The sequence below is a fragment of the Spirulina subsalsa CS-330 genome, assembly GCF_028330765.1.
GTDB lineage: Bacteria > Cyanobacteriota > Cyanobacteriia > Cyanobacteriales > Spirulinaceae > Spirulina > Spirulina subsalsa_A.
Window position 1 is genome coordinate 1 of record NZ_JAQMTY010000229.1, and the last position, 45,839, is coordinate 45,839.

Below are 45,839 nucleotides of genomic sequence, written 5' to 3' on the forward strand. Positions count from 1 at the left end.
ATGGCGTATCTGAAAATGTCTGTGGAGATGATGGGACGGGGGCTTTGCCTAGTTACCAATCTGTGAAGCAGAAACTCTTAGGTGTGAATCTAAGAATCCCCCGTTAATTGCTAAAGCAATCTAACGGGGGAGTATGTCAACAAAAGAGGGATGATCCCCACCATCCTGGGCCAACTCTCCGGTATCGTAGAAACGATTGAAAACCCCAAAGACAAACGGTGAGGAGACGGTATGGCGATCGCATGGCACATGGTGAAATCCTACGAGGATATTCTGTATCACAAGTCCGATGGCATCGCTAAAATCACCATCAACCGCCCCCATAAGCGCAACGCCTTCCGCCCCAAAACCGTCATGGAACTCTACGACGCTTTTAGTAATGTGCGCGAAGATCCCCGCATTGGCGTGGTGTTGTTCACCGGAGCCGGGCCCCACACCGACGGCAAATATGCCTTTTGTTCCGGCGGGGATCAATCCGTGCGGGGTCACGGCGGCTACCTTGACGACGCAGGCACGCCCCGCCTCAACGTCCTCGACCTCCAGCGGTTGATTCGATCAATGCCCAAGGTGGTGATTGCCCTAGTGGCAGGGTATGCGATCGGTGGTGGCCATGTTCTGCATTTAATTTGTGATTTAACGATCGCGGCTGACAATGCCATTTTTGGGCAAACCGGGCCCAAGGTCGGCAGCTTTGACGGCGGCTTTGGCGCGTCCTATCTCGCCCGCTGCGTCGGTCAAAAGAAAGCCCGCGAAATTTGGTTTCTCTGTCGTCAATACGATGCCCAGCAAGCCCTAGAGATGGGGCTGGTGAACCATGTCGTTCCTCTGGACAATCTCGAAGCCGAAGGCATCCAATGGGCCTCGGAAATTCTCCAAAAAAGCCCGATCGCCATTCGTTGCCTAAAAGCCGCCTTCAATGCCGATTGTGATGGTCAAGCGGGGTTACAGGAACTCGCGGGCAACGCGACGCTGCTGTACTACATGACCGAAGAAGGAGCCGAAGGGAAACAGGCCTTTCTCGAAAAACGCCCCCCCGATTTTCGCCAATATCCCTGGCTACCCTAGTACAGCGTCAAGGCTAAAAATCAGGATGATTGTCGTATCACGACACCTGTTAATCAGTGGGTTACGGCGGATTGCTAGATTGCCGTGAGAGCAGGATTTAAAGCCGTCTAACCTACCCTACAATAAAGCACTTTTTTGAATTTGCCACGATAGTAGGGTGCTGTTAGCGAAGCGTAACGCACCGTCACGTTGAGCTTTGGACATTCAAGACGATTGGGGAGGACACCGGCACATCCTGCCCAATCTCAACGCTTTAATCCATGACGGTAACTCAATCCTGTGTCGCAATCAAACACAAACACCAAGCCGGGCGTAGCGAACCAACTTGGTGTTTTATGGTGTTGTGATTATTTACGATCCCGAAACACACAGTTCAAGCTAGCTTGACAAGGGCAGAGGAGACTCTTCGGGAACTTTTTGGGTGACGGGCATAGATACCGGATCAGAGACAGTGCAGTCGAGGGTTAAGGCATGTTCCAATTGACCGATCTCAATTTCTAAGTTAGGTGCTGCCGCGTTGGTAAAGGGATGAGAAGCCAAGCTACAAGCAGACCAACACCCTTTCACAGGGACACCCAATTGTGAGCAGGAACCACCCCTGCGTCCTTCGTGTTGGTAGTAGCAACAGCAGCGGCAAGTCGAGGTTAAAAAAGATTTGTTATTCATTGGAGTGTTGGGGGGCTAAAGAGGGGCAATGCAAAAATGGAGAGTAGTTATATGATGGATTTCAGTTTTATAAAAATGTGGAGTTGTAATAAATAGATACACAAAAAATGTGCTCTTTGTTCTTTCGTAACATTTGGTTAATTGAATTGCCCTTGACTAGGGTGTTCATAGTGGGGATCAAGAGAAACACCATTTGTTAAACGAGAGTTTGGAGAATCATTTTGTTCCACTACATTTAGATTAATCGTTTGATCTGCATCTATTCTCAATCTTTAATATTTTCTTTACTGTTATTTTTTTCGCGTTTGTGGTATGTAGCGATCAAAGATAACCACCTTTCATCAATGAACTCAAAAATCAGGGTCATCCTTAATCGAAAAATGGACGACTGAATGTGATGAAAATCACATTTTTGAGACTTTAGTCGCACAACAGAGATTCGAGTGCATCCCAGTTATGCAATCCCTCACCCAACCCTCTTCCTCAGGAGAGGGCTTTTGGCTCCTTTCTCCTGCGGGAGAAGGGCTGGGGATGAGGGTGCTCCCTGGCGAGCCATGGGAATCTGCAAAAGTGGGATGCACCCAGAGATTCAGTCTTTTCCTTTGTCTCTACGACAATCTGAGGAAGAGTCCCAGTTCAATCCCCAGGGCTTCATGGCGCAATTCAGCAAAAATTGCTCAAACTGGCTTGATATCCAAGCGATGCTCGTTCCCCCAGAGCGCAGCGGGGCTTCATCCCCTCGATGGGATTGAATGATGGTGAGGCGGCGGCGATCGCTTCCGGTTCCGTAGGATGGCCGGTCGCGTTGCTCTAACTCGCAACCTATGATGGAGACAGAAGACGAAGCCCCCTGCATTCAGTCGGGAGTGAGCTTACACAATCAGGGTGTAGCCTCCGGTGTTTTCTTGTTGCGATCGCAACATTCTCCCCATCATGCCAGTCTCTCCCCCTTGCCATTGGGTTCGGCTCATCCTCCTGTGCAGCAGTTTGCTGATCTGCCCATCTGCCCCCGGTTGGGCCCAATCGATTACACCGGCTGCCGATGGAACCGGATCGGTGGTGACCCAAAGCGGGGATCTGTATCAGATTACCGGCGGCACATTGTCCGGAGACGGGGCCAACCTGTTCCATAGCTTGGAGCAATTGGGATTGAACCCCACCGAAATCGCCCAGTTTCTGGCCCAGCCTCAGATTCAGAATATTTTGGCGCGGGTGACGGGGGGGAGTCCGTCGGTGCTTCAGGGGTTGGTGCAGGTGTTGGGGGGTGGAGCGAATTTATACCTGATCAATCCGGCGGGGATTGTGTTCACGCCTACGGCTCAGATTGATGTGCCGGGGTCGTTCACGGCGACAACGAGCGATCGCATTCACTTCAGCGATCGCGCCTTCAACGCCATCGGAGCCAACGACTACAGCGCCCTCAACGGCAACCCCACCGCCTTTGATTTTCTCAGTGCGGAGCCGGGTGCGATCGTCAATGAAGCACACCTCAACAATCCCAACGGCGATATTAATCTCCTCGGCGGCACGGTGATTAATCTTGGAACCCTTGAAGCCCCCAACGGTCAGATTACCCTCGCCGCCGTCCCCGGTCGCCGCACCCTCCGCATTACCCAAAGCGGCACAATCTTAGGGATTGAAATCCCCCTCAGCCAAGACCCCGCCAGCCTCACCCCGGAGTCTCTCCAATCCCTGCTCCAACTGCCCCACTTCCAATCCGCCGATCGCGTCACCGTCGATGATCAAGGGGTGGTGCAGATTAGCGGCTCAGATCTGACGATTACGGCGGGGGATACGGCGATTTTAGGGATTACGAAGGGCAAAACGGTACAGATCGCCGGGGCTGGGTTGATCGTCCCTGACCCTAACGCGGTGATCACCCCAGGGGAACAGAGTGCGCCCACGGTGATTCATTTTGCCGACCGCCCCGATGATCCCAACGCCCTCATCTTTCTCGATGCCACCGTTGAAGACTATCAATCCCTCCTCTACAAGGGCAAACCCGGCACTACCACCACCGTCATCACGCCCGCTCAATCCGGTATTGAGACGATCACCAACACCCTCGCCCCCCGCCAAGGGGTGGATGAATTGCACCTTGTCACAGAGGGCAACGCGGGAGAATTTTGGCTAGGGCGGGACTATGTGAGTGCGGCAAATGTGGGGGAATTTAGCGAGCAATTGCAGGCTTGGAGTGCGTCCCTGAGTGAGGGGGCGGATCTGCTGCTCTATAGCTGTTTTACGGCGTTGGGGTCGGTGGGGGATGCGTTGCTGGCGAGTTTGGCGGCGGCGACGGGGGCGGATGTGGCGGCTTCGACGGATTTAACCGGGAGCGCGGCGTTAGGGGGTAATTGGCAACTGGAAAAAACGGTGGGCAATGTGGAGGCGGGTTTGGCATTTGAGGGGGATGCGATCGCCCTCTATCCCCACAAGCTCGATATCGTCACCGTTACCACAGCCAGCGATTCAGGGCCAGGCTCATTACGTGATGCGATTACTTGGACTAACAACAATGCCGGAGCAGACAGCATTCGCTTTCTGATGTCCGTCATGGCCCTTCAATACATATTCCTGACCAGTGGCCCCCTTGAGATCAACACCAGCACCGGCGGACTCACCATCTCACCGAATATCCTGCCCGAACTCTCAAATAATTTCAATCTGTTCCGAATTCCCACCGCCGAAAATTTCCGCATCTTCAACATTACCGGCCCCAATTCCGTTGTTCTCGAAGACTTTACTCTTCACAACGGCAATGTGAGCGGCCTAGAAAATGGGGGCAGCATCCAGAGTACAGGCGGCGGCTCCCTCACCCTCAATAGTGTCACCGTTAAGAATAGCGCCAGCGCCAATAATGGGGGCGGCATTTTCTCGGATGGCCCCGTCATTCTCAACAGCACCCTGATCCAAAACAACACTGCCGGGAATCAGGGTGGCGGCATTAATGCCCCTACGGTGACGCTCCACAGCAGCACCATCATCGGCAACCGCAGCACCAACGACGGCGGCGGCATTGCCACACAGAACATCACCGCCACCTACAGCCGCATCGATCACAACATTAGCGACGCAAATGGCGGCGGCATTGCCACCAACAGCGGGGGAAGCTTGGAGCGCACGGTGGTGATAGGGAATCAATCACTCGACAGCGGCGGGGGAATCCATAACAACGGCACATTAACCCTCAACACCAGCACCATCAACGGGAATACCGCCTTCAATGCCGGGGGAGGGGTTTGGTCTGCTGGTGATTTGAATGTGGTTAATAGCACGATCAGCGGTAACTCAGCAACCACTGGGGGAGGTTTGTATAGTCTGGGTAGCCCCTTAGCTCTGAACAACAGCACCGTCAGCGGCAATCAGGCGAGTCAAAGCGGCGGCGGTATTACCAATAATTCTGCGTTTCTTTCCCTCATCCACAGCACGATCGCATTCAATACAGCGGATGCTGACGGGCATGGCTTAGGGGATGGTGGGGGACTCTATCAGTCTGCTGGCACGGCGAACATCACCAACACCATTGTGGCCAATAACACCGGGCAAAATGGCAACCCCTCTGCCTTGTCCGGTTCTTGGAGTGGCAGTACGATTCAGTCCAGCTTGCTTGATAGTGATGCGGGGGTGAATGACCTGACCTTAACCCCTGGGCTGAACCAAAATATCATTGGGGTTGACCCACAACTTTCGCCCTTGGGGAACTATGGCGGGCCAACCCAAACCCACGCCCTGTTTCCGACCAGTGCGGCGGTAGATTCGGCCCAAGGATCACAACTAACGGATCAACGGGGAATCAGTCGGGTCGGAACACCGGACATGGGAGCCTATGAATCGCCAACGATTCAAGTGCTATCAACAGGAAGCGGTCAAAGTGCGACGGTAAATACGGCCTTTCCTCAACCCTTGACAGTGACGGCGCGGGATACGTTTCAACTGAAAGGAGTGGCGGGGCTGACCGTGACCCTGGAGATTCCAGCGTCGGGGGCGAGTTGCAGACGATGTTAACGGGGGTGACGGGGGCGGATGGGACGGTGTTGTTTAATCCGGTGGCGAATACGATCGCAGGCTCCTACACCGTACAAGCCACGATTACCGACCTCAAGATCAGTCCGCTGCCTTTTTCCCTGACCAATACGCCCGCCAGTGCAGTGGAATTTACTGTGCAAGAAAGTCTCACCACGATGACGGCGGGAACCTCCCAGGATGTGACGGTAACGGCGTTGGATCTGTTTGGCAATGTGGATACGAATTTTAGCGATCCGTTGACCTTAAACAGCAGTGATCCCCAAGTGTCCCCAATCACCGGGGGCAACCTCACCAACGGAGCCGGGTTGTTTGGGGTAGAGTTACGCACGGCCGGGTCACAGACCGTGACAGCGAATAGTGGCGCGATCGCAGGCAATTCAGGGCCGATCCAAGTGACCGCAGCGGCTCCGAGTCAGTTAGCGATCGCCAGCGGCAACAATCAAGTTACCACCATTAACCAAGCCTTTCCCCAATCCTTAACGGTCAAACTCAACGACCTGTTTGGCAATCCGATTAGTGGGACTGCGATCGCATTTGCTGCCCCCACGACCGGAGCGAGCGGCACACCCACCCTCACTTCTGTACTCACCGATGCTCAAGGGATCGCCTTCACACCGTTAACGGCCAATCAACAGGGCGGAGCGTTTCAGGTGATTGCCACCAGTCCCACCCTCTTGACGGCTGCATTCAACCTCACGAATATTCTTTCGGTTTCAACGTCAGCCCTTCCAGCTCCCCCGGTGTCCTCCAGTGTTTCCAGCAACCCCGCCCCTGTCCCCCCACCCATCCTTAATTTTCCGCAACTGGGACAAGTTCAACCAGGGGTGAACAGTCCGCTCCTCCCCCCCGCTCGTCCTCCAGGCTCGACGGGGCAAGCACCCCAACCGGGTCAAGCACCCCAACCGGGTCAAGCCATGCCCCCCCCACGAGTCGCCCTCGCGCCCGATGTGCGTAACGCACCGCCCCAAGTGGAGCAACTCGAACAGGGGGTCAATCGGCCGTTTATTCAGCATCTGAATCTGAGGACGCTCCCCTCACCCCCCACGCCGCAACAGGTGCAGAACACGCTGCAAACCATTGAAAACCAGACCCAAGAAAAACCGGCGTTGGTGTATGCCTTTTTTAAAGCGCCAGAGTCAGACTTAGCGCCCAAGGTAGATCCGGGTGTATTGTGGCGATTGCCTGATGGTCATGCACCCCAAGGATCGGAGGAATTTGTCGCGCCGAGCGGTGATCCGCAGCCAACGGATGAGCTGGAATTGGTGGTGGTGATGGGGGATGGTACGGTGTTGCGGCGGCGAGTGCCGACGGCGGTGCGATCGCAAGTGATCACCACGATGCGACAACTCCGACGCACGGTGATTAACCCCGACAGTCAAGGCTTTTTAGGCCATGCGCAAGCCCTCCATCAGTGGCTGATTGACCCGATTACGGCAGAGTTAGAGGCGGCAGGGATCACGAATTTAACGTTTATTCTTGATCATGGCCTGCGGTCAATTCCCTGGGCGGCGTTGCACGATGGTGAGCAGTTTTTGATTGAAAAATATAGCCTGGCGATCATGCCCAGCCTCTCCCTCACGGATACCGCATACCATCCCTTAAACCGACCAGACATTCTCGCCATGGGAGCCTCTGATTTTCAAGTGCAAGACCCATTACCGGGGGTTCCCACGGAATTAACGGCGATTACGAACACGATCGCCCAGAGTCAATCGTTTCTCAATGAAGGCTTTACCCTGGCAAACTTGCAAACTGCCCGCCAAGCCGAGGCCTTTCAAATCGTCCATTTAGCCACCCATGGCGAATTTCGCCCCGGCAGCCCCGATAATTCCTACATTCAATTTTGGCGCGAACAGCTTCCCCTCAGTGATTTTCCCAGTTTGCAGTTTAATAATCCGCCGGTGGATTTGTTGGTGTTGAGTGCTTGTCAGACGGCGGTGGGTGATCCGGAGGCGGAGTTAGGGTTTGCGGGGTTGGCGGTGTTGGCGGGGGTGCGATCGGTGTTGGGGAGTTTGTGGTCTGTGAGTGATGCGGGGACGTTGGGGCTGATGACGACGTTTTATCAGGAGTTGAGTCAGTTGCCGATTAAGTCGGAAGCCTTGCGCCAAGCGCAGTTGGCGATGTTGCGGGGCCAGATTCGGATTGAAGCGGGGAGGCTGATCACGCCGTCTAGTCAGATTCCCTTGCCGCAGGCGCTACAGAGCTTGGGCGATCGCACCCTGACCCATCCCTATTTTTGGAGTGCTTTTACGATGATTGGCAATCCGTGGTAAGGCGGTGAGCTTGGGTGTGAAGTACCCGACGCTGATGCTCTGCATCCAGCGCGGGCTTCTCTAATCAACCGCGACAGCCTCGGAGAGGGTAGACTTGCGCCTCCCTCCCCTTGGTCTGACATCGCGTCCGAGAGCAGAAGCCCCACTTCCTGAGTCCAAAATCCGCAAGCCTTCCTGTCTGATATTGATTGCCGCATTGATGTCGCGATCATGCCGTTCTTGGCAGTGAGGGCAGACAAACGAGCGAACCGAGAGATCCATTTTTTCTAGCGGTAGCAGCGTGTTTGAGCAGAGGTGGGAAGATGGGAAGAATCGCCCAATCTCCAGGTACACCTTACCTTCAAACTCTGCTTTGTATTGGAGCATGGTGCAGAACTGCCCCCAACCAACATCACTGATTGCTTTGGCTAGATGATGATTCTTGACCATATTCTTAACGGCTAGATCTTCCACCACAATGACTTGGTTTTCGTGTACTATCTTGCGGGATAGTTTGTGATGAAAGTCTTCTCTGGCTCTGGCGATTTTGGAGTGAACCTTGGCAACCTGTAAGCGTGCTTTGTACCGGTTCTTGCTGCCTTGCTTGCGTCTGGCAAGTTTACGTTGCTTCCGTTTTAGGTTGCGTTCATAACTTTTTGAGAGGACGTGGATTAGGAAACTTTGAACCATCAGATGTGATCGCGAAGTCTGTCAATCCCAAGTCAATTCCAATCGCCTTACCCTCGCTAGACAACTCCGGCTTGGCTGTACCATCTTCGACCAGCAGAGACGCAAAGTATTTCCCATCTGGATTCCTGGATACCGTAACAGTTTTCAACGTCCCCTCAATCGGTCGGTGAATCTTGGCCACCACCACACCGAGCGAACCGGGGAATTTAATGGCGGCATCAGACAACAATGATACGTTTTGAGGAAACTGAATCGACTGCCGACGATGCTTAGATTTGAACTTGGGATACTGTGCTCTGCCGGCAAAGAAGCTTTGGAATGCCTGAGACAGATTCAATACTGACTGCTGCAAACATTGCGAATAGCATTCTTTCAGCCATTCATGCTCCGCTTTGAGCAAAGGAATCTGTTTCTTCATCGTGAAAGCAGAAATACCCTTGCCCGTCGTTTTGTACGTTGCCGTCATCACAGACAAGCAATGATTCCACAGCCATCTTGCACAGCCAAAATGCCGGGCAAGCGTCACAGACTGCGCATCGGTGGGGTAAATTCTGACCTTGACGGCTTTCAACATCCTCTTGTTTTAACATCAGCCCCTCTTGATGTTAATCAGTATGTTAATCAGTTGCCTGATCAGATCCAGGGATAGTTCCTTCGCTCCGCTCAGTCACGCGGCTCTCATCCCGACGCTGACCTTGCAGGTACAGCGCGGGGCTTCCCGCCGATTAGCTAAAATTAACAAGCACATCCTTCTGTCGTAATCACCGATTACGGACTCCCCCGAACGTCAAACTATGCTTGATATTAAACAGATCCGCGAAAATCCCGATTTTGTGCAAGAGCGTCTCCACCGTCGGAGTGGGGAGTATGCGATCGCTGAACTCCTTCACCTCGACCAACGCCAGCGCGATCTGCAAACCACCCGCAACAACCTCCAAGCCCAAGGCAACAGCACCGCCAAACGGATCAAAGAAAAAATCCAAAGCGGTCTAGATCCCAACAGCCCCGAAATCAACGCCATCAAGGCCGAAGGCAGCGCGATCAAGGCCGAACTCGCCAAACTCGACCCTCAAGAAAAAGCCCTCAAAGCCGAGATTGACACCCTCCTCCTCACCCTGCCCAACCTACCGAGCGATCGCACCCCCATCGGAGCCAACGAAACCGAAAACGTCGAACGCAGCCGCTGGGGCGACGAATACAAACCCAACCTCGACCAGCCCAAAGCCCATTGGGAGATCGGCGAAAACCTGGGCATTTTAGACTTTAAACGCGCCGTCAAAATCGCCCAAAGCCGCTTTGTGAACCTGATCGGCCCCGGTGCAGCCCTCGAACGCGCCTTAATTAACTTCATGCTCGATCGCCAAACCGCAGCGGGCTACACCGAAGTGATGCCGCCGGTGTTGATCAACAGTGCCAGCCTCACCGGGACGGGGCAACTCCCCAAATTTGCCGAAGAAAGTTTTCGTTGTGGCGATGATGACCTCTGGCTCACCCCCACCGCTGAAGTCCCTTTAACCAACCTCTACCGCGATGAAATTCTCGACGCGGAACAGTTGCCGATCCACCACTGCGCCTATACCCCCTGTTTTCGCCGTGAAGCCGGCAGCTACGGCAAAGACACGCGGGGACTGATTCGCCTCCACCAATTCAACAAGGTGGAAATGGTGAAGCTGGTACATCCCGACCATTCCGAGGCGGAACTAGAGGCCATGCTTGGCAACGCCACGGCAATTCTGGAAGCGTTGCAGTTGCCCTATCGGATTTTGGAACTTTGCACCGGGGATCTCGGCTTCACCGCGACGCGCTGCTACGACGTGGAAGTGTGGATGCCAGAAGCAGGAGCCTATCGAGAAATTTCCAGTTGCTCAAACTGCACAGATTTTCAGGCACGACGGGCGAGCATTCGGTTTAAAACCCCTGGCCAAAAGGGAACAAATTACGTCCACACTCTCAATGGTTCCGGCTTGGCGGTGGGGCGCACGATGGCGGCAATTTTGGAAAATTATCAGCAACCTGATGGCAGTGTGACGATTCCGGAAGCGTTGCGCCCCTATTTCGGACGGGATGCGATCGCCCCTGTATAACCGTTTCAGGTTGAACATTACCAAAGAGAGTCCGCGCTATGGGTGAATGGTTGGGATTGCTGTCGGAATTTGTGGAGCTATGGCAGCGATCGCGCCAAGCCCGTACCGAAAATCCAATTATCGACTATGAAAAAAACTCCCAACCCAACCGCGATCCCTGGCGATGGCGGCTACCCAACCCTGACCTGCAACTAATCCTAGAGGATCACCCCCAAACGAGTACGATTCATCTCACCCCGCGTCGCAGTTTTGGGGAAATCATCATAGTACTCATGGGCTACGGAATGACGTTGATGGGGCTTTGGTTTGGCCTAGAGACGTTAATTACAACTGGTGATCTGAAGGGATTACTGATCATCTTGGTGATTTTTGGTGGCTTCGGGTGGTTGTTTTGGCTGGTGGGCAGTCGGGTGACGCGGATAGAGCTAACGCCGGATCGCCTGACCTTGGTGGTGACCCTGGGGTTTCACGGAGAAGTGAAGCACCGCTATCGTTGTCGCCCCAGCCTCAGGGTGACGGGGGCCTATCAAAGTGTGTTGAGCATGGACCGGGATCAGGCAATGCCGGATTTTAATCTCTTCGTGCAGCGGGGACGGTTTGGCAATCGGGCTAAGTATATTACCGCCTGCAACCAAACCCAAGGGTCTTGGCTGGTGGAGGGGATCGTGGCCTGGCGCGATGGGTTGCAATGCGATCGCCCCGCAACGGATTAATGATTGCTTAGGGATCTTGGGCGATCGCTTTGCGGTAAAGCTGCTGAATCGTTTTGAGGATGGATTCAATCACCGACGGATGATGAGCATGATCGGGGTCAAGCTCTTGCAGTTGCAGCAAAAAGCGGGCTTCTTGGGTTTGCACTTCGCCGTCGCTGTAGATCAAGGCGCTGATCGCTTCAAGGAGGGTTTGATAGTCGTCGTGGGTGTAGCGATCGCCCAAATAGCTTTTCACCCAGAGATAACATTCCTGGGGCTGCACCGGCTTCACTTCCGTCAGTAATGCCTTAATTTCGGGATCATCCACCAGGTTATTCTCCGTCGCCATGCGGTGCAGATAGTTGCGTTCTTCTGGTTGAATCACACCATCAATCCAGGCTGCCCCAATCAAAATCTTGAGAAGATCTTTTGTACTGTGGAGTTGTGGTGTGGGGGCTGTCATGCTGGGGTCATTCTTGGTTGCAACCAAAAGGCGAAATTTTCAGCCCTATTTTAGCACTGGAGCCTATCAGACTCTGGGCCAATTGACCCTGCACCATAGCTAGTACAGAGTCAAGACTTAATCTTCAGATCGTCTTGAATGCCCAAAGCTCAACGACATTAGGGCCGATCCGGCTTGATTCTAGTCGTCGTCCTCGGCGGCGGGAATGTCGTCTTCGGGGGAGGCAGTGGGTTTAAGTTGGGTGAGGAGGGTTAAGACGCGATCGCCCCGCTCAATGGAACGATCTTCAATGAACTGGACATTGGGCGTGCGGCGCAGGCGAATCCGTTGCCCCAATTCCCGCCGGATAAAGCCGGTGGAGGATTCCAACCCGGCCATGGTTTGTTCCCGCACATCATCGGAGCCGTAGATACTGACGAAAATCTTGGCATGTTGCAAATCCCCCGACACGGCTACATCGGTGACGCTGACCATGCCAGCGCCGACGCGATCGTCTTTGATTTCATGACCTAAGAGTTGGCTAACTTCGCGTTTAATCAGGGATGAAACGCGAGATACGCGGCGATTGGTAGCCATGAGGACTCCTCTCCTACTGAGCTAAAAAAAAATCCGGTGGATTAACCCCTTTCCTCTGTCACTATACGGGATTCAGTCCCAACATCGCGCGGAGTGTAAAGAAGATGAAGCCCGATAAGCCGATGAGAATTCCGATTAAGGCGGTCAGCCGGAGCGGACTGCTGAACATGGGGCGAACCCATTGGTAGAGGGCAAAAAAGACCCCTAGGGTAAATGTCACAAAATAGCGACAGTAGCGGAGCACATTCTCAAAAAATTCTTGCATGGTAGCGATCGCGCAACTAAAGATAGGTTCCCTTAACTGGTAGCATTATCCACGTAATTTCGACAAGCAACAGCGTTCACAGGACGGGGAATTTAATCGCGTGGAACATCTTGGGTTTTTAGTGGCGGGCGGCTTACTGTCGGGTCTGTTGGCGGGTTTGTTGGGGATTGGGGGCGGTACGGTGCTTGTGCCGATCTTAGTGGCGCTGGGCTACGGGTACGATCCATCCGTGGCCACCAGTAGTTTAGCGATCGTGATGACCTCCCTGTCTGGAACCCTGCAAAACTATCGCATGGGCTTTTTAGATTGGCGACGGGTAATCGTCCTGGCGATTCCTGCGATCGCCACCGCCCAAATCGGGCCGTTGTTGGTGGGTCAGATCCCCAATTTCGTCAAAGAAGCCGCCTTTGGGGTGTTGCTGATCGCCACCATTTTTCTCGTCATGCTGCGCAAGCGACTGATTGCCCAGCAGAACAGCGATCGCCCCACCCCCGCCCCCAACCTCCTCATCCCCCGCCTCAGTACCGGAGCCGCCGCCGGCCTCCTGGCCGGACTCTTCGGGGTTGGCGGTGGGGTGATCATGGTTCCGTTGCAAATGCTCCTGCTCAACGAACCGATCAAAACCGCCATCCAAACCAGCCTTGGGGTGATCGTCGTCACCGCCATCTCCGCCTGTGCGGGCCATGCCATCCAGGGCAATGTGTTAGGCATACCGGGATTAATTCTCGGTCTTGGGGGACTCGTCGGAGCGCAGATCAGTACCCGCTACCTCCCAAAACTGCCCGATCGCATCGTCAGTATCAGTTTTCGATCGCTTCTTGCCCTGCTGTCGCTCTACTTCTTTTGGCGTGCGATCGGCAGCTATCCCACCTAGGTTATGACGATTCTGATCCCCCAACCCAGCCCATGGTTGTTGATTAGAAATGATCATTAAACTCTCATAATCTATCCGTCCGACTAAATGTAATTAAAGTTACAGAAAAAACTGACGTACCCCTCCAAGATCAACACGTTTCTGTCGTGTTCTTTCTAGTTAGCACACCAGTCTGAGTGAGTCTGGCAATGGACTGAACTCACGTTCATATAGTGTTCAGGACTAGACTTTTAGTAATGAATCCGGTACTTTTATAGACTCAGTAACGACTCAGGATGATCGGGTTTTCCCAGAATGCAAGACAGGTGCTCCGGAGTGCTTTCTGGTTTGGCGTTGAATCCCATTCAACACCCTGGGAACCCCATTCGATGACAATCCTGAGCATTCCAGAAAATGACTGTGTTTCTTTAGATTCAGGAAAGTTTTGTAGTGATGTCCAAATCAACTCTGGTCAATTCTTTCTCTGCTCGCGAGAGAAGGGAGAGAGCGGCAGCAGGAAATTTGAAACCTGTGCAGCAACTGTTGCGCTGGTTTTCACCCTATTGGATTGCCTGCATTCCACTAGTGGCGATCATCCTTGTGGTGTGGGATTCCGCTGCGTTTGCCCAACATGCCATTGACCTTGACGAGCTGGATTTTGCCGATCCGGAAGTCATCAAAGGCACTCTAGACACCGTATTCATCCTAGCTTCAGCGATTTTGGTGATCTTCATGAACGCCGGTTTCGCCATGTTGGAAGCTGGATTCTGTCGCCAAAAGAACGCGGTCAACGTGTTGGCGAAAAACTTGATCGTGTTCGGCATTGCGGCGATCGCGTATTGGGCGATCGGCTTTGCCTTCATGTACGGTCAAGGCAACGGCTTCATTGGCAGCACGGGATTCTTCCTCCTCAGTGAAGACCCCGCCGACTACGGCTTAGACCCCTTCCCGGCAGGCTTGCCCATTTCGGCATCGTTCCTGTTCCAAGTGGCCTTTGCCGCGACGGCTGCCACCATTGTGTCCGGTGCTGTTGCCGAACGGATTCACTTCGTGTCCTTCCTGATTTTCGCGTTCTTACTCGTTTCCGTCTCCTACCCCATCACCGGCCACTGGGTCTGGGCTGGCGGTTGGCTCAGTGAAGCGGGCTTTAGCGATTTTGCCGGCTCGACAGTGGTTCACTCCGTCGGGGGTTGGGCTGCGTTGATGGGGGCGGCCTTCCTCGGCCCCCGGATCGGCAAATATAACGACAGTGGCATCAACGCCATTCCTGGCCACAACATGAGCATTGCGACCCTAGGGTGTTTGGTGCTGTGGGTGGGCTGGTATGGGTTTAACCCCGGTTCTGAATTGGCTGCTAGTCCTAACATTACCTACATCGCGTTGACCACGACCTTGGCAGCGGCGGCGGGTGGTGTGGCTGCGACGGCGACCTCTTGGCTCAAAGATGGTAAGCCTGACCTCTCGATGGTGATCAACGGCATCTTGGCAGGTCTGGTGGGCATCACCGCCGGCTGTAATGCGATTCCTTACACCGGATCTGTGATTACGGGTGCGATCGCTGGCGTGATCGTCGTCTTCTCCGTATCCATCTTCGATAGCCTCCATATCGACGACCCCGTGGGTGCAACCTCAGTTCACCTCGTCTGCGGGATTTGGGGAACCCTCGCCGTGGCAATCTTCGGCGGCGGTAACTTCGTTGCGCAAGTGATCGGGATTCTCGCCGTTGGTGGCTTCACCGTGGTCTTTAGCTCCATTGTTTGGTTGGCGTTGAAATTCACCATCGGCATTCGGGTTAGTCCGGAAGATGAATTACAAGGTCTGGATATTAGCGAACATGGAATGGAAGCGTACAACGGTTTCGTGACCGAAACGGATACCTTTGCCGGTGGCCAAGCCATGGGCATTAGCGGTAGTTCCGAAGCTTAAAACCCATTCGATTGAACCCGCTTCCCTTTAATCTAGATGCAAAATCTGCGACTCTAGGTTAAAGGGAAGCCTTCGTTTGAGGCTAAAATTCTGTATTGTGTTTACTCCCCTTTTATATCGTTTGCTCCAATCTGCTCACCGTTGGGCTGCCTTTTCCCTCGCAGCGAACGTCCTCTTGCTCTTTGCCCTGTTTGCCGTCACTCAACGTCCGGTTGAACCCAAACTCGCCCTCGCTTCCTTGGCGGGTAGCTCTCAGCAGCTCCTGGCCAAGACCCCTGTGCCCAGTCCCCACGATCGCAGCCATCGCCAAGCCCTGTCCTATCAGCAATGGGTGGATCTGCTGGCCCAGGAAGCCAGCGCCGCCGCCCAGAATCAACCCAATAACTTGATGGTGTTAATGGGAGATTCCATCACCCTCTGGTTTACCCATGACCTGCTGCCCCCCGGCCAGACTTGGCTCAATCAAGGCATTTCGGGGGAAAAAACCCTAGGACTTTTGCGGCGCTTGCATTTGTTGGATCACACTCGCCCCCAAGCGGTGTTTATGATGATCGGGATTAATGATGTGTTGTGGGATGTGAGTGATGCGACGCTGTTGGCCAATTCCCGGTTGATTATGCAGGATTTGCGCCGCCAACATCCCCGCAGCCGTGTGGTGGTGCAGTCGATTTTGCCCCATGCTGGTGCGTCTGCTACCTGGGAGGGGCGCGATCGCCTCCTCTCGATCCCCAATGGCCGCATTCGCCGTCTCAACCTCGAACTCGAACGCATTGCCGCCCAAGAAGGAGCGACATTCCTCAACCTTTATCCCCTCTTTGCCGATGAGCGCGGTAATCTAAAAATGGATCTCAGCACCGATGGCCTGCATCTCAACCGGGACGGCTATCGCGTTTGGTCTACGGCCCTGCAACTGTTCATCGGCCTCGAACTGGATCATACCCATCGCAAAACGGATTAAATCGTCTCTTTCATTCATGGATACCAAAACCTTTAAACGCACCCTCAACCATTCTGAAAACTACCACCGCAAAGGCTTTGGCCATCAGGATGAAGTCGCGGGGGTCATGGATCGCGAATACCAAAGCTCGTTAATTCAGGAGATTCGCGATCGCAACTACCAACTCCAACGGGGCGCAATCACCATTCATCTCGCCGAATCCTTTGGGTTTTGTTGGGGCGTGGAGCGAGCGGTCGCCATGGCCTACGAAACGCGCCAACATTTTCCCACCGAACGGATTTGGATCACCAACGAAATTATCCATAATCCGGCGGTGAATCAACGGTTACGGGAGATGAATGTCGGGTTTATCCCCGTGGAGGCGGAGGTCAAGGACTTTAGCGTTGTCGAAGTGGGGGATGTGGTGATTTTGCCCGCCTTTGGGGCCAGCGTGTCGGAAATGCAGTACCTCAATGATGTGGGCTGTACGATTGTGGACACCACTTGCCCGTGGGTGGCGAAGGTGTGGAATTCCGTCGAGAAACATAAAAAGCGGGACTATACCTCGATTATCCACGGCAAATATCAGCATGAGGAAACGGTCGCCACGAGTTCCTTTGCGGGTAAATATTTGGTGGTGTTGAATTTGGCTGAGGCTCAGTATGTGGCGGACTACATCCTTAAGGGGGGCGATCGCGCCGAATTCATGGCCAAGTTTGCCAATGCCCATTCTGACGGGTTTGATCCCGATCGCGATCTCGACCGCGTCGGCGTGGCCAACCAAACCACGATGCTCAAAAGTGAAACCGAAGCGATCGGGAAACTCTTTGAGCACACCATGTTGCAGAAATATGGCCCCGTCGAACTGAATACCCATTTCATGAGCTTCAACACGATTTGTGATGCCACCCAAGAGCGTCAGGATGCGATGTTTTCCCTCGTGGAACAGCCCCTCGATCTCCTGGTGGTGATTGGCGGCTTTAACTCTTCCAATACCACCCACCTCCAAGAAATCGCCGTGGAACGGGGGATTCCCTCCTATCACATCGATAGTGGCGATCGCATCGGCCCCGGCAACCGCATCGAACATAAACCCCTCGACACCGAGCTGGTGATCACAGAAAATTGGCTCCCCGCTGGCCCGCTCCAGGTCGGCATCACCTCCGGAGCTTCCACCCCCGACAAATCCGTCGAAGCCATCATCGAAAAAATCTTCGCCCTCAAACCCTAAGATCACCCGATCACCCCATGGAACCGAGGAGCCAGGCGGCCTAAGTCCCCTGGCTCCTCGGCAGAGTCGGACTAATTAAAGGGCCGGAACGGATCATCCTCGCGATCGTCGCCGAGGAGAGACTCGATCGTCTTCGCCCCTAATTGATTGCCCTGCTGTTCGTAAAGATTCAGCGCCGATTGCCAAGCCGTAATCGCTTCGCGGCGACGCTCACGGGACTGGAGAGCAATGCCTAGGCGGTGGAAGCCCACCGGATCATCCGGGGCCAACTGGGTAACGCGACGATAGGCCACGATCGCCGGTAAATAGGCCCGCTCTTGAAACAAAATATCCCCAATGCTCAACTGCGCCTCTGGGGTATCGTCCGCCATCGCGACGGCACGATAAAAAATCTTCTGCGCCTCATCTTCGTTGCCCTGTTCTTGCAAGACCCCACCGATTTGCACCTGCACCATCGGATTGCGAGGATCAATGCGGGCAGCTTGGTTAAAGGCTTGCAGGGCTTCGTCTTGCTGATTGGTCATGCCAATCAAGAAAATACCCAACTGCATCCACAGGTTGGCATTCTGGGGATAGCGTCGGGCCGATTGGCGCAGCAAATCAATGGCCTCTTGGGGGCGATCCTGTTCGAGGAGGGCGGTGGACATCATGCCGTAAACACTGCCATCTTGTGGATCAAGGGCGGCGGCCTGTTGATAGACTTGGTAGGCTTCTCGGTGGCGGCCTTGGCGCATCATCACCACACCCAGCCCTAGGTAACTATCCACATGGTTGCGATCGAGTTGGAGGATGCGGCGATAGGATTGCTCGGCTTCGGTGTTGCGATTGAGTTGCGCGTGACAGAAGGCGAGGGCATAGAGAAACGGAATATTATTCGGCTCCAGGATCAACGCATATTCGTAGGCTTGGGCGGCGGCGTTGTATTGGCCCTGGAGGGTGTAAAGATAGCCAATGCCGGAATAAATTCTGGGATTGGTGCGATCGATATAGACCGCTTGTTGGTAGGCTTCGAGGGCGCGATCAAACTCTCCGGATTCGACGAGATCCCGTCCTTGCCGGAGGTAATTGTCAAGTTGCTCATTGCGGGCGGAGGTTTGACCAAAACCGGGCTGGGGGAGAAGTGTCAGTCCCACCATGAGACTGAATCCTGCGATCGCCCGTCCCCATTGTTGCATTCTTGTTCGACTGATTCGACTCATCTGTTCCATGACTCCTCAACTGGATGAGGAGCCACCAATACCCCCCATCCATAACAGCTATTCTTCACCCATTAGGCAGCATGCTGCCGATACCATTCAATTGTATTCGCTAAGCCTTGGCGAAAATCGGTTTGAGCAAAAAAATTGAAGGTTTCTTTGGCCCGTTGAGTATCGAGACAGCGACGGGGTTGACCATTGGGCTGATCCGTTTGCCAGACAATCTCACCCTTGAACTCCATCAAGTCGCAAATCAACTCCACCAGATCCCGAATCGAAATTTCCGATCCCGTCCCCAAATTCACCGGCTCCGGCGCATCATAGCCTTGGGTCGCCATCACAATCCCACGGGCAGCATCGACGGAATAGAGGAATTCACGAGTGGGGCTACCATCGCCCCAAGCCGGTAACTGGGTATCACCCCGCTGTTGGGCTTCGTGAACCTTGCGAATCAACGCCGGAATTACATGGGAACTGGCGGGGTCGAAATTATCTTCGGGGCCGTAGAGGTTCACCGGCAGCAGATAAATCCCATTGAAGCCGTACTGTTGACGGTAGGCTTCAAGCTGCACCAAGAGGGCCTTTTTGGCGATACCGTAGGGAGCGTTGGTTTCTTCCGGATAGCCATTCCAGAGGTCGTCTTCTTTAAAGGGGACGGGGGTGAATTTGGGATAGGCGCAAATCGTCCCCACGCAAACGAATTTTTCCACACCAGCCTGATAGGCCGCATGGATCAGTTGAGCACCCATCATCAGGTTGTCATAAAACAATTCGGCGGGTTTTTCACGATTGAGGCCAATTCCTCCCACATGGGCGGCCAGGTGAATGATGATGTCTTGGTTTTGGACGACGGCTTCACAGGCGGGCATTTGACAGAGGTCGTAATCGCGCGATCGCACCACCGTAATCAAATCCGCCTGCGCCCCCGCCGCCACCAACTGGGCCACCACTTGCTTCCCTAAAAAACCCGCCCCGCCTGTGACGAGCACTCGCTTTCCGCTCAGTTCTACCATGATTCAATTCATCTCTTGCGTATACGACAAACGGATGACTCGCTTTGAAAGGGTTCGATCCAAGCACCGCTAGGGTCATCCCACCATTGCACAGCCGCCCAAGATGGACTTGGGTTCGTCCTTGGATCAACAGAAAAAGCCTAGTCCACCGTCATCCGGTTATGGTGTAAATAGGCTAAATCAGCCTTGAGTTGTTCAGTCACAACCCCCGTCGGTGGCTCCAGACCCAGCGCAGTCAAATCCGCATCCACCATTAATTTCACCAATTCTTCAAAGGTGATCGACGGTTCCCAACCCAGTTGTTTTTTCGCCTTCGTACAGTCACCAATCAATAAATCCACTTCCGCCGGTCGCAGGTAGCGCGGATCAAACTTGACATAGTCTTCCCAATTGAGATTGACATGGCTAAAGGCAATCTCCAGGAATTGCCGAATCGAATAGGTTTCATTGGTGGAAATGACGTAGTCATCGGGCTTGTCCTGTTGCAACATCATCCACATCGCCCGCACATAGTCGCGGGCATAGCCCCAATCCCGTTTGGAGTCCAGATTTCCTAAATACAGATCCTCCTGTTGTTTGGCGACAATCCGGGCGACGGCGCGGGTAATCTTGCGGGTCACGAAGGTTTCCCCCCGTCGTGGTGATTCATGGTTAAACAGAATCCCGTTGCAGGCGAACAGATCGTAGGATTCGCGGTAGTTAATCGTTTGCCAATGGGCGTAGACTTTAGCGCAGGAGTAAGGACTACGGGGATAAAATGGGGTTTCTTCACTTTGGGGCACATGTTGGACTTTGCCAAACATTTCCGATGACCCGGCTTGATAAAAGCGGACTTCTTGGCCGGTGCGCTGTTGGTAGTCCCGCATGGCTTCGAGGATGCGTAATGCCCCCATGCCGACGGCATCGACGGTATATTCTGGCGCGTCAAAACTAACGCGCACATGGGACTGAGCGCCTAGGTTATAGATTTCCTGGGGTTGCACTGCTTCAATGATGCGCCGGAGGGTGGTGCCATCGGTGAGGTCTCCGTAATGCAGGAAGAGACGAGCGTCTTCGTCATGGGGATCAACATAGAGGTGATCGATCCGATCCGTGTTAAAGGTGGAAGTCCGGCGAATAATGCCATGGACTTCGTAGCCTTTTTCGAGGAGAAGTTCAGTGAGATAGGAGCCATCTTGACCGGTGATCCCTGTGATTAGAGCTTTTTTGAGTTGCGTCATCGTATCGGCTTGTCCTTACATTGTTCTAAGGTTGACTCTGCGGTTGAGAGTATTTTCTCTCTTCAACTTAGTAGAAATACAGAGATTTCGTGTGATCTATAACTGACTTTTTTACTTTTGCTATCACTGCGAGTCTCACGCGCTGAGGGCCGATGAAGGGAAGAGGCGCGATCGCACCTCTTCCCTAATACGCACCATTGTTGCCCGGAAACAGAATCACACCGATGGTTTTCACAATAATGAAGAGATCCAAAACCCAATTATGGTGACCAGAATAGTACACATCGATTTGAATCCGCCGTTGGTAGGGAATATCATTGCGGCCGGACACTTGCCAGAGGCCGGTGATGCCCGGTTGTACCCGCAGCACCCGATCCATGTAGCGACCGTAGCGGGGCACTTCTTCCGGCACGAGGGGACGGGGTCCGACGACGCTCATATCACCTTTGAGCACATTCCAAAATTGGGGCAGTTCGTCTAAGCTCGTGAGGCGGAGAAATTTACCGATGCGGGTGATGCGGGGATCTTGGCGGAGTTTGTAGTCGGATTCAAATTCTTGGCGCAGTTGGGGACAGTTGGACACCATCTCAGACAGGAGGGTGTCGGCGTTGTTGACCATGGTGCGAAATTTGATACATCGGAAGGGTTTGTGATGTTTTCCGATGCGTTCTTGACAGTAGAAGATGGGGCCGGGGGATGTGAGGGCAATGAGCGCCGCCAACACGAGATAGAGGGGGGACAGGATGACTAGAATCGTGGCGGCGAACAGAATATCAAATACCCGTTTTTGCCGCAATCGATTAAAGCGTTGCGATCGCGCCCGTTGGGACTGGGCCGACTGTTGATAGGTGGGGGACTTTGATGGTCGGCCCTTGGCCATCAACCCACGGATTAATTTGACGGAAACCAGTTGGCTTTCGGCGGTCATTGTACTCCTCTTCACATCACACCACGTAACTTTAAGCGATCGCTCAAGACAGTTCGACCGTCTAAGCTAGCTGAACTCTTCCCGATTCCTATCACACAATGGGGGCGGGCGAGTGGCTGTATACCGATCAATACAGTCAAGATATCGCTGCTGAAAAACCGCTGGAGCAAACTGATGAGCTTGCTGCTGGCAGGATTCTGGTCGAATTTTGCCACAGATTTCCTCAAAAATTCTAACGGTTTTCACCAACGCCGCTGCGGTTTGGGGGCCAAAAAGCAAACCGGTTCCCGTGGTGGGGGCGTGCCGAATGTCTTGCACCGTTTCTAATGACCCGCCTGCACCATAGGCAATGACGGGGGTTCCGCAGGCTTGGGCTTCCACAGGGGCAATCCCAAAATCTTCACAGGCGGCATAGACAAAGGCTTTGGCTTGGGCCATGTAGGTGGCAACGGTGGCGTTGGATTGATTGCCGAGGAGTTGAATATTGGGCTTGGCGATCGCCTGCAACGTTGCTCGCTCTGGGCCATCCCCAATCACCACCAACGGCAACCCCAACTGATTAAACGCCTCGACAATTAGTTTTACACGCTTGTAACTCACTAACCGGCAGACGGTCAGATAAAAATCCGCCTTTTCAGGTTGATACGAGAAGCGATCGAGTTGCACGGGGGGGTAAATCACCTCCGCCTGACGACGGTAGCAGCGCCAAATTCGCTGGGCCGTGTGGTGCGAGTTGGCAATGAAGTGATCCACACGGTTCGCACTCAGCACGTCCCACTGACGCAGGTAATGGAGGATCAGGCGGGTGGCAATGCCCGGCAAGCCACGACCGAGGCGACTACTGCGCAGGTAATCAAAGGTGAGATCCCAGGCGTAGCGCATCGGGGTATGGCAGTAACAGATGTGGTGTTGTTGAGAATGGGTGAGGATGCCTTTGGCGACGGCGTGGGAGGAGGAGAGGATGACATCGTAGCCGCTGAGGTCGAGTTGTTCGATGGCGAGGGGTAGGAGGGGGAGGTATTTTTGGATGCCCTGTTTTGCCTTGGGAAAATGCTGGAGGAAGGTGGTTCCGATCGCCCGTTGATAGAGGTAGCTGTCCGGGTTGGTGGATTCAAAATCGATCAAGGCGTAGAGATCCGCCTCAACATGGTGCAAAATTTCACGAACCACAAGCTCCGAGCCGCCCGTAGCGTTGGGGGTGAGCCATTCGTGAACTAAAGCAAATTTCATGGAGCGATCGCGCAGAGGACTAGATTAAGAATTATGAAGGAAAGTGGCAGGGGGAGCAAGGATTTACCGCTTCAGCCAAGGATTACCCCTAGTCCGCATGAGACGCGATCGCACCTGTGCAGGTTTCATCCTGAGGCACAGGATCGCCACAATAAACGCCAGCACTACTCTAACTCGTGAGTGCTGGCGTTTATCTTCAACCAAAAATTATCGCCGATTGTATGATTAAGGTCTTTATATCAGCTGACCTCATTTCCATTAATTATCAAGATTGCCAGACAATTGTGGTGACATTTTATTTTTTAATGTTTTCTTTAGATTGTCCTGATGATTGAGCCAAATGGGAGATCAACACCGCTGCGAGCCTCAATGCTTGTACAGGGTAACGCCCAGTTTTTGCGTGAGCCACACCTCAAAATTCCGAATCGGGTACGATCGCGCCGCAATCAACGGGTCTACCATCGGCTCCACCAAAATTGTAAACAGCCCCAAGCGATTTCCCGCGAGGGCATCGGTGAAGAGGCGATCGCCCACCATCGCCACCGCTTCGGGCGGCAACTGCATCGCCTCCATCGCCTGACGCAGTTTGCGCCGCGACGGCTTCCGCGCCCCCAGGATATAGGGCAAATTCAGCGCCTCCGCAATGCCCCCAATCCGCGACTCACTCAGGTTATTACTCACCAACCACAGCGCCACATGCTGACGAATCTCCTCAATCCAGTCCGCCACCTCCGGGGAAACCTGCCGCTGCTTCAGGGGCACGAGGGTTTCATCCACATCCAAAATCAGGCCCTGGAGGTGATGGGTCTTCACCACCTCCGGAGTCAACGCCAAAATCGTGCCCCCCAGTACCAAACTGGGGCTAAGTAAGTGATCCCATCGTCCATTAACCATTGTGTTTCTATCCTGAATCAGTGCGAATCATTAAGGCGGGGGACTGGGGAGCGATCGCCCCGCCCGAATCCGTTGGGCAGCCGCTTCGTGCTCCTCTAGCGTCCGACTAAACACATGAGTGCCGTCATACCGCGCCACAAAGAAAAGATACTCCGTCGCCACCGGGTTCAGCGTGGCCGCCAAACTCCCCTGGCCTGGACTTGCGATCGGGCCCGGCGGCATCCCCGGATTGAGATAGGTATTATAGGGCGACGGCGTTTGCACATCCGCTAAGGTAAGGGGCTGATCCGGGGTTTGCCGTCGTCCCAACACATATTCCACCGTTGGGTCAGACTCAAGGCGCATCCCCTGGGCCAACCGTTGGCGAAACACACCCGCAATGATGCCCCGTTCCGCCGCCACGCCCGCTTCTTTTTCCACCATGCTCGCCAATGTCACCCACTCCACCAGAGACAACCCTGGATCAGTCTGCCCTTGATACAGGGGTAACGCCTTCTGTTCAAACCGTTTCAGCATGATCGCAATCACCTGTTGGGGCGTTGTGCCTGCGGGGGGGAGTTGGTAGGTATCGGGATAGAGGAAGCCTTCTACTGTGGTGATGTCCGCCGGTAGCCAGGTAAATTCAGCGGTGGGAACCGTTTGGGCGGCTTGGAGGAAGGTTTCAGCGGGGAAGAGGCCTTGGGATTCTAAGGCTTGGGCAATGTCGGTTAAACGCCAACCTTCGGGAATGGTGAGGGTGGATTGAAACACTTGCCCCGTCCAAATGGATTGAGCGATCGCCGTCATATCCTGACCCGGCGACAACACATATTGCCCCGCCTTAAAACTCCCCGCTTGATCCTGCAACGCCAGCCAAAACGCCCAAACATTCCACGCCCACGCCGAATGAATCACCCCCGCCGCCTCAAGATCCGCCCCAATCTGGCGCGTTGACGTATCCGCAGGCACTTCCACCTGAATTTCCACCGGCTGATTCTCCGCCTCGATCATCACCGGCGACACCGCCCAGCGCCACCACTGGTAACCATGCCAGCCACTCAGCAGCAACACCCCCGGCAAAATACCAAGGGGATACAACCACTGCGAGAATGAACTAAGCTTTTTCATGGGAGCTGCGATCGCCAAGGGAGATTAATGGCCAATCATAATCTTTTCTATTCCTCTTCCTCTCGTTCCATCTCTTGAATGAGGAGTTCTCGCAGATGGGGCTGCAAGTCTTGGACTTCTTCAAAAGACAGGAGTTCAATTTGGCGATTTGGAGCGCGACGGGCAAACAGCAGGAGAGGATCGAGCGGCGTATAGATCTCGTATTTTTGATCGTTGTGGTAGAAATGCGTCAGGACTTGAAAATGCTCAGATTCCACCTGTCCATTGTCCGTCGGCACTTCTAGGGTCAATTCCTCCACGACTTCCGGCAGTTCGCCCGACACGGTCAGGGTGTAGGCGGCGTAGTTCAGGGTGAGATTTTGTTCAGAGAGGACAGCTTTGGCATCAGCAAACACTTGTTCAATTTCCTCATCTTCTTCCACCCAGGCGGCATCGGCTTCATCATCATCGCTATCCCAAGCAATGATGGTCACGGGCGAGTCTACGGGTAAGAGAATCAAATAGGTGTTACCGCTGTCTTTAAAGCTCTGCTCCACAGAACATTCTAGCGATCGCCCTGCTTCATCCAATAACGTCACACTATCGGGAATGGATGGGTCGTGATCAGGGGGAAATGGAGGGGACGGCATAGTCAATCCAGTGCGGCAACGAAAGGTAGCTCTCAGAATATCAAAAAAGGGGAAAGGGGCATACGCTTCAACGGGTGATCAGAAGAACGTGGCTGGCTCGATGCTACCCGATTTCACCCTGGGCGTAGCATTGATGAGGATTAGATCTGAATCCGCCGCAGCCGGGACAAGCCAAGGCTGGGACGATTACGGAGCGCGATCGGGTTCGATTAAGCTGGGTAGCCAGTTGCGGCTAAATTGGCAATCTTGGAGCATGGCTTCAGACAGGGTTGCATCTCGTGCATCGCTGGAATCAAATTGATAGTTGCCTGTTCGCGCTTGTTCGTAGGCGCGTGGGTCGGTCAAGAGGGCGAGGGTTGAGCGACGATAACGACAGAGGGCATAGACGGCTTGACGCTGGGGGTTTTTGAGGAGGAAAGCATTCATTTGGACGACACAGCGATCGCCCTCCCACTCGCGCACCACACTTTCGATCGCCACATCCGGAATCAGCGGAAACCCGATCGCCGTTGCCGCCGGTTGGCAACGCGCCAGCCGATCCAAAAAGGGGACAGGGTCGAGATAGTTCCGGGGTGCAGGATTTGTTGGAACCGGTCGCCCATTGTCGAGGCAGATGCGGCGACCGTCGGGATCAATGTAGTACTCATCACAGGGGGGATCATTGGCGATCGCAGTGTGGGGATCGGCCAGAAAATTGAGGAGAGCGATCGCGCTGCTGTAAGCAAGGGTGGTGACTGTTTTGGAAAACATAGCGTTAACTCGTTGGGGATTCTGAATTAAGAAGACCTCTTAAGCATCATCTTAAATTTGATAACCGAGAGGACGGAGAATGGAAGGCACTTGGGCGGCGCGATCGCCCTGTAATTCTAAGGTCATGTCTTTCACCGCCCCCCCTGCACCACAGGAGGTTTTCAGGGTTTTGAGCAGGGCTTTGAGGGTAGCATCCGAGGTTTGAAAGCCGCTGATGATTGTGACGGTTTTCCCCTTGCGGCCTTTGCGGGTGACTTGGATCTTCAGTTTTTGTTGTTCGGGGGGGAGTTCGGGAGTCGCGGGGGCGATCGCTTCTTCGGTGCTCGCAGAACCAAATTCAGAATAGGCGACGCGATTTTTTGCAGGACGGGCAGCCATAGAGATGATTACAAGGTAAGGGGGTCTTCCTGATATTCTAGGGGGTGCTATCTCGCTTGAAGGAAGCCTTTTGCCATGCGCCTGTCTCAGATGCTTTTCGTTACGCTGCGGGAATCGCCAGCAGAAGCGGTGATTCCCAGTCATCAACTGCTGTTACGGGCAGGCTATATCCGCCGCACAGGGAGCGGGGTCTATAGCTATTTGCCGTTGATGTGGCGGGTGTTGCGCAAGGTGTCGCAGATTGTGCGCGAAGAGATGGACGCGACGGGGGCGCAGGAATGTTTGTTACCCCAACTGCAACCGGCGGAACTGTGGCAGGAGTCGGGGCGCTGGGATACCTACACGAAGGCGGAAGGGATTATGTTTGCGTTCCGCGATCGCCAAGATCGCGATGTGGCCCTAGGGCCCACCCATGAGGAGGTGATTACGGCGATCGCCAAAGATATGATCCGCTCCTATCGCCAATTGCCCCAACATCTCTATCAAATTCAAAGCAAATTCCGCGACGAAATTCGCCCCCGCTTTGGCCTGATGCGCGGTCGAGAATTCATCATGAAAGACGGCTATTCCTTCCACACCGATGCCGACAGCCTCAAAGCCACCTACGCCGACATGGATCGGGCCTATCGGAATATGTTCCGCCGTTGTGGGTTGGACTTTGTCGCCGTAGAAGCGGATTCCGGCGCGATCGGCGGGTCGGGTTCCCAAGAGTTTATGGTGTTGGCAGACATTGGCGAAGATGAGGTGCTCTACACCCCGGATCAACGCTACGCCGCCAACGTGGAAAAAGCCACCTCGATCCCCCCCGATGCGATCGCCTCTCCCTTCACCACCACCGAAAAACGCCCCACCCCCAACACCGCCACGATCGCCACCCTCGCCGCATTGGCCCATTGTTCCCCGACGGCGATCGTTAAAAATGTCCTCTATCAAGTCACCTACGACACCGGGTTAATCGTCTTGATTTTGGTGAGTATTCGCGGCGATCAGGATGTGAACGATGTGAAATTGCAAAATGAGGCGGCCCGGATGGCGGCGGACTTTGGCGCGAGTACGGTGCTGAGTGTGGAGGTTCCCGATGCGGAGATGCAGCAAAAATGGGCGGCGCATCCCTTGCCCCTGGGCTATATCGCGCCGGATTTGGGGGATAACTACATCGCGAAAACGGCGCTGATTCATCCGCACTTTGTCCGCTTGGCTGATCCGACGGTGGTGGAGTTGAAAAATTTTGCCACGGGGGCCAATGAGGCGGGGCATCATGTGTTTGGTGCGAATTGGGGTGAACAGTTTGACCTGCCGAAGGTGGTGGATCTGCGCAAGGCGATGGCGGGCGATCGCGCTCACCATGACCCCAGCCAAATCCTCCAATCCGCACGGGGGATCGAAGTGGGCCACATTTTCCAACTCGGCACGAAATATTCCCAAGCCATGGGCGCAACCTTCACCAACGAAGCCGGGGAGGAAATGCCCCTGGTGATGGGCTGCTATGGTGTGGGCGTGTCGCGTCTGGCACAGTCAGCGGTGGAACAATGCCACGACAAGGACGGGATTATCTGGCCGGTGGCGATCGCGCCTTATCAGGTGATCATCGTCATTCCCAATATGAGCGATGCCGACGCAGTGGCGGCCGCGGAAACACTCTACGCCGATTGTGAAGCGGCCGGGTTAGAGGTGCTCCTTGATGACCGCACCGAACGCGCCGGGGTGAAGTTTAAAGACGCGGACTTAATCGGCATTCCTTACCGGATTGTGACGGGGCGATCGCTCAAACAGGGCAAAGTGGAAGTCGTCCAACGGGCCACAAAGGAAGCCCAAGAAATCCCCCTCGGTGATGTGGTGGCCACCCTGAAGGACTGGTACGAGGCAGCGATCGCCTAACCTCACGATTCGGTCGTCAAGAGTTGCGAGATGACTGCTGCGCAGGGTTTTCTTAACCCGTTGGGTTGCGGCGGATTTTAGTGGGCGCGATCGCTTCAGTAAAATATAAGCAGTGAATGAGGTGCAACCATGCAAACCCCAGCCCAAGCCTTCGTAACGACTCCACCACCAAACGCGGAACCCGCCGATGAGCAGCCGCCCACCGAATTAGACATCTCTCACATCGTCACTGAGGATGAAACGCCCGTGGATAACCTGATTCAGGAAAAATTGCAACGTCTGCTTGTCCATTGTCTCTATCACGCTTTTCGCAGTGAGCAGCCGTTTATTGCGATGGCTGATGTGGGGCTGTTTTCGGCACTCCATGGGCCGCCCCTCGTGCCCGATGTGATGCTCAGTTTAGGGGTAGAAATTGCCGCTGATTGGAGCCAGAAGCGCCATCGTTCCTACTTTATTTGGGAATTTGGGAAGCCTCCCGATGTGGTGATTGAAATCGTGTCCAATCGGAAAGGGCACGAAGGCGATCGCAAACTCATCGACTATAGCCGGATTCGGGTGTCCTATTATGTGGTGTTTGATCCCCTGGAATATTTATCGGCGCGGGTGTTGCGGGTCTATGGGCTGCGGGAAGGGCAATATCATCTGTTAGACGATGCCTGGTTGCCGGGGGTGGGTTTGGGTTTAACCCTGTGGTCGGGTTCCTTTGAGGGGAAACAGTACGATCGCTGGCTTCGATGGTGCGATCGTAATGGGAACATTCTCCCCACCGGCAGCGAACAAAGTGCCCAAGAAGCCCAGCGAGCCGAACAGGAAGCCCAGCGAGCCGATACCGCCGAAGCTAAACTCGCCGCCCTGATGGCTAAACTTGCCGCCCAAGGTATCGACCCCGATCAACTGGATCGCCCCTCCTGAGCTACCCTAGATCCGTTGTTATCCGGGGCTACACATGGCGAAACGACTGTGGATTACGGGGATTGGTGGGTTTTTAGGGTGGAACGTGGCGGCGATCGCCCCTCCCGATTGGGAACTCTACGGAACCACCCACCGCCCCGGCATTCAACATCCCAACGTCGCGATCGCCCCCCTCGACCTCACCGATCACGCCGCCCTCACGGCCTACTTTGACCACATCCGCCCCGATGGGGTGCTGCACCTCGCCGCCCTCTCCCGCCCCAACCAGTGCCAAACCCAGCCCGAACGCTCCTACGCCGTCAATGTCACCGCCACCACCCGGATCGCCGAACTCTGCGCCGCCCGTCAGATTCCGCTGCTGTTCACCTCTAGCGAACTCGTCTTTGACGGCCACCATCCCCCCTACGACGAAACCTCCCCCGTCTGCCCGATCAACCGCTACGGCGAGCATAAAGTTTTGGCCGAGCAGCAGATTCGCGATCGCTACCCCGCCGCCACCATTGCCCGGATGCCCGTGATGTTTGGCGTGCCGTCTCCTCAATCTGAAAGTTTCCTGCAACCCTTTTTACGCCAACTTCGCAGCGGCGAACCCTTGCGCCTCTTCACCGACGAAATTCGGATGCCCGTTAGCGCCACCACCGCCGCCCAGGGTCTGTTTCGCCTCCTCGATCAACCGGGGGAACTCGTTCACCTGGGGGGGCGCGATCGCCTCTCCCGCTACGACATCGGCCAACTCCTCGCGGCAATTTTCGAGATTCCCCATGCTCGCCTCGCCCCCTGCCGCCAAGCTGATGTGACGATGGCCGCCCCCCGTGCTGCGGATCTCACCCTCGACAGTGGTAAAGCCTTCGCCCTCGGCTACAATCCCCCCTCGGTGCGATCGCAACTCTTGGCATTGCGCGATCGGGTGTGATGGGTGTCACCCCTAATCACTGAGAGGTGTCACGGGGAAATGGAGATGCGATCGTGCTGCCCCCGTGAGCAACATCATCCCAATTACCGACGCTGATCAATTGCATTCGTCTGTCAATCCGTGAAGATACAGATATGAGCAATCGGAGAGCAACCCTATGAAATTCAACCCGTCTCGTCCTACCTGTGCAGCCCGTCGCTACACCGTTCGCACTGTTGAATTCCAAAACAGCCCTATCCTTAGCCCCATGGATACAGCACATCCATTCACCGGGCGGATGGGCTTAGGGTTAAACCGCAATCTACGCGGGGTGTTGTAGTTATCTGTTTGTCCTCTTTCTTCTTCCAACTTAACGTTCAGTAACATTCAGAGTTTCGGCCTGAGCAACCGAAACTCTTTTTTGTGGTTTCAGTTCCGTTAGTGAGCCAGAGGCTCCTAGTGCCGCGTCAATGCAAAGAATTAGGATGTTGGTAGGGTGCTGTTAGCGAAGCGTAACGCACCGTCACGTTGAGTGTTGGACATTCAATACAATCCGAATATTAAGTCTTGACTCTGTACTAGTCCCATGGTTGGAGTGATCCTGTGGAGAGCGAGCGTCTCGCTTGCTGCCTGGAGGGCAAAATCCCGGATATCAGCCTGTTTTTTAGCGTCAAGCCTGTGGAGCCAAGACGGTTTTGGGGAGTAGCTCGCCGGCCCCATTGATCTGGCCGATGCCTAAGAATGAGCCGTCAGGGTGATGCACTTGCACGATCGCATCGGGCGCTTCAGAGGTGGCCATGGTCACGGTTTGGCCCTGACACCAACGGCGGGCGGTGTCGGGTTCAGGGGTGACAATGGGGAGATCGAGGAGGGCGGGGGGGGCGATCGCGCTGAAGGTTCCCGCGTTGACCTGGGCCGCGAGGGTCTCTAAGTCGATGGCCTGATCCAGCGTTAACCCACAACTGCGGGTACGGGTCAGATGTGCCAAGGTTCCCCCCACCCCCAACGCCGCCCCCAAATCCCGCGCTATCGACCGGATATAGGTTCCCGCCCCGCAATCAACATCCACCTCCACTTCGGGAAAGTCCCCCGGATAGAAGGCGATCGCGCTAATCCGCTCAATCTCCACCCACCGCGCCGGCACATCCACCACTTCCCCCGCCCGCGCCAACTCATACAGCCGTTTTCCATCCCGCTGAATCGCACTAAAGGCGGGCGGAATCTGCTCGACTCGACCCAGGAACGCGGGCAACTGCGCGGCAATGGCGGGTAATGTCACCTGTGGGGCGGGGGCTGTGGTCAACCGCTCCCCTTCGAGATCGTCCGTGGTGGTGGTCACGCCGAACCGAATTCGGGCGCGATAGCTCTTGCCCGTCGGTAAATATTGCAAGAGGCGCGTCGCGGTGCCGAGGGCGATCGGTAACACGCCCACCGCTGCCGGGTCAAGGGTTCCCCCATGGCCCACCCGCTTTTGTCCCACAATGCGCCGCACCTTCGCCACGCAATCATGGGAAGTCCAGCCGGGGTCTTTATTCAAATTCAAAAAACCAAACACCATCACTGCCGGAAAAGAACGCCCCTAGCAGTATAGCGGGGTTGGGGATGGGGGGGAGGGGGCGATCGCTTCATCGTCGATTGGCGTCGAATCGTAACGAATTGTAACTATCGTTGCGATCGCACTCCTCACCATTCAGACGCACCGAACCCAACAATTGAAACTAAATTAACCCCACCATTTCACACCATAATTCCCTCGATTTGCCATAATCCAGCCCGTGATTCAGCAATTCTAAGTATATTTGCCTGAGTAGAAACGCTCATGTTATGATCAAGACTGTTCAGATGATACAAAATCCTTAGTTAATCTAGGTTTAAAACAACGTGGAAAACCACAAGGGAAAACTCTTAGTGGTAGATGATGAACCTGCTGTGCGTCGCATTTTGCAGACACGCTTGACTATGGCAGGCTACGAAGTCATCACCGCTGCAGACGGAGACGAAGCAATCAAGCTATTCACGGCAGAAACCCCTGATTTGGTCATTTTGGATGTCATGCTTCCGAAAAAAGATGGCTATCAAATCTGTCAAACAATCCGCGAAGATTCCGATGTTCCTATTATTATGTTGACGGCTTTATCCGATGTCGCCGATCGCATTACTGGCTTACAATTGGGGGCTGATGATTACCTAGTAAAACCCTTTTCACCCAAAGAATTAGAAGCCCGGATTAGCACAATTTTTCGCCGCCTGAAGCGTGGGGATTTTAAGGTCGATTATGACAGCGGTGTGATTAAAGCGGGTCACCTTTCAATTGATAGTAATCGGCGGCGGGTGTACTTAGGGGATGAACTAGTGCGCCTGACCGAAATTGAATTTAATATCCTCCAACTTCTCGTCAATCAAGCCGGTGAACCATTGTCGCGGGCTGCGGTTCTAGAGGCAATCTGGGGCTATACTCCCCACCAATCAGGGGATCTACGCTTGGTGGATGTGCATATTTCCCGGCTCCGCAGCAAGATCGAACTTGACCCGAAACAGCCGGACTACATTATTACGGAACGGGGTATGGGGTACTCATTTCAGCGGTTTCCGACCTTGGCATCGGTGGCGACTGTTGACCATTAGCACCGCCTTTGATCGGGGATATTGCCGTTCAGGATGACCTATGGGCTACTGTCGTCTGATCTGGGTCACTCAGGCTAGGAAGCTGATGATGTTTGAGGGGATCAATGAAGACTGTTCAATGGCGATTGTTGGGACTAGCCCACGAGTAGGTTTTCTTCGGGATATTTCAATTGGCTGGGGGGATGTTCGCCGACAATGGCAGCGATAAAGACGAGAATTCCCACCCGTCCCGTATACATGATCAAGATGATGATCAATTGACTAATGGCTGATAATTGAGCGGTGATGCCGGTGGACAGTCCGACGGTGGCAAAGGCGGATACGCATTCAAATAAAAGGTCAATAAACACGAATTTTCCGGACTCAATCAGGGCGAGGGCGGTGGTGGCGATCGCGATCGCAATTCCTGACCCCATCAAGACCGCGATCGCTTTTAAAATCAGCGATGGGGGCAAGGTGCGCCCATACATCACCACCTGCTCGCTGCCTCGGAGGGTGGAGCGGGTGCAGTTGAGCAAAATTCGCAGTGTTGTGGTTTTGATGCCGCCCCCCGTGCCGCTGGGACTCGCCCCAATCACCATAAAGCCGATGGTAATCAGCAAGGCGGCATCCCCCATTTGCCCAAAATCAATACTGTTAAAGCCGGCGGTGCGGGTGGTGACGGATTGAAAGGCTGCACCGAGGAAGGTTTCCGACCAACTCAAGCCGGCGAGGGTGTTGGGGTTGTGGATTTCGGTGATCAGGTAGGCGATCGTGCCGAGGATTAAGAGGATCAAGGTGGTACTGGTGACGACCTTGAAGTTGAGGGAGAGGCGGGCGGTGCGTTGCGATCGCAAACTCGTCAGCCACCCGTAGCCCTCAATAATCACCTGATAGCCAATCCCCCCAAAAATAATCAAGATCGAAACCGCCACATTCACGGCCCACACGCCGCGATAGGCCGTCAAACTGTCGCTAAACAAACTAAACCCCGCATTATTCCAGGCGCTGATGCTGTGGAAAATCGCCAGCCAAAGCCCCCGCCCTTGGCCGTAATCATCCGCAAAGGGACGCAACATCAAAATAATCCCCCCCAACTCAAACATCAGCGTCGTCGCCACAATCGATCGCATCAAGCTGCGACTGCCCTGCACAAAGGGACGATCAAAGGATTCTTGAATGGCGAATTTTTGCCGGAGGTCAAATTTACGCCGCAGCACCAAGACTAGAAACGTCGTAGTGGTCATGTATCCCAACCCCCCCACCTGAATCAGTAACAACAGAAACACCTGCCCCCAAAAGGAAAAATGGGTTCCCGTATCCACCACCGCCAACCCCGTCACACAGACCGCCGAAGTGGAGGTAAACAGGGCAACAAGGGGTGAATTCCACTGACCCTCAACGGTGGAAATGGGCAACATCAACAGCACCGTTCCCACGGCAATAACAGTAAGAAAGCCAAGGCAAATGGTACGGGCGATGGTCATAGGACTCCGAAAAACAGGGCGTGGAGAGGGTTCAGGCTCAGGAGGGGTGATGGGTTGCGCCGTTGGGGAGAGTGAACCCGATGGGCTGCACCCCGTCACGACTTTGAGGGACAGAATCCTCAGAGTATAAAGTATTCTCCCAGAATCAATGTCCTGCTTGGGGTGAAGGTGGGAGTTTGCCTTGACGCAAAATAATACACGATGTATTATTTTTGTAATATCGCAGTCTGATTCGCTAAAATTCCCTCTAGACGCGATTTATCATAAATGTTACAATGCTTAACAGAAGCAAGCCGCTGTGAAATGAGTCCTTCGTCACAGTTCGGCGTTTGTTTTTTCCTTAGATTGGATCTTGTTGATCGTTAGATTCCAGCGTCGTACTGAAATCTGCACCCCATCATTTGTCACCACATCATCTGACTGTGCTGACCCAATCGCTACTATTCACACCGACTGTTCCCCCTCTCCTCACATCTCACCCATTCTGCATTCGGTGAGGGTTTCCACTTTCTGTTAAATGTCCCTGTTGAGTTGCCTTGCCCCAAGGTACATCATCCTCCTATTGTCGATAATCCTGCAAAGTCAAGCTGATGAAAACTGCTCACAACCCCACTGATCCTGTCCGTACCTACCTGCGTGAAATTGGGCGTGTTCCCTTGCTCACCCATGAAGAGGAAATTTTGCTCGCGAAACGGGTGCAAAAAGCGATCGCGCTCTATCAACTCAAAGATGCTTGTGAGGCCGAGCAGGAAACGCCCCTGACCCTGACCGAGTGGGCCGCCCAGGCGCAACTGTCGGAATCCGAATTGCAGCGTACCCTGGAGTCCGGCGATGCGGCCAAGCGCAAAATGGTGGAAGCCAATCTGCGCCTGGTGGTGTCCGTGGCGAAAAAATACATCAAGCGCAATCTTGACCTGCTGGACTTGATCCAAGAAGGCACGATCGGGATGCAGCGGGGGGTTGAGAAGTTTGACCCCACCAAGGGCTATCGCTTTTCTACCTATGCGTACTGGTGGATTCGTCAGGCGATTACGCGGGCGATCGCGGAAAAAAGCCGCACGATCCGCCTCCCGATCCACATCACCGAAAAACTCAACAAAATCAAAAAAGCCCAGCGCCAACTCTCCCAACAACTGGGACGCGCCGCCACCGTGGCGGAACTCGGCGAAGAATTGGATCTGTCCCCCAAGCAGGTGCGGGACTACCTGGAAAAAGCCCGCCATCCCCTGTCTCTGGATCTGCGCGTCGGCGATAACCAAGATACCGAACTGGGGGAACTCCTTGAAGACACGGGGCCGTCGCCGGAAGATTTCGCCACCCAATCCTCTCTGCAAGGGGATTTACAAAAACTGATGGCGGATCTGACCCCCCAGCAGCAGGAGGTGTTAACCCTGCGCTATGGCTTGACCGATGGGCAGCCCTTGACCCTGGCGAAAATCGGGGCCCGCTTGGGCATCAGCCGGGAGCGTGTCCGCCAGTTGGAGCGGGAATCGTTGAAGAAGCTGCGCCAGCGTAAGGTGCATGTGCAGGAGTACCTGGCGAGTTAGTTTGCGCCAGGGTTGGAAAAATGTGCAGTAGAGTGGGGGTAGGGACAAATTGAGTCTGATTGCTGCGATCGCTGTTCCACCCCCGCCCCTACCCTTGTTGCTATTGTCCTAGGAGGATTCTTGTGAATCATAATCTCAATCCGGGTCAAGACTTTTCCGTTGAAACAGATGCTGCCAATAAGCTCTGGCACTACGTCCAAAGTCTCAGTCCGGAAATGATCGCCCAACTTTCCAAGCCCCAATCTTCGGAGGTGTTCGGCGTGATGGAGCGGAATATTGTGGGCCTGTTGGGGACGTTACCCTCAGATCATTTCGATGTGACGATCAGCACCAGCCGTGAACACCTCGGCCGCCTGCTGGCATCGGCGATCATGAGCGGTTATTTTCTCCGCAACGCGGAACAACGGATGACCTTTGAATCGTCCCTCCAGGGGATTCACAGTGAAACGGACGACTCAGACCGCTAAGACGGGCGCAGATTTGGCTCGCTGGCAGGCGGTTTGCGATCGCCTCCCCTACCCTCAGTTGCGGCGATCGCTCCTCACCTGGTATCACCACAACGGGCGCACCCTGCCCTGGCGGGGTGAAACTGACCCCTACAAGATTTGGATCTCCGAAATCATGCTGCAACAGACGCAGGTGAAAACGGTGATCCCCTATTATCAACGCTGGTTAGAGCGGTTCCCCACGATCGCCGCCCTCGCCGCTGCGGATCAACAACAGGTGTTGAAATGTTGGGAAGGCTTGGGCTATTATGCCCGCTGTCGCAACCTCCACAAGGCGGCCCAGCAGATTGTGCAGCACCACGGCGGCCAGTTGCCGCTGCAACTGTCAGAAGTGCTAAAGTTACCGGGGATTGGTCGCACCACAGCGGGCGGCATCCTCAGTGCTGTGGCAAATCAACCGTTGGCGATTCTCGATGGTAATGTGAAACGGGTCTTAGCGCGGTTGACGGCCTTGCCCCTGCCACCGGCGCGAGCGATCGCCCCCCTGTGGACGCTATCTGAACGCTTGATCGATCCCCACCACAGCCGCGATTTTAATCAAGCGATTATGGATCTCGGCGCGACCCTTTGCACTCCCAAACAACCGGCCTGCCTGCTGTGTCCCTGGCGATCGCCCTGTCAAGCCTTCACCCATACCCTCCAAGATCAACTCCCCATGCGCGAAACCTCAGCCCCCCTCCCCCATAAAAATATCGGTGTAGCCGTCATCCATAATCCCCAGGGCGAAATCCTGATCGATCGGCGCAACGAAAGCGGTCTCCTCGGCGGCCTGTGGGAATTTCCCGGCGGCAAACTCGAAGCCGGTGAAACCATTCCAGCCTGTATCGAGCGGGAAATTCGTGAAGAACTGGCCATCGAAATCGAAGTCGGGGAACATCTGATCACCCTTGACCATGCCTATAGTCATTTTCGCGTCACCCTCAACGTCCACTATTGCCGCCATCTCAGCGGTGAGCCGCAACCCCTCGAATCCCAAGAAGTGCGCTGGGTGGCGATCGCTGATCTCGATCAATACCCCTTTCCCAAAGCCAACAGCAAAATCATCGCCGCCATTCTCGCCCACCCCCCAACGCCTAGCCAGGCCCCCAAAGACAGGGTAGAATAGGCCATAAAGTTAACAAAAGTTTACAAAACCAACGATGGACGCACCTCAACCCTCGATCACCCCCCAACTCACCGAACCCAAATTCGGCTTCAACGACTATTCCGAACGCCTCAATGGCCGCGCCGCCATGATCGGCTTTGTCTTGACCCTCCTGATCGAAGCCCTCAGCGGCCAAGGTCTCCTCGCTTGGCTGGGTCTTCGCTAACCCCCCAGCGGTTCCCCCCAGGCGGGGATTGAAATCCCCGCCTCAGAACGAAAACCCGTTAAAACGGGTTCCAGAGTGGGCTAATGAAACTTAAGGAAATAATCTGGTAATTCCGTAATGCGAGCATCTTGCTCGCTAGAGTTTTAGAGCCTTTTTCAATTACCGGATTAAAGAGTTAACCTCCATAAGCCCACTTTCGCTATGAGCCAAGAACTGAAGTTCTTGGCAGATCTTCTCGCTCACTGCCCTGATGAGTAATAAAACCCTGGGCTTAGATGCCCAACTGTATCAATACTTACAACGAGTCTCCCTCCGCGAACCCGATAGCCTGGCCAAGCTTCGCGCCGAGACCGCCCATCACCCGATGGCTCGGATGCAGATTGCACCGGAACAGGGGCAATTTATGGCGCTTCTGGTGGAATTAATTGGGGCGCGGAAAACCCTGGAAGTTGGGGTGTTTACGGGCTACAGTGCCTTAGCGATCGCCCTCGCGCTGCCGGAGGATGGCTGTGTTGTGGCCTGTGATCTGGATGGGGAGGTCACTGCGATCGCCCGTCGTCACTGGCAACAGGCAGGCGTTGCAGATAAAATCCAACTCCACATCGCCCCCGCCCTCGACACCCTCGATCATCTCCTCGCCACCGGCCAAGGCAACACCTTCGATTTTGCCTTCATCGATGCCGACAAGCGCAACTATCCCCACTACTACGAAAAATCCCTCGCCCTGCTACGCCCTGGGGGATTGATGGCTATTGATAACGTTCTGTGGTCGGGGCGGGTAGCCGATCCAGCAGTACAGGATCACCGCACGATCGCCATCCGCGAATTCAACACCCAACTGCACCAAGACGATCGCATTTCCCTCAGTCTCGTGCCCATTGCCGACGGTTTAACCCTCGCTCGTAAACGTGGCTAGTTTCCCGATGACCCCTTCTCCGCTACTCTGTCTTGTGGACTCGTTAATGACTTTGAATTGATCTCTTTGTAGGAGGGAGTGCAATGGAACGGACTTTTCTGATGATTAAACCCGATGGCGTGCAACGGGGCTTAGTGGGTGACATCATCAAACGTTTTGAAACCAAAGGGTTTACCCTCGTGGGCCTGAAATTTATGGCGGTATCCCGTGAACTCGCCGAACAACATTACGACGTTCACAAAGAACGCCCGTTTTTCCAAGGCTTAGTGGACTTCATCACCTCTAGCCCGGTGGTGGCGATGGTGTGGGAAGGCGATGGCGTGGTGGCATCGGCGCGAAAATTAATCGGGGCAACCAATCCCCTGATGTCCGAACCCGGCACGATTCGCGGCGACTACGGCATTCAAGTCGGGCGCAACCTGATCCACGGTTCCGACGCGATCGAAACGGCACAACGGGAAATCGCCCTGTGGTTTAGCGAGGCTGAACTTGTCGCCTGGGAATCCCACAGTAAAGCGTGGTTGGTGGAAGAATAAAGCGCGTTAATCACGAGAGGCAAGGGGCTAAAACCGCCTTGGCCTCTCGGTGATCGGCAAGGTGGCTTTAGCCCCTTGCTTTTTTAATCGGCGGCGATGCCTCGCTGGGCTTCATTGGCAACGACTTCTACGGAATCTTGGGCGAGGGTGGCGAGGGCGGTTTTGGCTTCGTCGCCGCCGAGACGGTTTAAGGATTGGGCAATGCGGTAACGCACTTGCCAGTCGTCATCGTTTTGGAAGGGAAGTAAGAGCGGGACGGCACGGCGATCGCCTAATTCACCAAAGGCGCTGATGGCGGCGGTGTAGAGCAGGGATTGATCGGATTTGAGGGCATCGACGAGGAGATCAAAGCCACGGGGATCGCCCATTTCACCGAGGGCGGCGACGATGCTGAACTGTAAGAGCCATTCGGTGGTGGTTTCGTAGGCCTGTTTGAGGTCTTCAAAGCCGTCGGTGAGTTTGAGGGCGGCGATCGCATCTGCCGCTGCGGCTTGGACATCGGCTTCAGAATCGTGCTGGAGGCGATCGCGCAACAGCACCAAGGCCGCAGCAGGGTCAACCGTCCCTAAATGATCCAATTGACTCACCGCTGCATAGCGCACCCGCGCTTGAGAATCCGTAATCAGGGGTTGAATCAGTTCAAACCCAGTGGTCTGATCCAGTTGACGCAGATGATTTAAGCCACGAATGCGATCGCTGTACTCCTCTGAACGTAACAACGCCTGCACGGATTCACGGGTAATAGTCATAAATTAAAGAATCTAGGGTAGCAATGATGGACGTAGACAGCGATCGCGATTAACTCGCTGCCATCGCTCGAATAATATCACCATGGGAAAGAATCCCCACGATCTGACCGTTGGCATCCACCACCGGCAGACGGCGCACATGCTTTTCATGCATGATCCGAGCCGCATCCCGAAGGCTTTGATCCGGTTGAGCGGTGATCGGTTTTTTCGTCATCACTTCGCCCACGGTTTGCCCTAGGGATTTGTGTAATTCCTGTTCATAGCGGGCCGGATTTTGCAAAAAAATCACACTGTCGAGAAACATAATGTAAGGCGGCGGATCAGCACCCGTTTCTTGCCACATCAAATCCGCGTCCGACAGCACCCCCACTAACATCCCAGCATCATCCACCACCGGCAGACCGCTGATCTGTTTTTCCGCCAAAAGCTGAATCGCCTCCCGTAGTGAGGTTTGTGGAGTCACCGTAATGGGCGTGGGAGTCATAAACTCCGCCACAGTTTTTGTCATGGTTTGTTGATCGCCTCAGAAGAATACTTCCATTGTAGGGAAGAGGTGAACCGGCTTGGGATTGTGTTATGGATTGTTACAGCAAGCACAATTTCAGGGCGACAGGCTGCGATCGCTGGCTATTCACAGCGATGAACAGAATGCGATACTAACGATCAAGCCCCCAGTTAGAGTAATCACCCCATGGATATTAGTTTGGATCGCCGTCAATATGCCCCCGCCACAGAGCGCAACCGCGATCCCATTTTGCAGGTGCTTCAACAGGTGTTACCAACCCAGGGCACGGTGTTAGAGATTGCCAGCGGCACGGGCGAGCATGGGGTGTATTTCGCGCCCGCCCTCGCGCCCCGGCGGTGGTTGAGCAGTGAACCGAATCCGGAACTGCGATCGAGTATTTTGGCTTGGCAACAGGCTTGCCCGGCTGCGAATCTCACCGCCCCGATTCCGTTGGATGTGTGCGATCGCCCCTGGTCGATTGAAACCGGCCTGCTGCCCCCAGGACTGACGAGGGCAGCGTTAGAGCGTGATCCGATTGGTGCGATCGTGGCGATCAACATGATTCACATCGCGCCCTGGGCCGCCACCCTCGGACTCCTGGCCGGAGCGGGGCGTATCTTGCCACCGGGGGGGATTTTGTATCTGTACGGGCCGTTTTTCCAAGGGGGACAAGCCGCCGCCCCCAGTAATCTCGCCTTTGATCAATCCCTCCGGGCTGCTAATCCCGATTGGGGGATTCGTTCCCTCGAAGAGGTGGAAGCGATCGCCCATGGGGAAGGTCTGCACCGGCGGGAGGCGATCGCCATGCCCGCCAATAATCTTTCCGTGATCTTCGAGCGTCACGATCACTAGAAGCGAGGCGATGGGAGTGCGATCGCGCCCCGATCAAACCCCTCCGATCGAAAAATCCTTAATTTTCCTGATCCAAGGAAAAACCCCTGAAAGACGGATCAGCCCATGCTGAAAATTCCATTGAGAAGGGCGGAGATTGGCGATACTTCAGGGCTTATGGCTCGGTAGAGTCGTTTTTCTCCACAGAACTAAATTTTGCTACTGTAGGAAAGTAGGAAAATAGTCTTAACCACAAGCCATCCCATCCCCTGAATTCAATCTAGGTCAAGGATAACGTTGAGTTAAGGCTAGGGTTCAACCCTCATGAGCGTGGCAGATCATGCCGTTTCATGGCTGTTACTGTCTAACGTTGCTCGTCACGATCGCTCCACTCATGATGATCGCTACCCTGAAGCGCATCAACCCTCAATGGATTTAGCCTCCTTGTGCGATCGACTCATACTCAGGACGGATGCACTACCCAAAACGCAGACAATAAGGATGACTAAACCACAGTCAGGGTGTATCCACGGTGATTGTGAATGAGTTAACTGGGAATTTCGATGGTGAAATCTATGAACTTTGAAGATATTTACACCTTTTTCAACAACCCTCCGCCGCATTATCTCAACCGAGAACTGGCGGTCTGCTACGTTCTCTCGGTGTTGCTCAACAATGAATCCTACGGTACAGAGTTGATCGAGTTGCTCGAACGTGACTATCCGACCTACCGGCTTTCAGATACGGTCTTGTACGGTGCATTGAAGTTCCTCGAACGGGAAAAGAGCATCGTTGGCTACTGGAAAAAAGTCACCGGCCGGGGTCGCCCACGTCGGATGTACCAACTCTGTGATTCGGCCCAACGCCAAGCGGAGGAACTTTCGCGCTACTGGCAAAGCTACGTCAACCAAGAGATCCAACGACAGGCACAGGCAATGTAACGGGGATGACAAAGGGGAATTTTCGGTTCCCCTTCCTGGCGATCGTGTCAAGTCTCGATGACCCTCAACAAAAAAGACAGATGGTAATTAATACCGTCTGTCTTTTTTGTGTCGTCAGACCCCAGCCGGAATGTGCAGCAGTCTTTAATTCAGATTGACATCCTCCCCGACCATGATGCTACGGCTGAGACATAACCTACGTTACAAGTCTGGAGCGGGAATACGTGAGCCAGAGGCTCACACTCCCATGATGGTAAATCCTCTGGAGTGCGAGCTTCTAGCTCGCTGCCCCGACGGAGAGGGGAATTAAACGCAGGTGAGGTTACCCTGAGAACGTTGTGGATAAGCAGTAGCCGATAGTCATGGGAGGCTGCTGATCGCATTAAGATAGAGCACATTAGCATCCACACGATCAAGATTATGATGATCGCATTAAACCCATTACATGGAAGGGATGAGTGAAAGACTTGGTTGACTGACTTGATCGCCCTCACCCCCAACCCCTCTCCCAGAGGGCGAGGGGAGCCGATCCATTTTTCTAGTTCCCTCTCCCAGAGGGTGAGGGAAGCCGATCCATTTTTCCAATTCCCTCTCCCCTAGGGAGAGGGCTAGGGTGAGGGCTTTCCGGGATCTGGCTAATTTTGTCAGTCAACCAGGTGAAAGACTCTGAATCATCCTCAACATCAAGGGGATTATGGATACAGAGGCATCGACATTCGGGTTTTTCTGGCCCTCATCGTTTCAAACACGGTTGGTGAGTTTTTGCAGTTTGTGTTGTTGCTCTGCGTTTACTGGTTGTTTGTAATTCCTATGCATCGCTTGCTCGAAGATCAAATTCAACAGTATCTGGGTTCCTTGGAGGCGTTACCTCCGGAATGGCGACGGTTTTTGGTGGCGGTGAGTGAGACCTACGAAGCGTACGAAGCGGCTGAGCGCGATCGCCAAACCCTAGTGCAGGATCAAGCCACAAACACCCAAGCCTTGCTCGAAGCCAATGCCCAAATGCGGAAGGCGATTCCGGATCTATTTTTTCAGCTTGACCAAGACAGCATCATCCGGGACTACAAACCCGGCAGCATGCACGATGTGTACGTGCCCTTGCTTGATCCGATTGGGAAACCCCTCTACAGCTTTTTACCGACGGAGGTTGCCGAACAATTTCGCACGGCGCTCCAGCAACTGAGTCTTAAGCAGCCGATGCTGAGTTTTAGCCATTCTCTGATCTTAGAGGGGGAAACCTATTTTTATGAAGTGCGGCTCGTGCAGTTAAGCCATCATCAAGCGATCGCCATCATTCGCGACATCACCCTCCAAAAACGCACCGAAGCCGAACTCACCGCCGCCAAAGAAACCGCCATCCGCGAAGCCACCCGCAGCGAAGAAGCCAACCTGGCCAAAAGTCAGTTTCTCGCCAAAATGAGCCACGAATTGCGCACCCCCCTCAATGCCATTTTGGGGTTTAGCCAATTGATGAACCGCGACCCCAACCTCAACGCCGATCAAAAAGACTACCTCAACACCATCAACCAAAGCGGCAAACACCTCCTTGATGTGATCAACGAAATCCTCGATCTCGCCAAAATTGAGGCCGGGCGCACCACTCTCAATGAACAACCCTTTCACTTGCCCCGTCTCCTCAACAGTGTGCGTGCCATGCTAGCCATGAAAGCCACCTCAAAGGGGTTAGAATTTCGCCTCGAACTTGATCCAGAATTGCCGGTACAAGTGGAAGCTGATGAACAAAAGCTGCGCCAGGTGTTGATCAACCTCCTCGGCAATGCGATTAAATTCACCGCCCAAGGCTGGATCTGTTTAGCTGTCAAGACGCTCTTGGCCCCAGACCAGGGGCGGATTCTGGTGCAATTTCAGATTCAAGATACCGGGTGTGGCATTAACGAGACGGAGATGGATAACCTGTTTGACCCCTTTGTGCAAAGTCTGAAGCGCACGGATAATCAAGAAGGTACGGGGCTGGGCTTGACGATTAGCCAACAGTTTGTCCAGTTAATGGGGGGCATGATTGCGGTGCAGAGTACCGTCGGACAGGGCACACTCTTTCAGTTCACGATTCCGCTGAAGTTAGTCCGCGAAAGTACGAGCCTGGCTCAAACACCGCTCGTGGTGGTTGGCCTGGCCCCAGATCAGCCTGACTATCACATCTTAGTGGTGGAAGATCGCAAAACAAATCGAGATTTGTTAATGACGCTGTTGGCGACGGTGGGATTTACGGTGACGGCGGTGACCCAGGGGGAAGAAGCGATCGCAGCCTGGCAAACCATCCAACCCGATTTCATTTGGATGGATTTACAAATGCCGATCTTGGACGGCTTAGGGGCCACCCAAGCCATCCGCCAGCAAGAACGAACCCAAGGGGTGAACCACCCCGTGCCCATTGTGGTCTTGACCGCCAGCGCCTTTGTGGCCGACGAAGCCCAAGTGTTAGAGATGGGGTGTAATGGCCTGGTGCGCAAGCCCTATACAGAGTCAATCATTTTTGAAACCATGGCCCGCCATCTCGGCGTAATCTACACCTACGCAGATGAAGAAATCCCCACCACGTCGCCCCATTTAGGGCGTTCATTCCCCTCAGACGATCCCACCCAAAACCCCATCCTCAATCAATTTCAATCGATGTCACCGGCTTGGCAGGTGCAGCTTAAGCAAGCGGTGTATGAAGCCGATGGTGAGGAAATCCATCAACTGGTGCAACAACTCCCCCCCCCCTGCGAGGAGTTGGGCACTGCTATCTTGCAATGGCTTGACGGCTTTGAATTTGAAACGATGATTGCCATGCTGAATCTAGAGAGCGAGAGTGATGCTGAATAGTCGGGGGATTGGTGCATCTTGTCGCATTCAGGGCTGATTGTTGCGAGGATAGGGGTTCAAATCAAGAGAGATATAGCGAATTGCGAAACGATGAGAACGCCACCTCCCCCTTTTTAAGGGGGATTGAGGGGGATCTTTGTACCTTACCTCCCCCTTTTTAAGGGGGATTGAGGGGGATCTTTGTCCCTTGTGTTTATCTTAAAATGTGCAAAGAAGACTCCCACTATAAAGCGAGTCCGAGTAGAGTTACCGAAGGTAACGGCGGACGTGCCTTTTAGTGGCGAGATGAATTTGCACCAACAAACAAATCGAGCGACAGCGAGTCCTTTAA

General features: G+C 54.2%; 40 protein-coding genes and 1 pseudogene. 23 read left to right on the plus strand and 18 right to left on the minus strand.

From position 1 onward, the window contains the following. Window positions 1-231 precede the first annotated feature (231 nt). The 3 genes from menB to PN477_RS15755 all read left to right on the plus strand — a co-directional run bounded on the left by menB (window position 232) and on the right by PN477_RS15755 (window position 8,027). Window positions 232-1,065: a 1,4-dihydroxy-2-naphthoyl-CoA synthase gene (menB, locus tag PN477_RS15745; protein WP_272119217.1), complete on the plus strand. Its 834-nt coding sequence runs from the start codon at window positions 232-234 to the stop codon at window positions 1,063-1,065. A 1,599-nt stretch (window positions 1,066-2,664) separates the two neighbouring features. Continuing rightward, window positions 2,665-5,733 (plus strand): DUF4347 domain-containing protein, encoded by a 3,069-nt coding sequence (locus PN477_RS15750; RefSeq protein ID WP_272147430.1) that lies wholly within the window; start codon window positions 2,665-2,667, stop codon window positions 5,731-5,733. Further along, the gene (locus PN477_RS15755; RefSeq protein WP_272119241.1) at window positions 5,727-8,027 is read left to right on the plus strand and encodes a CHAT domain-containing protein; all 2,301 of its coding nucleotides are present in this window, start codon (window positions 5,727-5,729) and stop codon (window positions 8,025-8,027) included. The genes PN477_RS15750 and PN477_RS15755 overlap by 7 nt, the downstream gene beginning before the upstream one ends. 60 nt (window positions 8,028-8,087) lie before the next feature. Here the strand turns inward: PN477_RS15755 and PN477_RS20940 are convergent. Then, a pseudogene (locus PN477_RS20940) lies at window positions 8,088-9,270 on the minus strand (RNA-guided endonuclease InsQ/TnpB family protein). A 220-nt stretch (window positions 9,271-9,490) separates the two neighbouring features. Between PN477_RS20940 and serS the strand changes: the two are divergent. Continuing rightward, window positions 9,491-10,780: a serine--tRNA ligase gene (gene serS, locus PN477_RS15770; RefSeq protein ID WP_272119226.1), complete on the plus strand. Its 1,290-nt coding sequence runs from the start codon at window positions 9,491-9,493 to the stop codon at window positions 10,778-10,780. A gap of 38 nt (window positions 10,781-10,818) precedes the next feature. Beyond that, the gene (locus PN477_RS15775; protein ID WP_272119228.1) at window positions 10,819-11,493 is read left to right on the plus strand and encodes a stress-induced YchH family protein; all 675 of its coding nucleotides are present in this window, start codon (window positions 10,819-10,821) and stop codon (window positions 11,491-11,493) included. Between the two features lie 7 nt (window positions 11,494-11,500). On the opposite strand, the gene PN477_RS15780 is transcribed toward PN477_RS15775, so the two are convergent. The 3 genes from PN477_RS15780 to PN477_RS15790 form a co-directional block, all read right to left on the minus strand. Then, window positions 11,501-11,935, minus strand: coding sequence for a tellurite resistance TerB family protein (locus tag PN477_RS15780; RefSeq protein WP_272147432.1), 435 nt, complete (start codon window positions 11,933-11,935; stop codon window positions 11,501-11,503). A gap of 180 nt (window positions 11,936-12,115) precedes the next feature. Next, window positions 12,116-12,511 (minus strand): 30S ribosome-binding factor RbfA, encoded by a 396-nt coding sequence (gene rbfA, locus PN477_RS15785; RefSeq protein ID WP_272119233.1) that lies wholly within the window; start codon window positions 12,509-12,511, stop codon window positions 12,116-12,118. 61 nt (window positions 12,512-12,572) lie between these two features. Further along, window positions 12,573-12,776 (minus strand): DUF751 family protein, encoded by a 204-nt coding sequence (locus tag PN477_RS15790; RefSeq protein ID WP_072621886.1) that lies wholly within the window; start codon window positions 12,774-12,776, stop codon window positions 12,573-12,575. 100 nt (window positions 12,777-12,876) lie between these two features. Here PN477_RS15790 and PN477_RS15795 point away from each other — a divergent pair, with 100 nt between their 5' ends. The 4 genes from PN477_RS15795 to PN477_RS15810 all read left to right on the plus strand — a co-directional run bounded on the left by PN477_RS15795 (window position 12,877) and on the right by PN477_RS15810 (window position 17,723). Further along, window positions 12,877-13,650, plus strand: a complete 774-nt coding sequence (locus PN477_RS15795) for a sulfite exporter TauE/SafE family protein (RefSeq protein WP_272119236.1) — start codon at window positions 12,877-12,879, stop codon at window positions 13,648-13,650. A 432-nt stretch (window positions 13,651-14,082) separates the two neighbouring features. Then, window positions 14,083-15,555 carry an ammonium transporter gene (locus tag PN477_RS15800; protein WP_417158836.1) on the plus strand — a complete coding sequence of 491 codons (1,473 nt, stop codon included), beginning with the start codon at window positions 14,083-14,085 and terminating at the stop codon, window positions 15,553-15,555. A 121-nt stretch (window positions 15,556-15,676) separates the two neighbouring features. Next, window positions 15,677-16,513, plus strand: coding sequence for a GDSL-type esterase/lipase family protein (locus PN477_RS15805; protein ID WP_272147434.1), 837 nt, complete (start codon window positions 15,677-15,679; stop codon window positions 16,511-16,513). A 16-nt stretch (window positions 16,514-16,529) separates the two neighbouring features. After that, the gene (locus PN477_RS15810) at window positions 16,530-17,723 is read left to right on the plus strand and encodes a 4-hydroxy-3-methylbut-2-enyl diphosphate reductase (RefSeq protein ID WP_272119239.1); all 1,194 of its coding nucleotides are present in this window, start codon (window positions 16,530-16,532) and stop codon (window positions 17,721-17,723) included. Between the two features lie 71 nt (window positions 17,724-17,794). Here the strand turns inward: PN477_RS15810 and PN477_RS15815 are convergent, their stop codons facing one another. The 10 genes from PN477_RS15815 to PN477_RS15860 form a co-directional block, all read right to left on the minus strand. Beyond that, entirely contained in the window at window positions 17,795-18,922 is a 1,128-nt protein-coding gene (locus tag PN477_RS15815) for a tetratricopeptide repeat protein (protein WP_272147435.1), read from the minus strand. A gap of 71 nt (window positions 18,923-18,993) precedes the next feature. Then, complete coding sequence (locus PN477_RS15820; protein WP_272118371.1) at window positions 18,994-19,932, minus strand: GDP-L-fucose synthase family protein; 939 nt, start codon at window positions 19,930-19,932, stop codon at window positions 18,994-18,996. 140 nt (window positions 19,933-20,072) lie between these two features. Next, window positions 20,073-21,152 carry a GDP-mannose 4,6-dehydratase gene (gmd, locus tag PN477_RS15825; RefSeq protein WP_272118373.1) on the minus strand — a complete coding sequence of 360 codons (1,080 nt, stop codon included), beginning with the start codon at window positions 21,150-21,152 and terminating at the stop codon, window positions 20,073-20,075. Window positions 21,153-21,336: 184 nt separating this feature from the next. Continuing rightward, window positions 21,337-22,080 carry an undecaprenyl-phosphate galactose phosphotransferase family protein gene (locus tag PN477_RS15830; protein WP_072621893.1) on the minus strand — a complete coding sequence of 248 codons (744 nt, stop codon included), beginning with the start codon at window positions 22,078-22,080 and terminating at the stop codon, window positions 21,337-21,339. Between the two features lie 66 nt (window positions 22,081-22,146). Beyond that, a complete protein-coding gene (locus tag PN477_RS15835) occupies window positions 22,147-23,310 on the minus strand; it encodes a glycosyltransferase (RefSeq protein WP_272118376.1) in 1,164 nt (387 codons plus the stop codon). Window positions 23,311-23,676: 366 nt separating this feature from the next. Then, window positions 23,677-24,204 carry a YqeG family HAD IIIA-type phosphatase gene (locus PN477_RS15840; protein ID WP_272118378.1) on the minus strand — a complete coding sequence of 176 codons (528 nt, stop codon included), beginning with the start codon at window positions 24,202-24,204 and terminating at the stop codon, window positions 23,677-23,679. Window positions 24,205-24,234: 30 nt separating this feature from the next. Beyond that, the gene (mltG, locus tag PN477_RS15845; RefSeq protein WP_272118380.1) at window positions 24,235-25,311 is read right to left on the minus strand and encodes an endolytic transglycosylase MltG; all 1,077 of its coding nucleotides are present in this window, start codon (window positions 25,309-25,311) and stop codon (window positions 24,235-24,237) included. A gap of 47 nt (window positions 25,312-25,358) precedes the next feature. Next, window positions 25,359-25,940, minus strand: coding sequence for a DUF3727 domain-containing protein (locus PN477_RS15850; protein ID WP_272118382.1), 582 nt, complete (start codon window positions 25,938-25,940; stop codon window positions 25,359-25,361). 186 nt (window positions 25,941-26,126) lie between these two features. After that, entirely contained in the window at window positions 26,127-26,690 is a 564-nt protein-coding gene (locus tag PN477_RS15855; protein WP_272118384.1) for a hypothetical protein, read from the minus strand. Between the two features lie 51 nt (window positions 26,691-26,741). Beyond that, on the minus strand, window positions 26,742-27,068 hold the full coding sequence (locus PN477_RS15860) for a translation initiation factor (protein WP_272118387.1): 327 nt from the start codon (window positions 27,066-27,068) through the stop codon (window positions 26,742-26,744). 75 nt (window positions 27,069-27,143) lie between these two features. Here PN477_RS15860 and PN477_RS15865 point away from each other — a divergent pair, with 75 nt between their 5' ends. From PN477_RS15865 to PN477_RS15880, 4 genes are all read left to right on the plus strand, one after another. Continuing rightward, window positions 27,144-28,946 (plus strand): proline--tRNA ligase, encoded by a 1,803-nt coding sequence (locus tag PN477_RS15865; RefSeq protein ID WP_272118389.1) that lies wholly within the window; start codon window positions 27,144-27,146, stop codon window positions 28,944-28,946. Window positions 28,947-29,075: 129 nt separating this feature from the next. Further along, a complete protein-coding gene (locus tag PN477_RS15870; RefSeq protein WP_272118391.1) occupies window positions 29,076-29,858 on the plus strand; it encodes a Uma2 family endonuclease in 783 nt (260 codons plus the stop codon). 34 nt (window positions 29,859-29,892) lie between these two features. Then, the gene (locus PN477_RS15875; protein WP_272118393.1) at window positions 29,893-30,771 is read left to right on the plus strand and encodes an SDR family oxidoreductase; all 879 of its coding nucleotides are present in this window, start codon (window positions 29,893-29,895) and stop codon (window positions 30,769-30,771) included. 157 nt (window positions 30,772-30,928) lie between these two features. Beyond that, window positions 30,929-31,090, plus strand: coding sequence for a hypothetical protein (locus tag PN477_RS15880; RefSeq protein ID WP_272147437.1), 162 nt, complete (start codon window positions 30,929-30,931; stop codon window positions 31,088-31,090). A 330-nt stretch (window positions 31,091-31,420) separates the two neighbouring features. Here the strand turns inward: PN477_RS15880 and truB are convergent, their stop codons facing one another. Beyond that, window positions 31,421-32,305 carry a tRNA pseudouridine(55) synthase TruB gene (truB, locus tag PN477_RS15885; RefSeq protein ID WP_417158837.1) on the minus strand — a complete coding sequence of 295 codons (885 nt, stop codon included), beginning with the start codon at window positions 32,303-32,305 and terminating at the stop codon, window positions 31,421-31,423. A 326-nt stretch (window positions 32,306-32,631) separates the two neighbouring features. On the opposite strand from truB, the gene rpaB reads away from it, so the two are divergent. Further along, a complete protein-coding gene (gene rpaB, locus PN477_RS15890; RefSeq protein WP_272118397.1) occupies window positions 32,632-33,375 on the plus strand; it encodes a response regulator transcription factor RpaB in 744 nt (247 codons plus the stop codon). A gap of 134 nt (window positions 33,376-33,509) precedes the next feature. Here rpaB and PN477_RS15895 read toward each other — a convergent pair whose 3' ends face one another. After that, window positions 33,510-34,841: a TrkH family potassium uptake protein gene (locus PN477_RS15895; protein WP_272118399.1), complete on the minus strand. Its 1,332-nt coding sequence runs from the start codon at window positions 34,839-34,841 to the stop codon at window positions 33,510-33,512. 590 nt (window positions 34,842-35,431) lie between these two features. On the opposite strand from PN477_RS15895, the gene PN477_RS15900 reads away from it, so the two are divergent. The 6 genes from PN477_RS15900 (at window position 35,432) to ndk (ending at window position 39,656) form a co-directional block, all read left to right on the plus strand. Beyond that, window positions 35,432-36,388: an RNA polymerase sigma factor, RpoD/SigA family gene (locus tag PN477_RS15900; RefSeq protein WP_272118401.1), complete on the plus strand. Its 957-nt coding sequence runs from the start codon at window positions 35,432-35,434 to the stop codon at window positions 36,386-36,388. A gap of 122 nt (window positions 36,389-36,510) precedes the next feature. Next, window positions 36,511-36,855 carry a DUF760 domain-containing protein gene (locus tag PN477_RS15905; RefSeq protein ID WP_072621906.1) on the plus strand — a complete coding sequence of 115 codons (345 nt, stop codon included), beginning with the start codon at window positions 36,511-36,513 and terminating at the stop codon, window positions 36,853-36,855. Between the two features lie 58 nt (window positions 36,856-36,913). After that, window positions 36,914-37,999: an A/G-specific adenine glycosylase gene (gene mutY / locus PN477_RS15910; protein ID WP_417158838.1), complete on the plus strand. Its 1,086-nt coding sequence runs from the start codon at window positions 36,914-36,916 to the stop codon at window positions 37,997-37,999. A gap of 34 nt (window positions 38,000-38,033) precedes the next feature. Further along, entirely contained in the window at window positions 38,034-38,204 is a 171-nt protein-coding gene (locus PN477_RS15915; protein ID WP_175551165.1) for a hypothetical protein, read from the plus strand. A gap of 250 nt (window positions 38,205-38,454) precedes the next feature. Further along, window positions 38,455-39,120, plus strand: coding sequence for a class I SAM-dependent methyltransferase (locus PN477_RS15920; protein WP_272118406.1), 666 nt, complete (start codon window positions 38,455-38,457; stop codon window positions 39,118-39,120). 83 nt (window positions 39,121-39,203) lie between these two features. Beyond that, the gene (ndk, locus tag PN477_RS15925) at window positions 39,204-39,656 is read left to right on the plus strand and encodes a nucleoside-diphosphate kinase (RefSeq protein ID WP_272118407.1); all 453 of its coding nucleotides are present in this window, start codon (window positions 39,204-39,206) and stop codon (window positions 39,654-39,656) included. Between the two features lie 83 nt (window positions 39,657-39,739). Here the strand turns inward: ndk and nblB are convergent, their stop codons facing one another. After that, complete coding sequence (gene nblB / locus PN477_RS15930; RefSeq protein WP_272118408.1) at window positions 39,740-40,405, minus strand: phycobilisome degradation protein NblB; 666 nt, start codon at window positions 40,403-40,405, stop codon at window positions 39,740-39,742. Window positions 40,406-40,454: 49 nt separating this feature from the next. After that, on the minus strand, window positions 40,455-40,913 hold the full coding sequence (locus PN477_RS15935; RefSeq protein WP_272118409.1) for a CBS domain-containing protein: 459 nt from the start codon (window positions 40,911-40,913) through the stop codon (window positions 40,455-40,457). A gap of 183 nt (window positions 40,914-41,096) precedes the next feature. Between PN477_RS15935 and PN477_RS15940 the strand changes: the two genes are divergently transcribed. From PN477_RS15940 to PN477_RS15950, 3 genes are all read left to right on the plus strand, one after another. Then, window positions 41,097-41,762, plus strand: a complete 666-nt coding sequence (locus tag PN477_RS15940) for a DUF938 domain-containing protein (protein ID WP_272118410.1) — start codon at window positions 41,097-41,099, stop codon at window positions 41,760-41,762. 554 nt (window positions 41,763-42,316) lie between these two features. Then, on the plus strand, window positions 42,317-42,682 hold the full coding sequence (locus PN477_RS15945; protein WP_272118412.1) for a PadR family transcriptional regulator: 366 nt from the start codon (window positions 42,317-42,319) through the stop codon (window positions 42,680-42,682). Window positions 42,683-43,492: 810 nt separating this feature from the next. Continuing rightward, complete coding sequence (locus PN477_RS15950; RefSeq protein WP_272118413.1) at window positions 43,493-45,508, plus strand: PAS domain-containing sensor histidine kinase; 2,016 nt, start codon at window positions 43,493-43,495, stop codon at window positions 45,506-45,508. The last annotated feature ends 331 nt before the right edge of the window (window positions 45,509-45,839 follow it).

Bases quoted from the DNA above. Each gene is read 5' to 3' on its own strand.
- menB (WP_272119217.1), top strand. From the start codon at position 232: ATGGCGATCGCATGGCACATGGTGAAATCCTACGAGGATATTCTGTAT.
- PN477_RS15750 (WP_272147430.1), top strand. From the start codon at position 2,665: ATGCCAGTCTCTCCCCCTTGCCATTGGGTTCGGCTCATCCTCCTGTGC.
- PN477_RS15755 (WP_272119241.1), top strand. From the start codon at position 5,727: ATGTTAACGGGGGTGACGGGGGCGGATGGGACGGTGTTGTTTAATCCG.
- serS (WP_272119226.1), top strand. From the start codon at position 9,491: ATGCTTGATATTAAACAGATCCGCGAAAATCCCGATTTTGTGCAAGAG.
- PN477_RS15775 (WP_272119228.1), top strand. From the start codon at position 10,819: ATGGGTGAATGGTTGGGATTGCTGTCGGAATTTGTGGAGCTATGGCAG.
- PN477_RS15780 (WP_272147432.1), bottom strand. From the start codon at position 11,935: ATGACAGCCCCCACACCACAACTCCACAGTACAAAAGATCTTCTCAAG.
- rbfA (WP_272119233.1), bottom strand. From the start codon at position 12,511: ATGGCTACCAATCGCCGCGTATCTCGCGTTTCATCCCTGATTAAACGC.
- PN477_RS15790 (WP_072621886.1), bottom strand. From the start codon at position 12,776: ATGCAAGAATTTTTTGAGAATGTGCTCCGCTACTGTCGCTATTTTGTG.
- PN477_RS15800 (WP_417158836.1), top strand. From the start codon at position 14,083: ATGTCCAAATCAACTCTGGTCAATTCTTTCTCTGCTCGCGAGAGAAGG.
- PN477_RS15810 (WP_272119239.1), top strand. From the start codon at position 16,530: ATGGATACCAAAACCTTTAAACGCACCCTCAACCATTCTGAAAACTAC.
- PN477_RS15815 (WP_272147435.1), bottom strand. From the start codon at position 18,922: ATGAGTCGAATCAGTCGAACAAGAATGCAACAATGGGGACGGGCGATC.
- PN477_RS15820 (WP_272118371.1), bottom strand. From the start codon at position 19,932: ATGGTAGAACTGAGCGGAAAGCGAGTGCTCGTCACAGGCGGGGCGGGT.
- gmd (WP_272118373.1), bottom strand. From the start codon at position 21,152: ATGACGCAACTCAAAAAAGCTCTAATCACAGGGATCACCGGTCAAGAT.
- PN477_RS15830 (WP_072621893.1), bottom strand. From the start codon at position 22,080: ATGACCGCCGAAAGCCAACTGGTTTCCGTCAAATTAATCCGTGGGTTG.
- PN477_RS15835 (WP_272118376.1), bottom strand. From the start codon at position 23,310: ATGAAATTTGCTTTAGTTCACGAATGGCTCACCCCCAACGCTACGGGC.
- PN477_RS15840 (WP_272118378.1), bottom strand. From the start codon at position 24,204: ATGGTTAATGGACGATGGGATCACTTACTTAGCCCCAGTTTGGTACTG.
- mltG (WP_272118380.1), bottom strand. From the start codon at position 25,311: ATGAAAAAGCTTAGTTCATTCTCGCAGTGGTTGTATCCCCTTGGTATT.
- PN477_RS15850 (WP_272118382.1), bottom strand. From the start codon at position 25,940: ATGCCGTCCCCTCCATTTCCCCCTGATCACGACCCATCCATTCCCGAT.
- PN477_RS15855 (WP_272118384.1), bottom strand. From the start codon at position 26,690: ATGTTTTCCAAAACAGTCACCACCCTTGCTTACAGCAGCGCGATCGCT.
- PN477_RS15860 (WP_272118387.1), bottom strand. From the start codon at position 27,068: ATGGCTGCCCGTCCTGCAAAAAATCGCGTCGCCTATTCTGAATTTGGT.
- PN477_RS15865 (WP_272118389.1), top strand. From the start codon at position 27,144: ATGCGCCTGTCTCAGATGCTTTTCGTTACGCTGCGGGAATCGCCAGCA.
- PN477_RS15870 (WP_272118391.1), top strand. From the start codon at position 29,076: ATGCAAACCCCAGCCCAAGCCTTCGTAACGACTCCACCACCAAACGCG.
- PN477_RS15875 (WP_272118393.1), top strand. From the start codon at position 29,893: ATGGCGAAACGACTGTGGATTACGGGGATTGGTGGGTTTTTAGGGTGG.
- PN477_RS15880 (WP_272147437.1), top strand. From the start codon at position 30,929: ATGAAATTCAACCCGTCTCGTCCTACCTGTGCAGCCCGTCGCTACACC.
- PN477_RS15895 (WP_272118399.1), bottom strand. From the start codon at position 34,841: ATGACCATCGCCCGTACCATTTGCCTTGGCTTTCTTACTGTTATTGCC.
- PN477_RS15900 (WP_272118401.1), top strand. From the start codon at position 35,432: ATGAAAACTGCTCACAACCCCACTGATCCTGTCCGTACCTACCTGCGT.
- PN477_RS15915 (WP_175551165.1), top strand. From the start codon at position 38,034: ATGGACGCACCTCAACCCTCGATCACCCCCCAACTCACCGAACCCAAA.
- PN477_RS15920 (WP_272118406.1), top strand. From the start codon at position 38,455: ATGAGTAATAAAACCCTGGGCTTAGATGCCCAACTGTATCAATACTTA.
- ndk (WP_272118407.1), top strand. From the start codon at position 39,204: ATGGAACGGACTTTTCTGATGATTAAACCCGATGGCGTGCAACGGGGC.
- nblB (WP_272118408.1), bottom strand. From the start codon at position 40,405: ATGACTATTACCCGTGAATCCGTGCAGGCGTTGTTACGTTCAGAGGAG.
- PN477_RS15935 (WP_272118409.1), bottom strand. From the start codon at position 40,913: ATGACAAAAACTGTGGCGGAGTTTATGACTCCCACGCCCATTACGGTG.
- PN477_RS15940 (WP_272118410.1), top strand. From the start codon at position 41,097: ATGGATATTAGTTTGGATCGCCGTCAATATGCCCCCGCCACAGAGCGC.
- PN477_RS15945 (WP_272118412.1), top strand. From the start codon at position 42,317: ATGAACTTTGAAGATATTTACACCTTTTTCAACAACCCTCCGCCGCAT.
- PN477_RS15950 (WP_272118413.1), top strand. From the start codon at position 43,493: ATGCATCGCTTGCTCGAAGATCAAATTCAACAGTATCTGGGTTCCTTG.